Source organism: Streptomyces sp. NPDC107471, assembly GCF_055582845.1.
Window position 1 is genome coordinate 1 of record NZ_JBVJPC010000005.1, and the last position, 57,671, is coordinate 57,671.

43 protein-coding genes, 9 tRNA genes and 1 riboswitch (1 of these 53 running past the window's edge) are annotated in these 57,671 nt (G+C 71.0%); of the genes, 26 read left to right on the forward strand and 26 right to left on the reverse strand.

The window, feature by feature from the left end:
• Positions 1-522: 522 nt before the first annotated feature.
• Complete coding sequence (locus ACZ66S_RS17455) at positions 523-1,071, reverse strand: MarR family winged helix-turn-helix transcriptional regulator (RefSeq protein ID WP_469902415.1); 549 nt, start codon at positions 1,069-1,071, stop codon at positions 523-525.
• 134 nt (positions 1,072-1,205) lie between these two features.
• Here ACZ66S_RS17455 and ACZ66S_RS17460 point away from each other — a divergent pair, with 134 nt between their 5' ends.
• A complete protein-coding gene (locus ACZ66S_RS17460; protein WP_469902416.1) occupies positions 1,206-2,462 on the forward strand; it encodes an MFS transporter in 1,257 nt (418 codons plus the stop codon).
• Positions 2,463-2,539: 77 nt separating this feature from the next.
• On the opposite strand, the gene ACZ66S_RS17465 is transcribed toward ACZ66S_RS17460, so the two are convergent.
• Positions 2,540-4,177 carry a SpoIIE family protein phosphatase gene (locus ACZ66S_RS17465; RefSeq protein ID WP_469902417.1) on the reverse strand — a complete coding sequence of 546 codons (1,638 nt, stop codon included), beginning with the start codon at positions 4,175-4,177 and terminating at the stop codon, positions 2,540-2,542.
• 221 nt (positions 4,178-4,398) lie between these two features.
• The gene (locus ACZ66S_RS17470; RefSeq protein ID WP_469902418.1) at positions 4,399-5,778 is read right to left on the reverse strand and encodes an NAD(P)/FAD-dependent oxidoreductase; all 1,380 of its coding nucleotides are present in this window, start codon (positions 5,776-5,778) and stop codon (positions 4,399-4,401) included.
• A gap of 374 nt (positions 5,779-6,152) precedes the next feature.
• On the opposite strand from ACZ66S_RS17470, the gene ACZ66S_RS17475 reads away from it, so the two are divergent.
• Positions 6,153-6,932, forward strand: coding sequence for a TetR/AcrR family transcriptional regulator (locus ACZ66S_RS17475; protein ID WP_469902419.1), 780 nt, complete (start codon positions 6,153-6,155; stop codon positions 6,930-6,932).
• A gap of 259 nt (positions 6,933-7,191) precedes the next feature.
• The gene (locus tag ACZ66S_RS17480) at positions 7,192-9,126 is read left to right on the forward strand and encodes a sigma-70 family RNA polymerase sigma factor (RefSeq protein ID WP_469902420.1); all 1,935 of its coding nucleotides are present in this window, start codon (positions 7,192-7,194) and stop codon (positions 9,124-9,126) included.
• Between the two features lie 623 nt (positions 9,127-9,749).
• Here the strand turns inward: ACZ66S_RS17480 and ACZ66S_RS17485 are convergent.
• Positions 9,750-11,837, reverse strand: a complete 2,088-nt coding sequence (locus ACZ66S_RS17485) for an asparagine synthase-related protein (RefSeq protein WP_469902421.1) — start codon at positions 11,835-11,837, stop codon at positions 9,750-9,752.
• 683 nt (positions 11,838-12,520) lie between these two features.
• Between ACZ66S_RS17485 and ACZ66S_RS17490 the strand changes: the two genes are divergently transcribed.
• The 4 genes from ACZ66S_RS17490 to ACZ66S_RS17505 all read left to right on the forward strand — a co-directional run bounded on the left by ACZ66S_RS17490 (position 12,521) and on the right by ACZ66S_RS17505 (position 17,610).
• The gene (locus ACZ66S_RS17490; RefSeq protein ID WP_469902422.1) at positions 12,521-13,945 is read left to right on the forward strand and encodes an MFS transporter; all 1,425 of its coding nucleotides are present in this window, start codon (positions 12,521-12,523) and stop codon (positions 13,943-13,945) included.
• Between the two features lie 73 nt (positions 13,946-14,018).
• The gene (lhgO, locus tag ACZ66S_RS17495) at positions 14,019-15,239 is read left to right on the forward strand and encodes an L-2-hydroxyglutarate oxidase (protein WP_469902423.1); all 1,221 of its coding nucleotides are present in this window, start codon (positions 14,019-14,021) and stop codon (positions 15,237-15,239) included.
• A 67-nt stretch (positions 15,240-15,306) separates the two neighbouring features.
• Entirely contained in the window at positions 15,307-16,188 is an 882-nt protein-coding gene (gene trmB / locus ACZ66S_RS17500; protein ID WP_469902424.1) for a tRNA (guanosine(46)-N7)-methyltransferase TrmB, read from the forward strand.
• A 51-nt stretch (positions 16,189-16,239) separates the two neighbouring features.
• Positions 16,240-17,610, forward strand: a complete 1,371-nt coding sequence (locus tag ACZ66S_RS17505; protein ID WP_469902425.1) for a PrsW family intramembrane metalloprotease — start codon at positions 16,240-16,242, stop codon at positions 17,608-17,610.
• 130 nt (positions 17,611-17,740) lie between these two features.
• On the opposite strand, the gene ACZ66S_RS17510 is transcribed toward ACZ66S_RS17505, so the two are convergent.
• Both ACZ66S_RS17510 and ACZ66S_RS17515 read right to left on the reverse strand, forming a co-directional pair.
• Entirely contained in the window at positions 17,741-18,766 is a 1,026-nt protein-coding gene (locus tag ACZ66S_RS17510; RefSeq protein WP_469902426.1) for a M23 family metallopeptidase, read from the reverse strand.
• An 11-nt stretch (positions 18,767-18,777) separates the two neighbouring features.
• Positions 18,778-18,935, reverse strand: a riboswitch (cyclic di-AMP (ydaO/yuaA leader).
• Between the two features lie 325 nt (positions 18,936-19,260).
• Positions 19,261-19,334 (reverse strand) — tRNA-Met (locus ACZ66S_RS17515).
• Positions 19,335-19,453: 119 nt separating this feature from the next.
• On the opposite strand from ACZ66S_RS17515, the gene ACZ66S_RS17520 reads away from it, so the two are divergent.
• A complete protein-coding gene (locus ACZ66S_RS17520) occupies positions 19,454-19,714 on the forward strand; it encodes a hypothetical protein (RefSeq protein WP_469902427.1) in 261 nt (86 codons plus the stop codon).
• 34 nt (positions 19,715-19,748) lie between these two features.
• Here ACZ66S_RS17520 and ACZ66S_RS17525 read toward each other — a convergent pair whose 3' ends face one another.
• Together ACZ66S_RS17525 and ACZ66S_RS17530 are read right to left on the reverse strand one after the other, a co-directional pair.
• Positions 19,749-20,390 carry a GTP cyclohydrolase II gene (locus ACZ66S_RS17525; RefSeq protein ID WP_469902428.1) on the reverse strand — a complete coding sequence of 214 codons (642 nt, stop codon included), beginning with the start codon at positions 20,388-20,390 and terminating at the stop codon, positions 19,749-19,751.
• Between the two features lie 121 nt (positions 20,391-20,511).
• On the reverse strand, positions 20,512-21,021 hold the full coding sequence (locus tag ACZ66S_RS17530) for a MarR family winged helix-turn-helix transcriptional regulator (RefSeq protein WP_469902429.1): 510 nt from the start codon (positions 21,019-21,021) through the stop codon (positions 20,512-20,514).
• An 86-nt stretch (positions 21,022-21,107) separates the two neighbouring features.
• Between ACZ66S_RS17530 and ACZ66S_RS17535 the strand changes: the two genes are divergently transcribed.
• Complete coding sequence (locus ACZ66S_RS17535; protein WP_469902430.1) at positions 21,108-22,235, forward strand: dihydrofolate reductase family protein; 1,128 nt, start codon at positions 21,108-21,110, stop codon at positions 22,233-22,235.
• Positions 22,236-22,317: 82 nt separating this feature from the next.
• On the opposite strand, the gene ACZ66S_RS17540 is transcribed toward ACZ66S_RS17535, so the two are convergent.
• The 6 genes from ACZ66S_RS17540 to ACZ66S_RS17565 all read right to left on the reverse strand — a co-directional run bounded on the left by ACZ66S_RS17540 (position 22,318) and on the right by ACZ66S_RS17565 (position 30,681).
• A tRNA-Lys gene (locus tag ACZ66S_RS17540) sits at positions 22,318-22,390 on the reverse strand.
• A gap of 98 nt (positions 22,391-22,488) precedes the next feature.
• Positions 22,489-24,024: an amino acid permease gene (locus ACZ66S_RS17545; protein WP_469902431.1), complete on the reverse strand. Its 1,536-nt coding sequence runs from the start codon at positions 24,022-24,024 to the stop codon at positions 22,489-22,491.
• Positions 24,025-24,087: 63 nt separating this feature from the next.
• The gene (locus tag ACZ66S_RS17550; RefSeq protein WP_469902432.1) at positions 24,088-27,174 is read right to left on the reverse strand and encodes an FG-GAP repeat domain-containing protein; all 3,087 of its coding nucleotides are present in this window, start codon (positions 27,172-27,174) and stop codon (positions 24,088-24,090) included.
• 203 nt (positions 27,175-27,377) lie between these two features.
• A complete protein-coding gene (locus ACZ66S_RS17555; protein WP_469902433.1) occupies positions 27,378-29,483 on the reverse strand; it encodes a DEAD/DEAH box helicase in 2,106 nt (701 codons plus the stop codon).
• A 234-nt stretch (positions 29,484-29,717) separates the two neighbouring features.
• The gene (locus tag ACZ66S_RS17560) at positions 29,718-30,239 is read right to left on the reverse strand and encodes a hypothetical protein (protein WP_469902434.1); all 522 of its coding nucleotides are present in this window, start codon (positions 30,237-30,239) and stop codon (positions 29,718-29,720) included.
• Between the two features lie 91 nt (positions 30,240-30,330).
• Positions 30,331-30,681, reverse strand: a complete 351-nt coding sequence (locus ACZ66S_RS17565; protein WP_041819691.1) for a metallopeptidase family protein — start codon at positions 30,679-30,681, stop codon at positions 30,331-30,333.
• An 85-nt stretch (positions 30,682-30,766) separates the two neighbouring features.
• Between ACZ66S_RS17565 and ACZ66S_RS17570 the strand changes: the two genes are divergently transcribed.
• The 7 genes from ACZ66S_RS17570 to ACZ66S_RS17600 all read left to right on the forward strand — a co-directional run bounded on the left by ACZ66S_RS17570 (position 30,767) and on the right by ACZ66S_RS17600 (position 37,477).
• Complete coding sequence (locus tag ACZ66S_RS17570) at positions 30,767-32,362, forward strand: metallophosphoesterase family protein (RefSeq protein ID WP_469902435.1); 1,596 nt, start codon at positions 30,767-30,769, stop codon at positions 32,360-32,362.
• An 80-nt stretch (positions 32,363-32,442) separates the two neighbouring features.
• Positions 32,443-32,515: transfer RNA gene (locus ACZ66S_RS17575), tRNA-Glu, on the forward strand.
• 38 nt (positions 32,516-32,553) lie between these two features.
• Positions 32,554-32,628, forward strand: a tRNA-Asp gene (locus ACZ66S_RS17580).
• Positions 32,629-32,652: 24 nt separating this feature from the next.
• Positions 32,653-32,726 (forward strand) — tRNA-Phe (locus tag ACZ66S_RS17585).
• 187 nt (positions 32,727-32,913) lie between these two features.
• Positions 32,914-36,873: an ATP-dependent RNA helicase HrpA gene (gene hrpA / locus ACZ66S_RS17590; protein ID WP_469902436.1), complete on the forward strand. Its 3,960-nt coding sequence runs from the start codon at positions 32,914-32,916 to the stop codon at positions 36,871-36,873.
• A 94-nt stretch (positions 36,874-36,967) separates the two neighbouring features.
• A tRNA-Asp gene (locus ACZ66S_RS17595) sits at positions 36,968-37,042 on the forward strand.
• A gap of 243 nt (positions 37,043-37,285) precedes the next feature.
• Positions 37,286-37,477, forward strand: coding sequence for a DUF6274 family protein (locus tag ACZ66S_RS17600; protein WP_469902437.1), 192 nt, complete (start codon positions 37,286-37,288; stop codon positions 37,475-37,477).
• Between the two features lie 390 nt (positions 37,478-37,867).
• On the opposite strand, the gene bldC is transcribed toward ACZ66S_RS17600, so the two are convergent.
• Positions 37,868-38,074 carry a developmental transcriptional regulator BldC gene (bldC, locus tag ACZ66S_RS17605; protein ID WP_003949541.1) on the reverse strand — a complete coding sequence of 69 codons (207 nt, stop codon included), beginning with the start codon at positions 38,072-38,074 and terminating at the stop codon, positions 37,868-37,870.
• Between the two features lie 516 nt (positions 38,075-38,590).
• Positions 38,591-39,433 (reverse strand): DUF8083 family protein, encoded by an 843-nt coding sequence (locus ACZ66S_RS17610; protein ID WP_469902438.1) that lies wholly within the window; start codon positions 39,431-39,433, stop codon positions 38,591-38,593.
• Between the two features lie 221 nt (positions 39,434-39,654).
• Here ACZ66S_RS17610 and ACZ66S_RS17615 point away from each other — a divergent pair, with 221 nt between their 5' ends.
• Both ACZ66S_RS17615 and ACZ66S_RS17620 read left to right on the forward strand, forming a co-directional pair.
• Positions 39,655-40,758, forward strand: coding sequence for a Leu/Phe/Val dehydrogenase (locus ACZ66S_RS17615; protein WP_469902439.1), 1,104 nt, complete (start codon positions 39,655-39,657; stop codon positions 40,756-40,758).
• 281 nt (positions 40,759-41,039) lie between these two features.
• A complete protein-coding gene (locus tag ACZ66S_RS17620) occupies positions 41,040-41,294 on the forward strand; it encodes a DUF3073 domain-containing protein (protein ID WP_469902440.1) in 255 nt (84 codons plus the stop codon).
• A gap of 72 nt (positions 41,295-41,366) precedes the next feature.
• Here ACZ66S_RS17620 and purM read toward each other — a convergent pair whose 3' ends face one another.
• The 7 genes from purM to purS form a co-directional block, all read right to left on the reverse strand.
• Positions 41,367-42,434, reverse strand: coding sequence for a phosphoribosylformylglycinamidine cyclo-ligase (gene purM / locus ACZ66S_RS17625; protein ID WP_469902441.1), 1,068 nt, complete (start codon positions 42,432-42,434; stop codon positions 41,367-41,369).
• A 45-nt stretch (positions 42,435-42,479) separates the two neighbouring features.
• Entirely contained in the window at positions 42,480-44,006 is a 1,527-nt protein-coding gene (gene purF, locus ACZ66S_RS17630) for an amidophosphoribosyltransferase (RefSeq protein ID WP_469902442.1), read from the reverse strand.
• Positions 44,007-44,063: 57 nt separating this feature from the next.
• The gene (locus tag ACZ66S_RS17635; protein WP_469902443.1) at positions 44,064-44,873 is read right to left on the reverse strand and encodes an META domain-containing protein; all 810 of its coding nucleotides are present in this window, start codon (positions 44,871-44,873) and stop codon (positions 44,064-44,066) included.
• A 66-nt stretch (positions 44,874-44,939) separates the two neighbouring features.
• On the reverse strand, positions 44,940-45,734 hold the full coding sequence (locus ACZ66S_RS17640; protein ID WP_469902444.1) for a maleylpyruvate isomerase family mycothiol-dependent enzyme: 795 nt from the start codon (positions 45,732-45,734) through the stop codon (positions 44,940-44,942).
• 519 nt (positions 45,735-46,253) lie between these two features.
• On the reverse strand, positions 46,254-48,512 hold the full coding sequence (purL, locus tag ACZ66S_RS17645) for a phosphoribosylformylglycinamidine synthase subunit PurL (protein ID WP_469902445.1): 2,259 nt from the start codon (positions 48,510-48,512) through the stop codon (positions 46,254-46,256).
• Complete coding sequence (gene purQ, locus ACZ66S_RS17650) at positions 48,509-49,189, reverse strand: phosphoribosylformylglycinamidine synthase subunit PurQ (protein ID WP_469902446.1); 681 nt, start codon at positions 49,187-49,189, stop codon at positions 48,509-48,511. Before purQ ends, purL begins: the two co-directional genes overlap by 4 nt.
• Complete coding sequence (gene purS, locus ACZ66S_RS17655) at positions 49,186-49,449, reverse strand: phosphoribosylformylglycinamidine synthase subunit PurS (protein WP_003999970.1); 264 nt, start codon at positions 49,447-49,449, stop codon at positions 49,186-49,188. Before purS ends, purQ begins: the two co-directional genes overlap by 4 nt.
• Positions 49,450-49,773: 324 nt before the next feature.
• On the opposite strand from purS, the gene ACZ66S_RS17660 reads away from it, so the two are divergent.
• From ACZ66S_RS17660 to ACZ66S_RS17695, 8 genes are all read left to right on the forward strand, one after another.
• Positions 49,774-50,091 (forward strand): histone-like nucleoid-structuring protein Lsr2, encoded by a 318-nt coding sequence (locus ACZ66S_RS17660; RefSeq protein ID WP_037722176.1) that lies wholly within the window; start codon positions 49,774-49,776, stop codon positions 50,089-50,091.
• A 124-nt stretch (positions 50,092-50,215) separates the two neighbouring features.
• A tRNA-Gly gene (locus tag ACZ66S_RS17665) sits at positions 50,216-50,287 on the forward strand.
• 80 nt (positions 50,288-50,367) lie between these two features.
• Positions 50,368-50,440 (forward strand) — tRNA-Gly (locus tag ACZ66S_RS17670).
• A gap of 139 nt (positions 50,441-50,579) precedes the next feature.
• Entirely contained in the window at positions 50,580-51,518 is a 939-nt protein-coding gene (locus ACZ66S_RS17675; protein WP_469902447.1) for an ABC transporter ATP-binding protein, read from the forward strand.
• Positions 51,515-52,288 carry an ABC transporter permease gene (locus ACZ66S_RS17680; protein WP_469902448.1) on the forward strand — a complete coding sequence of 258 codons (774 nt, stop codon included), beginning with the start codon at positions 51,515-51,517 and terminating at the stop codon, positions 52,286-52,288. The genes ACZ66S_RS17675 and ACZ66S_RS17680 overlap by 4 nt, the downstream gene beginning before the upstream one ends.
• A 14-nt stretch (positions 52,289-52,302) precedes the next feature.
• Positions 52,303-53,517 carry a sensor histidine kinase gene (locus ACZ66S_RS17685; RefSeq protein ID WP_469902449.1) on the forward strand — a complete coding sequence of 405 codons (1,215 nt, stop codon included), beginning with the start codon at positions 52,303-52,305 and terminating at the stop codon, positions 53,515-53,517.
• Positions 53,514-54,128, forward strand: coding sequence for a response regulator (locus ACZ66S_RS17690; RefSeq protein WP_469902450.1), 615 nt, complete (start codon positions 53,514-53,516; stop codon positions 54,126-54,128). The genes ACZ66S_RS17685 and ACZ66S_RS17690 overlap by 4 nt, the downstream gene beginning before the upstream one ends.
• 22 nt (positions 54,129-54,150) lie before the next feature.
• Positions 54,151-54,223: transfer RNA gene (locus tag ACZ66S_RS17695), tRNA-Gly, on the forward strand.
• Positions 54,224-54,267: 44 nt separating this feature from the next.
• Here the strand turns inward: ACZ66S_RS17695 and ACZ66S_RS17700 are convergent.
• From ACZ66S_RS17700 to ACZ66S_RS17710, 3 genes are all read right to left on the reverse strand, one after another.
• Positions 54,268-55,167: a phosphoribosylaminoimidazolesuccinocarboxamide synthase gene (locus ACZ66S_RS17700; protein WP_469902451.1), complete on the reverse strand. Its 900-nt coding sequence runs from the start codon at positions 55,165-55,167 to the stop codon at positions 54,268-54,270.
• 104 nt (positions 55,168-55,271) lie between these two features.
• On the reverse strand, positions 55,272-56,810 hold the full coding sequence (locus tag ACZ66S_RS17705; protein WP_469902452.1) for a N,N-dimethylformamidase beta subunit family domain-containing protein: 1,539 nt from the start codon (positions 56,808-56,810) through the stop codon (positions 55,272-55,274).
• A 263-nt stretch (positions 56,811-57,073) separates the two neighbouring features.
• Positions 57,074-57,671, reverse strand: the final stretch of a protein-coding gene (locus ACZ66S_RS17710) for a M48 family metalloprotease (RefSeq protein WP_469902453.1). Its footprint extends 1,739 nt past the window's final position; only the last 598 of its 2,337 coding nucleotides appear in the window; its start codon lies off the right edge, out of view; the stop codon is at positions 57,074-57,076.

The window sequence follows — 57,671 nt, forward strand, 5'->3', positions numbered from 1 at the left end:
TGATGGCCGGGAACGGGGTATCAACATATCTGGCGTTGATTTTTGGCACGCTGTTGAGTTCTCAAGGAACGGACGCTTCCTTTGTACTCACCCTCTCGGGCTTTCCTCCGGGCTTTTCCCTTCGGTCTTGCGTTTCCGACTCTATCAGACCGTTTCCGGTTCCGATTTCCTCGGTGCTTTCCAGGTTCCCGCTTCCGCGTTTCCCTTTCCGGCGGTTCCGACTCTATCAGATCCTTTCGGGCCTGATTCCCAGTCAGAGGGGCTTGCCTTCCCGGCCGTTGGGCCGTTCCGACGTCTCAAACCTTAGCGGACTCTCACTGCGGTCCCAAATCGAGGAGCCGCACCCAAATCGAATTGAATTCGGGCACACCGAATTCATCCCGGCTGGGAGATCGTTCTGATGGTTTGAGTGGCCGCTGTCGCGGCGGAGGTGCTACCGAAGAACCGTTACGGCCCCGCGGCAACCCGAAGAACTCTACGGATCCAGCAAGGGGGTGTCAAGCACCCTCTGTCAAGATCTTTTCAGTCGAGGTCGCTGAGCCGCCCGCCGGCGTCCGGCTGCGCGTGCTCCACCCTACGCAGAAGGCGGGTGAGCACGTCCCCGAGGGTGTTGCGCTCCTCCGGCGACAGGTCCTGGAGCAGGTCCTCCTCGAAGACCGTGGCCAGGCGCATCGCCTCCAGCCACTTCTCGCGGCCCTCGGCGGTCAGCTCCACGATCACCCGGACCCGGTTGGACTCGTCCCGCTCCCGGGTCACCAGTCCCTCGGCGAGCATGCGGTCGATCCGGTGGGTCATCGCGGCCGGTGTGAGGCCGAGCCGTTTGGCGAGATCGCTGGGGCCCAGCCGATAGGGAGCCCCGGAGAGCACGAGTGCCTTGAGGACCTCCCACTCGGCGTTGCTGATGCCGAGGTCGGCGGTCTGACGGCTGTAGGCGACGTTCATACGGCGGTTCAGGCGGGAGAGCGCCGAGACGATCTGCTCCACCTGCGGGTCGAGGTCCTGGAACTCGCGCTGGTACGCGGCGATCTGCTCTTCGAGCGTCGGCTCGGGCACGCCAGGGGTCTCGGCCATGGCCGCAGTATGGCACGCACCTCCTTTGCCTTGAAGTCCTTCAGTATGTACTCTTTAGCTTCGAAGTTTAGCTTTGAAGTCTTCACTCCTAACTAGTGAGAGAGGTGAACGTGACCAGGGCGAGGGGCGCAGCGATGCGTCGGATTCACGTGGGCAACGCACTCAGCGCGTTCGGGCTCGGTTTCACCGTCCCCTATCTGTATGTCTACGTGGCGCAGGTGCGGGGCCTTGGTGCCATGACGGCCGGGCTGGTCCTGGCCGTCTTCGCGGTGGCGGCGCTGATGGTGCTGCCGTTCGCCGGGCGGGCCATCGTCCGGCGAGGCCCGCTGCCGGTGCTGCTCACCGCTCTGGTCATGGCCGCCGTCGGGGCGCTGAGCCTGGGGCTCTCGGCCCACGCGCCCACCGTGCTGCTGTCGGCGGCCGCCCTTGGGGCCGGTCAGGCCGTGATGCAGCCGGCGCTGGCGACGATGATCGTGGATTGCTCCGCCTCGGAGACGCGCTCCCGTGCCTTCGCGACGCAGTTCTTCCTGCAGAACCTCGGTCTGGGCGTCGGCGGTCTGATCGGCGGGCATCTCGTCGACACGTCGAGCACGGCGTCGTTCACCCTGCTGTTCGCGATCGAGGCGGCGATGTTCCTGCTGCTGGTGGTCGTGATGACGACCCTGCGGCTGCCGCAGGCTCCCCGCATCGAGGGCGCTCCGACCCGGTCCGCCAAGGGAAGCTGGAAGCAGTTGCTCGGCAACCGGGCCATGGTGCAGTTGTGCGTGCTGGGCTTCGTGCTGTTCTTCGCGTGCTACGGACAGTTCGAGTCCGGCCTGAGCGCGTACGGCGTCGAGGCCGCCGGTATCTCGACCTCCGCGTTGGGCACGGCCCTGGCCGCCAACACCGCGATGATCGTGGTCGCGCAGTTCGCCGTGCTGAGGTTCGTCGAGCGGCGCCGGCGGTCCCGGGTGATCGCGCTGGTCGGGCTCATCTGGGCCGTCGCATGGCTCACCGCCGGTTATGCCGGGCTCGGTCACGGCAGCAAGGAGATGGCCACGGCCGCGTTCGTGTCGACGTACGCGCTGTTCGGGCTCGGTGAGGCGATGCTGTCGCCGACCGTGGCCCCGCTGGTGGCCGATCTGGCGCCGGAGGGCATGGCGGGCCAGTACAACTCCGCCTTCGCCCTGGTCAAGCAGCTCGCCCTGGCGGTCGGTCCGGCGGTGGGCGGTCCGCTGGGCGCGTCGCTGCACGCGCCGTACATCGTGACGTTCCTGCTGTTCTCGCTGGGGATCACCTACCTGGCGCTGCGACTGGGCAGGCACCTGACCCCGGTGCAGAACCAGCCGACGCTGCGGAAGAGCCGGGTGGTGGCCCAGGGCGGAGCAACGGCGAAGTCCCTGGCCGCCTGACTGCAACGCGGCTAGGGGCGCGGGGAGCTGCGCGGCAGGTCACGACCGACCCGCAGCCGCCCCGCTCCCTCAGGCCGCTACCCCTTGGGCAGCACGAACTCGCACCAGACCGCCTTGCCGCCCCCCGGCGTCCTCCGGGACCCCCAGTTCGACGCGATGGTCGCGACGATGGCGATCCCCCGGCCGGACTCGTCACCGGGTTCCGCCCGTCGGCGCCGGGGCAGGTGGTCGTCCCCGTCCGTCACCTCGACGATGAGCCGCCGATCGGTGCGGCGAAGCCGAAGGCGCATGGGCGGGGTGCCGTGCTGCAAGGAGTTCGCCACGAGCTCGCTCACCGCCAGCACGCCGAGGTCGTGCAGTTCGACCGGGAAGCGCCAGCTCGTCAGCACGCCGGAGGCGAACGCACGCGCGCGTGGGGCCGCCTCGACACCGCCGAGCAGTTCCAGGGCGGCGTTGCGGAAGAGTTCGGCGTCGGGGCCGGTGTGGGCCGGGTGCTGGAGGACCATGACGGCGACGTCGTCGTCGTGCTCGGCGGTGACGCCGGCCGAGCGGATCAGGCGGTCGCAGATCACCTGGGGGGTGCCGGTGGCGCCGGCCAGGGCGCGTTCGAGGGCCGCGATCCCCTCGTCGAGGTCTTCGTTACGGCGTTCGACCAGGCCGTCGGTGTAGAGGACGGCCGTGGAGCCGGGGCCGAGCGGGATGGAGCCCGAGGCGTGCATCCAGCCGCCGGTGCCGAGCGGCGGGCCGGTGGGCTCGTCGGCGCGCAGGACGACACCGCTCTCGTCGCGGACCAGGATCGGCAGGTGGCCGGCCGAGGCGTAGACCAGCTTGCCCTCGTTCGGGTCGTGGATGGCGTAGACGCAGGTGGCGATCTGGTTGGCGTCGATCTCCATGGCGAGGCCGTCCAGGAGCTGGAGGATCTCGTGCGGCGGGAGGTCCAGGCGGGCGTAGGCCCGGACCGCCGTGCGGAGCTGGCCCATGACGGCCGCCGCGCGCACCCCGCGGCCCATGACGTCGCCGATGACGAGGGCCGTGCGGCCACCGCCGAGGGTGATGACGTCGTACCAGTCGCCGCCGACCGCGGCCTCCGTGCCGCCGGGGTGGTAGGTGGCGGCGATGCGCAGGTCGTCGGGTTCCTCGAGCTCCTGCGGGAGCAGGCTGCGCTGGAGGGTGACGGCGGTCTCGCGCTGGCGGCGCTCGCTGGCTCTGAGGCGTTCGGCGGCCTCGGCGTGGTCGGTGACGTCGGTCGCGAACACGAGGACACCGCCGCCGCCCCCGTGTCCTTCCGTCACCGGTGTGCAGGTGAAGGTGTAGGAGCGGCCGTCGGGGGCCTTGCGGGACTTGACCGTGCGCGGTTTGCCGCTGCGCAGGACCTGGTCGAGGAGGGGCAGGAGGCCGATCTCGTGGAGCTCGGGGAGGGCTTCGCGGGCCGGTTCGCCCGTGGGGCGCAGGCCGAAGGCGACCACATAGGCGTCGTTGACGTAGGCGAGGCGGTGGTCGGGGCCGTGGACGAGGGCGACGAGGGCGGGGACTCGGTCGAGGACTTCACGGACGGGGAGTTCGTCGACGGCGGGGACCGGCACGGTCAGTTGTTCGGCGCGGGCCGCGGGGACGGCGCCCTCGCTCAGGCGGTCCTCGGTGACCAGGTCGTCGGTCCGCGCTGCGGCGCGGCGCTGCGTTCCGGGGAGGCGGGCGCTCCAGCGCGTGAAGTTCACGAATCCTTGCCTCGTGTCGTCGTCTTCGGCGTCGTCGGGCCGGCTCCGGGCCCGGCCGGGGGGCTGGGGACGGCAGCCCGGGGGTGCAGCACGGTGGGAAAACCTCTTGGTTCGAGGGGCGGGCGGCTGCCCGTCCGAAGTCGGGCACCAGTCTGGCAGGGTGACCGACCGGGTCGACATCCGTCAGACGCCGGGGCGGTCCGTGGAGTTCCTCGGTCCGGTCAGGACGACCCCTTCGGGTCGTTCGTCGGGTCGTGAGGATGCTTTCCACCGGCCGCGAGTTCGAACTCCGCTCGGGGGTGTTCGAGTGATCCGAGGGAGACGATCTCCCTCTTGAAGAGCCCCGACAGGGTCCATTCGGCCAGGACACGGGCCTTGCGGTTGAAGGTGGGGACCCTGCTGAGGTGGTAGACGCGGTGCATGAACCAGGCAGGGTAGCCCTTCAGCTTGCGTCCGTAGACGAACGCGACACCTTTGTGGAGGCCCAGCGAGGCGACCGAGCCGACGTACTTGTGGGAGTACGTCTCCAGGGGCTCGCCGCGCAGCGCGTGCGCGAGGTTGTCGCCGAGGACCTTCGCCTGGCGTACGGCGTGCTGGGCGTTGGGTGCCGTCTCCCTGCCGGGCTCCTCGGCGGTGACGTCGGGGACGGCGGCCGCGTCTCCGGCCGCCCACGCGTGCGTGGTGCCCTCCACGGTGAGCTGGGGGGTGCATTTCAGCCGACCTCGCTCGTTGAGCGGGAGGTCGGTGGCGGCGAGGAGCGGGCTGGGTTTCACGCCGGCGGTCCACACGACCGTACGCGTGGGGAAGCGGTTGCCGTCACTGAGGACGGCGACGCGGTCCACGCAGGACTCCAGGCGGGTGTTGAGCCGTACGTCGATGTTGCGGCGGCGCAGTTCGCTGACCGTGTAGCGGCCCATGTCCTCGCCGACCTCGGGGAGGATGCGGTCGGAGGCCTCGACGAGGATCCACTTCATGTCCTCGGGGCTGACGTTGTGGTAGTAGCGCGCGGTGTAGCGGGCCATGTCCTCCAGCTCGCCGAGCGCCTCCACGCCCGCGTAGCCGCCGCCGACGAAGACGAAGGTGAGGGCCGCGTCGCGGATCGCGGGGTCGCGGGTGGAGGAGGCGATGTCCATCTGTTCGATGACGTGGTTGCGCAGGCCGATGGCCTCCTCGACCGTCTTGAACCCGATGCCGTGGTCGGCGAGGCCGGGGATCGGCAGGGTGCGCGCGATCGAGCCCGGGGCGAGGACGAGTTCGTCGTAGGAGAGCTGCTCACCGCCCGTGCGCTCCTCCTCGGTGGCGAGGGTGGCGACGAAGGCCGTGCGCCGGGTGTGGTCGATCGCGGTGGCCTCGCCGACGAGGACGCGGCAGCGGTCGAGGACGCGGCGCAGCGGTACGACGACGTGGCGCGGGGAGATGGATCCGGCGGCCGCCTCGGGCAGGAACGGCTGATAGGTCATGTACGGGTCGGGGGTGACGATGGTGATCTCGACCTCGCCCCGGTCGAGTTCCCGTTTCAGCTTGCGCTGCAGACGCAGAGCCGTGTACATCCCGACGTAGCCACCGCCGACAACCAGAATGCGCGCACGTTCCTTCACCATCCCATGACGCACCCGTCGCTTGAGTTTGTCCACAGCCTCGACAATTTGTGTGACTGGAAGTCGTCGGCGCGCCGGGTTGGCCGAATCGTCCGGGGGCGCGGAAGGTTGCCAGGTCAACGGGTGTGCGCCGGGCGGGCGGAGGGGGTGCAATCGGGGCGTTTGTCACCCGTACTCCGATCGGGGGGCGCTCCGTGCGGAACCTGCCCCTTCTGAATTGACCCCCACTCAACTATGTTCGTGTGTCGACGGGGTGTAGGGGGATGCGCTCCGGGTCCGCGACGGGCGGACTCGCGAAACGGGCTTGTTCCGTACGCTCCGGCTTTCGATGGCGGGGAGAGTCTCCGGGGGGAGACGTCATTACCGGGGGAACATTTATGCACATTCAGGACACTCATTGGTCTACCGCGTCAGCCGTCGCACCCGGTGGCGGTGCATTGGGCGGCGCGATGGGCTCGGCCATGAGCGCGGCGGGCAACGGACGGGACGGATCCCGTTCGGCCCCGCTGCGCGTGGACGCACAGCGCAACCTGGAACACGTACTGCGCGCGGCGCGCGAGGTCTTCGGCGAGCTGGGCTACGGCGCGCCGATGGAGGACGTGGCGCGGCGCGCCCGGGTCGGTGTCGGCACGGTGTACCGGCGGTTCCCGAGCAAGGACGTCCTGGTCCGGCGGATAGCCGAGGAGGAGACCTCCCGGCTGACCGACCAGGCGCGGGCGGCGCTCGGCCAGGAGGACGAGCCGTGGTCGGCGCTGTCGCGCTTCCTGCGCACGTCGGTCGCCTCCGGTGCCGGGCGGCTGCTGCCGCCGCAGGTGCTGCGGGTCGGGGTCGCCGACGAGGTGTCCGACGGCTACGACGCCACGCGGGTGCCGCAGCAGCGGACCACGCCGGGCGCGGGCGAGCTGCGGCTGGTGCCGGAGGAGGTTCCGTCGGCGGCCGACGACGACGCCGGGGCGGCGGCGCTGCTGGAGGTCGTGGGCCAGCTCGTGGACCGGGCGCGGGCGGCCGGTGAGCTGCGGACCGACGTGTCCGTGTCGGACGTCCTGCTGGTGATCGCGACCGCGGCGCCCTCGCTGCCGGACGCGGCGCAGCAGGCGGCGGCCTCGGCGCGGTTGCTCGACATCCTGCTGGAGGGGCTGCGGTCCCGGCCGGCGTGACTCGAAGGAGTGACAGCGGGGTGCGGTCGGTTGACGTCCGCACCCCTGCGCATTCCGGCGTTTTTCGGGTGGCCGGGGCAACTCCCGCACCGGCCATGACAGTTGAGTCTTCCCCATCCGGGTGATGCTCAGTACTGCCGTGCGGGAAGTCCCCACGGATGAGTGGATGCCCCGAACCGCGGGGCACTGACCAAAAGCCAATATGGCACTCTGACCCGGTGTTCGGGACTGGTTGGGCCGGCGGCGGGGGCATTCCGCGATGAGCGTTGACGGGCGGAACGAAGGCCTCGGTGAGGGCGACGGGGAAGCCGGGGGCACCCCTCAGGTGCCGGGCCAGGGCGGCCGCGCGGGCATCCCGCAGGGCGGCATCCCGGCCCAGGGCGGCGAACCGGTCGAGGGCAGCGTCCCGGCGCAGCGCGACCGGCGCGAGGACGGCGGCCTCCTGCCGCCGCCCCGGCAGATGCCGCCGTCCGACGCCGACCTGATCGAGCGGATGCGCTCCGGCGACGACACCGCCTACGAGGCGCTCTACCGCCGCCACGCGGACGCGGTGCGCCGCTACGCCCGCACCTGCTGCCGCGACGGCCACACCGCGGACGACCTCACCGCGGAGGTCTTCGCCCGCATGCTCCAGGCGGTGCGCGGCGGCCACGGCCCCGAGCACGCCGTACGCGCCTATCTGCTCACCACCGTCCGCCGCGTGGCCGCGAACTGGACGAAGTCGGCGAAACGGGAGCAGCTCGTCGACGACTTCGCGGTGTTCGCCGCCCAAGCCGCGCGCACCTCCGAGGTCTCCGACGACGACACGCTCGACCTCGCCGCCGACGTGCGCGCGATGCACGTGGCCGAGCAGTCCATGGCCATGCAGGCCTTCCGGTCGCTGCCCGAGCGCTGGCAGGCCGTGCTGTGGCACACCGAGGTCGAGGACGAGTCGCCCAGCGAGGTCGCCACCCTCTTCGGGCTCGACGCCAACGGCACGCGCGTGCTGGCCAGTCGCGCCCGCGAGGGCCTCAAGCAGGCCTACCTCCAGGCCCACGTCAGCGCGGCCCTCGCCGACGACGAGGAGTGCGCCCGCTACGCCGACCGGCTCGGTGCCTACGCCCGCGGCGGCCTGCGCACCCGTGCCGAACGCGGTCTGCGCAAGCACCTGGACGAGTGCGTCAAGTGCCGGCTGGCCGCGGGCCAGATCAAGGAAGTCGCCGGCGGCATCCCCGCCGTCGTACCGGTCGCGGTCATCGGCTGGTTCGGGGCCGCCGGGTACGCCAAGGCCGCCGGACTCATCGCGGGCGGCGCCGGAGCGGGCGCGGCCGGTGCCGCGGGCGCTGCCGCCGCCGCGAGCGGGGGCTCCTCGGGCGGGACGGGGGCGGGCGGCGCCGCGGCCTCGGAGGGGCTCGGCGCGCCGGTGAAGGCCGGTATCGCGGCCGGTGTCGTCGCGGTGGCCGCCGCCGCGGTGGCGCTCGCGCTGATCGGCGACGACAGCCCGGCCAGGAAGCCCGACGCCAAGCCGCCGGCCTCGGCGCCGGTCGTCGAACCGGCCGACTCCGCGCCCACCGCCTCCCCGAAGAAGCCGGAGCCCCCGCTGGTCCCGGTGGCGGCGGCCGCGCCCACACCGACTCCGACGCCGACGCCGACCCGCACGCCCACGCCCGCACCCCCCGCGAAGCCCGCCCCGGCGCCCACGCCGACCCCCACCCCGGAACCGACACCGACCCGCAAACCCACTCCCACGCCCACCCCGACGCCGACTCCCCCGCCGCCGCCCGCCGTCTACCAGTGGAACGAGCTGGCCTACGACGTCTCCGGCGACGGCAGCGGGCCCGAGATGCGGATCGGCCAGAGCACCTGGGTCTGGCAGCGCTACGGCGTCTCGGTCGCCGACCGGAAGTACGCCCACGGCGTGACCGTGCACGGCCGCTCCTCCGTCACGATCGACCTCAACCGCACCTGCTCCTCCTACGACGCGATGGTCGGCGTCGACGACATGACGCTGGGCCTCGGCAAGGTCTACTTCTCCGTGTACGCCGACGGGGCCCGGCTGTGGAGGTCGGGGCTGGTCAAGGGCGGCGACCCGGCCGTGCCCGTCCATGTGGACCTCACCGGGCACCGGACCGTACGGCTCGTCGTCGAACCACACAGCCCCTTCGACGACCTGATGCTCGCGGACTGGGCGGAGTCGAAGTTCAGGTGCTCCTGACGCGCCGCGGGCGGGCCTGAACAACGCCCAGGGGTGCCTATGGGTTGCCGCGGAGGGTTGCGGGCGAGTGCGGGTGCGTGGTGGCTTGTCGCGCAGTTCCCCGCGCCCCTAGGGGGTTGCAGCCCCCTGCGCCACGAGCGAGCGTGCACCACGACCGGCCGTCTGGCGAGTGCGGGTGCGTTGTGGCTGGTCGCGCAGTTCCCCGCGCCCCTAGGGGGTTGCAGCCCCCTGCGCCACGAGCGAGCGTGCACCACGACCGGCCGTCTGACGGGTGCGGGTGCGTGGTGGCCGGTCGCGCAGTTCCCCGCGCCCCTAGGGAGTTGCAGTCACCTGCGCCACGACGGACCGTTCGCCGGACGGCGCGCCAGGACGGGCCGTTGGCCGCGTACGGCGGTGAGGGGACGGGGTGGGGGGTGTCCGCCCGCAGCGGCCGGCGTCCGTTGCAGAGCAACAGTGAAAGGGACCGAGGCGCCGGACCGAGGACGGATACCCCCCACCCCGGCACCGACCCACCCCCCGGACCGCACGCGCTACACGAACCCCCACCGGACAGCAGCGGGCCGCCGCAGGCATCCAGGGGCGCGGGGAACTGCGCAAAAGACGCCCGCCCCCACCGAACCCGCTCAACCGCCGGAGGCCCCCGCCCCCAACGCCCCCCGCTGCGGCCGAATCCCCGCCGGCACCGCACGCGCGCGTGCCGGTGTTCCCGTCCAGCACGTCCCCCGCCGCGCCAGCAACCGCCCCAGCCACAGCTCCAGCGAGACCAGGTCCGCCAGCCCGTCCAGCGGCAGCGCCTCGCCCTCCGCCGCCGCCCGCAGCGCCTTGCGCACCACCCGCGCCTCCACCAGCCCCGCCTGCGCGAGCAACGGCGTGCCGAACAGGGACATCAGGGAGTCCGCCGCCACCCGCAGCCCCGTACGGGTCGCCGCGGCCGAGGAGGCATGCGACGGGGCGCCCCAGCCCGGTGGGAGGTCGGAGACTCCGGCGCCCTCCAGGACCGTACGGAGGATCTCCGCGCGGGCCCCCGGCCGGACGCGCAGCGCCTCGGGCAGGGCGCGGCAGGCCCGCACCACCTGGTTGTCCAGGAAGGGCGCGTGCAGCCGCTGGGAGCGGATCTCCACGGCCTGCTCCAGGACCCGCAGGTCGGACGCGTGCCGCGCGAGTGCCGCACGCGCGCGGAAGTCCCCGGGATGCTGCCCGGGACCCACCCCGGAGCGATGCGTGGCCCCCTGGAGGCGAACCGATACTTCAGCCAGCGCCTCCCCCGTCAGCCAGCGCGCCGCGGGCCCCGGTCTGGCCCAGGTGAGCCCGGCGAGGGACGCCCCCACCGCGCCCCCGGGCTCGTCGAAACGCTGGTGCATGAGCCGGTCGGCCAGCATCTCCAGACCGACCCGGTACGGCGTGCGGGCCAGTTTCCGCGCGGCGCCGTACACGCGCGCGGGGACGAGCACGGATCCGTCCGCCTTGGTCAGGGCGGCCACGGGCCGGACCAGGTGGCGCCGCTTGCGGTCCATCAGGAGGTCGGCGAGGCGCGCCGGATGCGCGTCGAGGACCTGCCGGGCCCCGTAGCCCGTGAAGTGGTCCGCGCTGCCCGCCGCCAGCCGGGCCCGGTGCCGCGCCGCCGTCACCAGGCACGGCCCGGGTTCGTCGGTCAGGGGCCCGTCGAGTTCGGCGTACGGGAGGGTCTCCTCGCCGCCGGTGACCACCACGTGGTGCAGCCGCGGGTTGGCCGCGAGCGTGCCCGCCCGCTCCAGTTCGGCCTCCCGGCCGCCGACGGCGAGGTCGTTGAAGGTGACCGCGAGCAGCCGCTCGCCGGCCCCGGTGCCGTGTCCGAGGACGGTTCCCGGCATGCCGGGCAGCCCGGCGGCCAGCAGGGCGAGCGTCCCCGAGGCGGGCCCCCCGGACAGGTCGGCCCCGATCCCCGGCACCGGCATCCCGCGCGCGGCACGCCGTTCGGCGGGGCCCATGCCGGGCACCGGACCGGGGTCGATGTCGGGCACGTGCCGGGGCGCGGACAGCCGGGCCCGGACCGCCTCGACGAGCGCGTCCCGCACCCCGTCGACCGCGCTGTCCGGGTCGGCGGAGGGCGCGGCGACCGCGAGGGAGGCGACGGGTTCGTAGCCGGCGATCTCGCGGGCGCCGTTGCGCAGGATCAGCGCGTGCCCCGGCGGAATGCGCCGTACGCCCTCGTAGGGAGTGGAGTCGTGGAGCGCGGCCGGTACGTCGGGGGCGGCGAGCAGCGCGGCGAGGTGCCCGAAGTCGAGGTTGGCCTCGATGAGGTCGGCGAGGGGCAGGGCCGCGGTCGCGTAGGCCGTGCCGCCGGCCCAGGGTGTGTGGAACACCGGCCGGGCGCCCGCCAGATCGCCGCCGACGGTGATCCGGCGGCCCACCTGGACGACCGCCGTGTACGCGCCCGACCAGGCCGTCAGATGCCGAAGTGCCCCTCCGCGCGCGGCGAGCAGTCCGATCCGGAGCTGTTCGTCGGAGGCCCCGCAGGTGCCGAGGACCGCGATCCGGGTCTGCGCGTCGACGGTGACCACGCGCACCTCGTCGGGCCGCCAGTCGCCGACCGCCCACAGCGGGTCCGGGTCGCCCCACAGGAGGTGCGAACCCACCGGGTGCACGGTCTCGCCGTCGCTTCCCGTGGCCCCCGCCGTCCCGATCCCGGAGACACCCGCGGCGGTGCTGCTCCATCCCACCAACCACCGCATCGACGCCTCCACAGGCTGTGGACAACCAGTGCACCGCTCGAACCGGTCACCATGCTGCCATGAAGGAAGCCTGCCGGAGGGTCGGTGGAGCCGCTTGGGATGCGGGGAACACGCCCCCGGCAACACCCGCGTACGCCTGTGAACAGGCCTGCGGGACAAGGAGCGTGCGACGCGAATGCGCCCCCGATACGCTCCCCAAAAACGCCTAACGCGCCCTCAACTGCCATGGTGGGAGGGCTGATCGCCCGCGAGGAAGAGGGTCGGTTTTCGGCCAAATCGGCGCGCCGGGGACAGGCTTGCACACGCTCCGTGCACAGTCCGCGCACCGCTCGACAGGTGCGCGGCCCGGGAGACGCCACTTCGCCCCCCGGGCCGGTCCGCCGCCCGCGGGGATGGAGGCGGCGGTGTCCCCCAGCCCACTGGATCCAGTACAGCGGGCCGACCCACGCATCATCCATGGAAGCGCTCCCCCGATGGCCGGAGAAGAGCGCACGGACGGGCGCACGGCCACACAACAGGAGCACGACGCAACTGCGCGTATCGGACCCGCACTTCAGTACGGACCACAATCCCGCCATCCGGAACAATGCCCCTTAACGCTTGGGATGCGGCGAACTACGCTGGGTTTACGAATGCCGCGTGGTTATGCCAGCGCGGCAGCCGTCTGTGTCGAGGGGTGGCGCATGTCCAGGGAGCAACGCGGGCCGAACGAAAAACTCGGCGCCGTTCTCGCCCTCGCGGGAATCAGCAACGCAGGACTCGCGCGTCGCGTCAACGATCTTGGCGCTCAACGCGGGTTGACTCTTCGCTACGACAAGACGTCGGTGGCGCGCTGGGTGTCGAAGGGGATGGTGCCGCAGGGTGCGGCGCCGCACCTCATCGCCGCCGCCATCGGCCAGAAGCTCGGCCGCCCGGTGCCGCTCCACGAGATCGGCCTGGCGGACGCGGACCCCGCGCCGGAGGTGGGCCTGGCCTTCCCCAGGGACGTCGGACAGGCCGTCCGGTCGGCCACGGAGCTCTACCGCCTGGACCTCGCCGGCCGTCGGTCCGGCGCGGGCGGCATCTGGCAGTCGCTCGCCGGTTCCTTCGCGGTGAGCGCATACGCAACGCCCGCCTCGCGATGGCTGATAACCCCGGCCGACAGCTCGGTCGCGCGCGAGGTGAACCACTCCGAGGGCTCCGGCGCACCGCTCAAAGTCGGCCACAGCGACGTTCAGAAACTGCGGGAGGCCGCCGAGGACGCCAGGCGCTGGGACTCCAAGTACGGAGGCGGCGACTGGCGTTCGTCCATGGTGCCGGAGTGCTTACGGGTGGAGGCGGCACCGCTGCTGCTCGGCGCGTACTCGGACGAGGTGGGCCGGGCGCTGTTCGGCGCCTCCGCCGAACTCACCCGGCTCGCGGGCTGGATGGCCTTCGACACGGGCCAGCAGGAGGCCGCGCAGCGGTACTACATCCAGGCGCTGCGGCTGGCCCGCGCGGCCGCCGACGTCCCCCTCGGCGGCTATGTGCTGGCGTCGATGTCGTTGCAGGCGACCTACCGGGGCTTCGGCGACGAGGGCGTCGACCTCGCGCAGGCCGCGCTGGAGCGGAACCGAGGACTGGCGACGGCCCGCACCATGAGCTTCTTCCGGCTCGTCGAGGCGCGGGCACACGCGCGTGCCGGTGACGCCGCCGCGGCCGGAGCGGCGCTCAAGGCGGCCGAGGGCTGGCTGGAGCGCTCCCGGGAGGGCGACAACGACCCGTCCTGGCTCGGCTTCTACTCCTACGACCGCTTCGCCGCCGACGCGGCCGAGTGCTACCGCGACCTGAAGGCACCACGCCAGGTCCGCCGCTTCACCGAGCAGGCGCTGTCGAAGCCGACGGAGGAGTTCGTACGCTCGCACGGGCTGCGGCTGGTGGTCTCGGCGGTCGCCGAGCTCGAGTCGGGCAATCTCGACGCGGCGTGCGAGCAGGGCGTGCGGGCGGTGGAGGTCGCGGGGCGCATCTCCTCGGCCCGCACCACCGAGTACGTGAAGGATCTTCTGCACCGGCTGGAGCCGTACGGCGACGAGCCGCGGGTGGTGGAGCTCAGGGAGCGGGCCCGGCCGCTGCTGATGGCTCCGGCATGAGACCCGGACGGCGGCACCGCCTCCCGCGTTTGAAGTGACTGTCAGTGGTGCAGTGCACTATCGGGGGTGGGAGGTGGTGCAGGTGCTGTCCGGGATCGCTTACGACTGCGATGTGCTCGTGGTCGGTGGAGGCATCGTCGGGTTGTCCACGGCGTACGCGATCACGCGCAGCGCGCCCGGCACCCGGGTGGTGGTGCTGGAGAAGGAGGCCGGGCCCGCCCGGCATCAGACCGGGCGCAACAGCGGGGTGATCCACAGCGGGATCTACTACCGGCCGGGTTCGCTCAAGGCACGGTTCGCGGTGCGGGGCGCCGCCGAGATGGTCAAGTTCTGCGCGGAGTACGGCATCGCCCACGCCGTCACCGGCAAGCTGATCGTCGCGACCGAGCGCGACGAGCTGCCGCGGCTGCACGGCCTGGTCCAGCGCGGCCGGGAGAACGGCATTCCGGTGCGGGAACTGGGCGCCGCCCAGATCGCGGAGTACGAACCCGAGGTGGAGGGGCTCGCCGCCATACACGTCGGGACGACGGGGATCTGCGACTTCGTCGGGGTCGCCCGCCAGTTGGCCGAGGCGTCGGGCGCGGAGATCCGCTACGGCGCCGAGGTGCGGCGGATCGACCGGCGCCCGGAGCGCGGGGTCGCCGTCCTGACGGGCACCGGGGACGTCGTACGGGCGCGGGTGCTGGTGAACTGCGCCGGGCTGCACTGCGACGAGGTGGCGCGGCTGACCGGCGACGACCCCGGAATGCGGATCGTGCCGTTCCGGGGCGAGTACTACTCCCTGGCGCGGCCCGAGCTGGTGCGGGGCCTGGTCTACCCGGTGCCGGACCCGGCGTTCCCGTTCCTCGGGGTGCATCTCACGCGCGGGATCGACGGAGGCGTGCACATCGGCCCCAACGCGGTGCCGGCGCTGGCCCGGGAGGGGTACGACTGGGGGACCGTACGGCCTCGGGAGCTCGGCGCCACCCTGGCGTGGCCGGGGTCCTGGCAGATAGCCCGGCGGCACTGGCGGTACGGCACGGGGGAGCTGCGGCGCTCGGTGTCCCGCAGGGCGTTCACCGCAGCGGTCCGAAGGCTGCTGCCTGCGGTGACACCGGACGATCTGGTCCCCGCGGCCGCCGGAGTGCGCGCACAGGCGGTCCTGCGGGACGGCACGCTGGTGGACGACTTCCTGATCCGCGAGGGAGCGAGGACGGTCCACGTGCTGAACGCCCCTTCCCCCGCGGCGACCGCGTCCCTGCCGATCGGCCGGGAGGTGGCCAGACGCGCCCTGGAGACCCTGCGCTCGGCGTGAGGGGCGGAAGGGGTCCAGTGCGTCCATGACGCCCCCTCCCCCGGCTCACCGTAAAATCGACCCCACTGTGTCTGACTCCCTCAACGCCCCCGAAGCCCCCCGGTCCCGGCCCGCCGCCTCCGGCGAGAGCGGTCCGCATGTTCCCGGTGTGTCCGTCCGGCGCACCCGGGCCAAAGGGGAGCCGCGGTTTCCCGACGGGCCCAGTGCCGATCCGGCGGGGTCGCACTTCGAGCGGCGGATCCGGAGCTTCCAGCCCCGGCGGAGCCGGGTGACTGCGGGGCAGGCGGACGCCTTGCAGCGCCTGTGGCCCACATGGGGCCTCGACATCGACGGGCAGCGCACGATCGACCTCGGCGAGCTGTTCGGCAACGACAACCCCGTCGTGCTGGAGATCGGGTTCGGGATGGGCGAGGCCACCGCGCAGATGGCCGCCGCCGAGCCCGGGACCAACATCCTCGCCGTCGACGTGCACACCCCAGGCCAGGGCAACCTGCTCAACCTCGCCGAGCAGCAGAAGCTGTCCAACATCCGGGTCGGCAACGGCGACGCCATCATCCTGCTGCGCGAGATGCTCACCCCGGACGCGCTCGACGGGCTGCGCGTGTACTTCCCCGACCCCTGGCCCAAGAAGCGGCACCACAAGCGGCGGCTGATCCAGCCCGAGTTCCTCGACCTGGTCGCGACCCGCCTCAGGCCCGGCGCGCTGGTGCACTGCGCGACCGACTGGGAGCCGTACGCCGAACAGATGCTCGAGGTGCTCACCGCGCATCCGGACTTCGAGAACACCCAGGCGGGGGGCGGTTTCGCGACGCGTCCCGACTTCCGGCCGCTGACCCGTTTCGAGGGACAGGGACTGGACAAGGGACATGTCGTGAACGACCTGCTGTTCCGCCGCGTACAGCACGGCGACCGACCCGACCGTTCCGACCAGTCCCCGATCGGCGCCTGAGCACACCCGCTCGCCTGCGGACGGCGCCTCTGTCTCGTTAAGGTCGATGCTGTGGCCACCTGTCCCCCGTATCCGACGTACCCCGGCGACCCCGCCGCCGGCGGGGCGCTACGGCACGCGCACTGGTGGCAGCGGACGTGGGTGCGCTACGGCGCGCTCATCACGCTCCTCACGCTGTCCGGGCTCGTCATCCTCGCCCTGGTCCGTCAACAGACCGGCAGCGAGGGCTTCCTGGTCGGGCTGGGGCTCGCCGTCCTGCCCGTACCGCTGCTCATAGCCGCGTTCCGCTGGCTCGACCGGGTCGAACCGGGGCCCTGGCGCAATCTGCTGTTCGCCTTCGCCTGGGGTGCCTGCGCGGCCGCGCTGATAGCGATCATCGCCAACAGCTTCGCGACGAAGTGGATAGCGACGGCGACCGCCGACCCGACCGGCGCGGACACCCTCGGCGCGACCGTGATAGCACCGGTCGTCGAGGAGTCGGCCAAGGCCGCCGCCGTACTGCTCGTCTTCCTGTTCCGCAGACGGGACTTCACCGGCATCGTCGACGGCGTGGTGATAGCGGGGGTCACCGCCACCGGCTTCGCCTTCACCGAGAACATCCTGTACCTCGGCACCGCCTTCGGCACCGACCAGCTCACCGGCGACAGCGGCATCGCCTCCGTCACCGCCGCGACCTTCTTCGTGCGCGTGGTGATGTCACCGTTCGCGCACCCCCTGTTCACCGTCCTCACCGGCATCGGCTTCGGCATCTCCGCGCTGTCGGCAGAGCGCCAGCACGTACGGCGGTTCCTCGTCCCGCCGGCCGGGCTGCTGCTCGCGATGGGCATGCACGCGATGTGGAACGGCTCGTCGACGTTCGGGGAGTACGGCTTCTTCGCGGTGTACGCGACCTTCATGGTGCCGGCGTTCGCGCTGCTGACCTGGCTGGTCATCTGGACGCGGCAGCGGGAGCTGCGGACCGTGCGCGAGGAGCTGCCCGCGTACGCCGTCGCCGGCTGGCTGACGCCCACCGAGCCGTACGCACTGGGCTCGATGCGGGCGCGGCGCGTGGCGCGGGAGTACGCGCGGCGGCAGTTCGGCGGGCGGCCCGCGGCCCGGGCGGTCTCGCAGTACGAGGCGTACGCGACGTCGTTGGCGTTCCTGCGGCGCCGGGGGCGGCTCGGGCGGGCGAACGCGGACTTCGTCGTACGGGAGCGGGAGTTGCTGCACGAACTGTGGCGCCGACGGGACATCGCACGCCCCGCCCTGGACCACGCGGCCCGGATGACCGCGCCCCCGGTACCGGTGGCCGCGCCGCCCTGGCCGGTGTACGGCGTGTACGGCCACCCGCCCCAGCCGGCGCAGCACGGGCACCCGGCGCATCCGGTGCACGGGGTGCACCCGGCGGTGCCGTACCCCGCCTACAACCCGTACCGGACCTGACCGTCGTACGAGGGCGGTGCCTGAGCCGAGCCGGCGGGCGCCGGGCCGCGGGGAGGCTGCGGACACACCGACAGCCCTGGCGTCGGGGGGACGTCGTCAGGGCTGTCGGAGTTCGCGGGGGGGGGGAGCGTCAGGGGGTGAGGCCCTTGCCGCGCAGCCACGCCATCGGGTCGATCCCGTCGGCGGAGCCGCCCGGGTGGACCTCCAGGTGCAGGTGCGCGCCGGTCACGTTGCCGGTGGCGCCCACGCGGCCGATGACGTCACCGGTGGCGACCTTCTGGCCGACGCTGACGTTGATCGAGGACTGGTGGCAGAACCACAGCTCGGTGCCGTCGTCGAGGGTGAGGATCGTGCGGTAGCCGTAGGAACCGGCCCAGCCGGCCTCCGTGATGGTGCCGCTGTGGACCGCCTTGATGAGCGTGCCCGTGGGAGCGGCGAAGTCGAGGCCCGTGTGGTAGCCGGAGGACCACAGGGAGCCGGCCTGGCCGAAGGTCGAGGTGATGGTGTACGACGAGGTCGGCAGCGTGTACTGCTTGGCGAGCTCGGCGAGGCGCTCGGCCTCGGCCTTCTTCGCGGCCGCCTCCTCCGCCTTCTTCTTCGCGGCGGCGGCCTTCTCCTGGGCTTCCTTCTCCGCCTTGGCGGCGGCCGCGTCGGCCTCCTTCTCGGCGGCGGCCGCGACGGCCTGGGCGGCCTTGGTGTCGATCTGGTCCTGCTGGAGCTCGGCCTGGGCCAGGATGCGCGAGCGCAGTGCCTCGCCGGCGTCCGAGGTGCCCTCGGCGGTGTCGGCGGTGGTGGCGCCGACGCTGCTGAAGGCGCTCGTGTCGTCCGCGGCGGAGTCGGAGTCGTCCGAGATGAGCGAGCCCACGTTGGGCAGGTCCGGCATGGAGATGGAGACCGGCGGCTTGCCGGTGTTGGCGCTGGCCATCCCGCCCGCGCTGACCGCGGCTATGACGCCGACGCCCAGGACGGTGGAGCTACGGGCGAATCCGCCGCCACGCTGCTTGGCTACGCGATGCCGGCCTCGTACGGGGGCGAGGGAGTCCGCGGTCGGGTTCCACTCGCCGAGCGGAGCCTCGTCGTCGGCACGGTAGCCGCCGTACACGAGGGTGTCGCTCGGAACGTACGGCGCCTCGGGGGCAGGCGGGTTGGACGCCACGTGGGCGCACTCCTTTCCTTCCTTCTCGCCTACCGGGTTAGCTGACGGGTTCGGAGCAGGAAGGTCTCCTACGCGCGTATACCCACCGTGCTGCCACGGCGGACTACGAGCGATTCACCCCAAGGTGGTGGTTCCCCGGTTCCCTTGCGGAATTCGGCGCGTGAGCACGGAGCCGTCTCTTGTGACGGCTGGGACGACCGCGCTGCGTTATCGAACGTTAATAGACCCGGGGGCCCGATTCCAAGCTGTTCCGCTTGATCATTAACGAAACCCCGCTGGACTTACGGCCCATGAACGGCGAAAAACGGGCGAGTTGACCATGCCTCAGACAACACAGGGATGTTGACGGTGTGTCAGTTGTTATGCGGAGGGCGCTCATCCGCTCACCCCACGTGACGAAGGCCGTCGCGGCGCCTCCTGGCACGGAGGACCGCGGACGCGGAAAACACTCAGGGCCGGAACCCATTCACTGGATTCCGGCCCTGAGCCTTCAGTAGCGGGGACAGGATTTGAACCTGCGACCTCTGGGTTATGAGCCCAGCGAGCTACCGAGCTGCTCCACCCCGCGTCGTTGTGTGACCAGCATACGTCATCCGCGAGGTGCTTCGCGCCAGGGTTGTTCCAGGGGGCCCGGCGGCCGCGCGGGGCGGCGTACCGTGGCGGCCCTCACGGAGACGAGGAGGAGTCATGGCGGCAGCCGACGAGCGGCCGGTGGAGATCGGGAAGCGGGACGTCCCGCTCTCCGGCGGCCGGACCCTGCGGGTGACGGAGTTCGGCAACGGCAGCATCCGCCTGGCGGTGCACACGGGCTCCCCCTACGTGGTGACGAGCCTGCAGCAGATCGACGACGGGACCGTACTGAAGCTCTCCCCCGGCCGCGAGGGCTCCAACGCCCACCGGAACTGGGTACGGGACCACGGGGGCAGCGCGGCCGGCTCCGGCGCGTGAGCCCGGCCGTGCCGGCGCACCCGCCTTCTGACGTTCAGCCGACCTCGAGTTCCGTCAACTGGGCCAGGGGCAGGGTGTGTTGGGTCTGGAGGACCTTCGCTCGGAGGTAGCGGACGTTGTGGGGGGTGGTGAACACGCCGGTGGGGACGCGGTCGTGGACGTCGATGCCCAGGTCCCTCAACTGACCCGCCTTGTCGGGGTTGTTGGAGAGCAGGTCGATCTCGTCGAGGCCCAGGGCGGTCAGCATCTGCGCGGCCGCCGTGTAGTCGCGGGCGTCCTCGGGCAGACCCAGCGCGGTGTTCGCCGCGTAGGTGTCGAGGCCCTGGTCCTGGAGGGCGTACGCGTCGAGCTTGTTGTAGAGGCCGATGCCGCGTCCCTCCTGACGGAGGTAGAGCAGGACGCCGCCGCGCTCGGCTATGCGCTCGACCGCCTCGCGCAGTTGCGGGCCGCAGTCGCAGCGGGCGGAGCCGAAGACGTCGCCGGTGAGGCACTCGGAGTGCAGCCGCACGAGCGGGACGGCGCCGGGGGCGGGGTCGCCCAGGACGACGGCGAGGTGCTCCCGCCCATCGGCCAGGCCGTGGAAGGTGACGAGCTCGGCGTCTACGCGGTAGCCGTCCCCGAAGCGCAGCGGGACGCGGACGCGGGAGCGCTGGGTGGCGGCGGGCAGGTCGGGCATGCGGGTACTCCGGTCCGTAGGCATACCTGCTTCAGATTTGAAGCAGTTCTACTGATCGAGACCCTACCTCATGCTTTAAATTTGAAGCAACGCCTTTATGGCGCTCGTCACATGCGCGTTCTCAGGAGCAGGACGGCGAGGACCGGCGGCGCCACGGGACCTCCTCCACGGGCCCACCCTCCCCCTGGAGCCCCGCGGTGACACTGGTGAAGATCTCCTCCAACTGCCCCACCTGCTCCGGGGTGAGCCGGTCGAAGAGCGCGGCACGGACCGTCTCCACGTGCCCCGGCGCCGTCCGCTCCAGCACCGCCATACCCTCGTCGGTGAGCACCGCGACGCTGCCCCGCTTGTCCCACGGGCAGCTCTCGCGCCGCACCAGCCCGTCCTTCTCCAGCCGGGCGACCGCATACGTCAGCCGGGGCCGGGTGATCTTCAGCCCCTCGGCGAGCTCGGTCATCCGCAGCCGGCGCTCCGGGGTGTCGGAGAGGTTGGCCAGGATGGAGTAGTACAGGTGGGGCATGCCGGCCTCCTGCTGGAGCTGCCGGTCGATGGTGTCCTCCAGGAGGAGCGAGGCGGCGATGTAGGCACGCCAGGCTCGCTGCTCGTCGGGGCTGAGCCAGCGGGTCGTCATGCTCCCAGTGTAGGTTTGCTTCAAACTTGAACCAAGCCCCGCCGTTCCCGAAGCTCCCGCACCCGTCTCCGAGAGGGACCGCGCCGATGCCCCACCCCTACGTCCTCCTCTCCGCCGCGGTCTCCCTCGACGGCTACCTCGACGACACCGGCCCCGACCGCCTCCTGCTGTCCAGCCCCGCCGACTTCGACCGCGTCGACGAGGTCCGCGCCTCCGTGGACGCGATCCTCGTCGGCGCCGGCACCATCCGCGCCGACAACCCCCGTCTGTTGGTGAACTCCGAGACGCGCCGCGCGGCCCGGGTCGCCGCCGGGAAGCCGCCGTACCCCCTGAAGGTCACGGTCAGCGGCTCGGGCGAGCTGGACCCGGCCGCGAACTTCTGGCACACCGGCGGCGACAAGCTCGTCTTCACGACGGACGAGGGCGCCGCCCGGGCCCGCGAGCTGGGCCTCGCGGCCGACGTGGTCTCCCTCGGGCCCGCCCTGGACTGGCGCCGCCTGCTGGAGCACCTGCGCGAGGAACGCGGTGTGGAGCGGCTGATGGTGGAGGGCGGCGGCCGCATCCACACCCAGCTCCTCCAGCAGGGCCTCGCGGACGAGGTGCAGCTCGTCCTGGCCCCCCTCTTCGTCGGCAGCCCGCAGGCCCCCCGCCTGTTCGGCCCGGGCGCGTACCAGTCCGGCCGGCTGCGCCTGGTGGAGAGCCGCCGTATCGAGGACGTGGTCCTGATGCGCTACGAGCCCACCGCCCCCGGCACCGGCCCGGTCCCCGCCGCCGCGGACCGCCACTGGCTCGCGCTGGCCTGCGAGTTGGCGACCCGGTGCCCGCCGTCGCGGACCGCGTTCAGCGTGGGCGCGGTGGTGGTGGCCGCCGACGGCACGGAGCTGGCGCGCGGCCACTCCAGGGAGGGTGACGACCCGGTCGTCCACGCGGAGGAGGCGGCGCTGGCGAAGATCGCCCCGGACGACCTCCGGCTGGCCACGGCCACCGTCTACACCAGCCTGGAGCCCTGCACCCACCGCGCCTCCCGCCCGGCCCCCTGCGCCCGGCTGATCCTGGACGCGGGGGTGCGCCGGGTGGTGACGGCCTGGCGGGAGCCGGACACCTTCGTGCAAGGCGCCGACGGAACGGGTCTGCTCACCGCGAAGGGCGTGGACGTGGTCGTCCTGGACGAGTACGAGGAGCGGGCGAAGGCCCCGAACCGCCATCTGGTCTGACGCGGGGCGGGACGTGCGGGTCCCGGGAAACGAAGCGGCGCCCGAGCCGGCCGAAGCCGACCCGGGCGCCACCGGCCACCGGTAGGCCCTGTGGGACTCGAACCCACAACCAATGGATTAAAAGTCCACTGCTCTGCCAATTGAGCTAAGGGCCCAGGCGATGTTGCCTCCCCGAGCATAGCCGGACGCGGCCGGGTCTCCGATCGGGTATCGGGGACACGGCCGCGTCGCGCGGGCGGAACGGGCGGGAAGATCAGGGATCGACCGGTTCGGGCGCGTTCGCGCGGGCCGCCTCGCGGGCCTTCGTGCGCTCGTGCTCGGGGTTGAGGAACCAGTGCCGGGCCGAGGCCGCCCACCAGGTCCAGGCGAAGCCCAGGACCACCAGGACGGCGACCGGGGCGTAGTTGAAGGTCTCCCAGGTGACCGGGGAGACCTGCGGGAGCATGAAGAGAACCGTGATCACCGCGACCCACGTCACCGAGACCACGCCGATCGCGCGGGACCAGCGGCCCAGGTGCCACGGCCCCCGGTCGAAGGCGTCGCCCTTGCGCAGCCGCAGCAGGGTGGGGATGACGTAGGCGATGTAGAGGCCGATGACGGCGATGGACGTCACCGCCGCGTACGCGGTCACGTTGATCAGGTACGGCAGGCCCAGCACCAGCGCTCCGCCCGCCGCCAGCCACACCGCCGCGACCGGGGTCCGGGTGCGCGGGCTGACCGTGTGCCAGACGTGCGAGAACGGCAGCGCGCCGTCGCGCGAGAAGGCGTAGATCATGCGGCTGTTGGCGGTCACCGAGGCCATTCCGCAGAACAACTGGGCGCCGATCACGACCAGCAGCAGGAGCTTGCCCGCGGTGGCGCCGAGCGCGTCGAGGAGGATCTGGGCGGGCGGCGCGCCCGTCGGGGAGTTGAGGGCGCCGTCGTAGGACTGGATCGCGAACGTGAAGCCCAGCAGGAGGACGAAGCCCGCTATCCACGACGTCCAGATCGACTGGACGATGCCCTTGGGGCCGGCCGTGGACGCGTCGTGGGTCTCCTCGGTCATGTGGGCCGAGGCGTCGTAGCCGGTGAAGGTGTACTGGGCCATCAGGAGGCCGAGCAGGACGACGTAGAAACCGTTGCCCCAGCCGGTGTTGTTCACGAACTCGCCGAAGACGAAGGACGCCGACTGGTGCTTGTCGGGGGCGAAGGTCAGGGCGCCGACGATCACCGCCACGCCCACCACGTGCCACCACACGCTCACGCTGTTCAGCAGCGCGACGATCCGCACGCCGAAGGTGTTCAGCAGGCCGTGCAGGATCAGGATCGCCGCGAACAGCAGCACGGTCCGGCCGGCCGTCACCTCGAAGTCGAACTGCAGGTTCAGATAGGCCCCGAGGAAGGACGCGGCACCGAAGTCGATGCCCGCCGTCACCGCGACCTGGCCCAGCACGTTGAACCAGCCCGTGAACCACGCCCAGGCGGCCGCGGTCCGGGCCGGGGCCAGGCGGTGGGCCCAGAAGTACAGGCCCGCGGAGGTCGGGTAGGCCGAGCAGATCTCGGCCATCGACAGGCCGACGAACAGCGTCATGAGCCCTACGGCGACCCAGCCCCAGGTGATCACGGCCGGGCCGCCCGTGTTCATGCCGAAGAGGTAGAGGGTCAGACAGCCCGACAGGACCGAGATGATCGTGAAGGAGACCGCGTAGTTGGAGAACGCCGACATGCGGCGGGCGAGGACCTGCGTGTAGCCGAGCTGGGCAAGCCGTTCTTCGTCGGAGAGCCCTCTCGCTGTGTCGTCATCTGTCATGCCCCCAGCGATTCCCACCCCGGGGGCGTGACACACGTCACAACTTGGCCGAGAAGTGCCCCTCTAGAAAAGGCCCTTGTAACCCTGCCACCCGGTGGCGATCTTCGTGCGGGCCCCGAACGACCCCTTTCCGTCACCGGTGTTGCGCCACACGGTCCCCCCGCTGTCCCGCGAGACCAGGTCGGCCCTGCCGTCCCCGGTGATGTCACCGACGCCGACGATCACGTTGTAGGAGCCGCCCCAGTTGGAGAAGACCTTCGTGCGGGCGCCGAACGTGCCGGTGCCGGTGCCGTAGTAGCGGTACAGGTTGTTCGCCGTGTCCTGCGCGAGCAGGTCCCCGACGCCGTCGCCGTTCAGGTCCCCGGCCCCGACGACCTTCTTGTACGTCTTCCAGTTGTCGTAGAGCTTCACCCGGGCCGACAGCTTGCCCGCGCTGGTGCCCTTGTAGAGGTACACGGTCCCGGTCGAGGAGTTCCGCGCGATCAGGTCGGGGCGCCCGTCCTTGGTCACGTCACCGGGGTAGGTCAGCACGTCGTACTGGTTCCAGCCCGAGCTGCCCAGCGTCGTGTACGGCGTCGAGGTCCTGAACTCGGCGCTGCACCCCGGCTTGTACAGGCGCAGGGCACCGCTGGCCAGCCGCATCAGGATGTCGTTGCAGCGGTCGCCGCTCAGGTCGCCGAACGGCAGCGGCTTCACCGTGGCCGCCCAGCCTGTGCTGGGGATGCTCCCCGTGAACGTGCCCTTGCCGGTGCCCTGGTGGAAGGACAGCGTGCCCGAGGAACTCTGGGTGAGCAGGTCACCGATGGCGTCACTGCCGCCGACGTGGTGGTGGCGCGCCGGGAGGCCGTCGAGCAGGCCGACCGTGCCGGTCACCGTGACCGCGGCACCGAGGCCGTCCGCCGGGGTGACGGTCAGCGTCCAGTCGTAGGGACCGTCCGTCAGTACTTTCCCGTTCGAGTCGGTCCCGGCCCAGCCGACGGTCAGCGCGCCGCGTGAGGCACCGCCGTCGCGCGTGTACACGACTTTGCCGGTCGCCTTGTTGCGCACGGTGAGCCGCGAGCCGGCCGACGGCTTCGACAGCAGCACGGTGGCCAGAGTGTCCGGTGTCGTGTCGATCTCGTGCGCCGTGACGTACGACGACTTGCTGACCGGCGCAAGCAGGCTCAGCGGCTGCTGCGGCACGCCCGACGGCACGAGGTGCACCTGCTCCATACCGTCGACGTAGGCCGCGTTCGAGCCCGCCTTGTCGACGGTCCAACGCACGTTCCGCTGCGAGGTCCCGGTGTCGGGCAGCTTGCCGATCACTCGGCTTGCGGGCGTCGCCCCGGCCACCGTCGTCAGCGTCAGAGTCCCGGCCTGCCGGTCATGCGTGACGACGAATCCGTCGCCGAGCTTCGCCTCGCCCGCCGGAACCGGCACGGACTTCTTCGCCGTACGGTCGTAGACGCCGGCGCGGCCGGCGCAGGTCCAGTAGAGATAGCGGCCGAGCGCCTGCAGTTCGGTGGGGGTGCAGCCTGCGTCGGTCACCAGCGTCTCGACGGTTTTCTTCGCCGTCAGGTCGTACGCCGTCACGGTGCCGGGCGTCGTACCGGCCGTCCAGAGCACGTTGCCGGAGAGGGCGGCGGCGCCCGGGGCGCGGGTGACGGCCGCGGTGCCGCTGTCCCCGATCCTCAGGACTGTCTGTGTGGTCGCTGTGGTGTGGATCAGGTACCGGCCGGACACGTCCGTGATGCGGCCGCCCGCGGGGACGCCGCGGTACCAGTAGTCGTACTGGCCGGGCCCGTCGACCTGAAGACGGTCCGATGCCGCGGTGTCCTTCATCAGCCACACCGCCCGGTCGTCGGCAGTGCCGAAGACCCGGCAGCCGCCCTCCTGCGCCGGGCAGTCGTAGAGCGCCGTCGAGGTCCCGTCGTACGAGGAGCGCGCGCCGAACACAGGCGTGCCCGTCGCAGCGACCGTCCGGACGTAGGTGTCCCGCTCCCCACCCCAGCTCTCGTCGGCGACCAGCAGCCGCCCCTGCTCCAGGGCGAGCCCCTGGATCTTGTACGGCGGTTTGGGCAGCGCCTTGACCATGCTCACCACGGGCCGGCCGTCCGGGCCGGCGTGGATGCGCTGAAGGCCCCAGTCGTCGGCGCCGGTGCGGCCGACGGCGACGGCGTCGCCGTTCGCCGAGGCGGAGACACCGGCGTTCGATGCGGTGAGCAGGGTGATCGGGTCACCTCCCGCGATCGGCACGGCGGTCACCCTTGTGCCACCGGCGGGGCGATGGACGAGCCAGTCGCCCACCACGGAGAGCTCGTCGGCGGGACTCACGCCGTCAGCGCCGTCCAAGGGCACCTCCACCGGCGGTGCCGAGAGGTCGGCACGGGAGTACACGTACGCCTTCGAGGCGGAGTCGCCCGCGTAGTGGACCAGGTAGTCGTGGGACAGGACGGCAGAACTGCCGCCGGACAGCGCCGGGGTCCAGCCCTGGGCCACACCGGTCTCCGGATCGACGATCACCGACCGGATGCTGCCGTCGAGCGAGGCACGGAACACGATGCCGGAGGCGTCTCCACGCAGCGGTCCACCGAGCTGCATGCCCGGGGGCAGACCTGAGATCGTCAGGTCCCGTGTGGTTCCGTCCGGTCCCGGGCTCAGCAGATGCCTGACGCGGGTGGTGATCCCGTCCTCACCGGTGACGTCCTCGTAGGCGACGATGGTGCTGCCGTGCACACCGCCGTACACGCCGGCGTATGCCGTCGGGATCTGGAACGTCCGGGTCGTGCCGTCGGCGGCGTCGAACAGCTCAACGTGGCCGTCCTGGTAACGGCGCGCCAGAACATCGGTGCCGGTGCCGGTGTCGACCGCCAGGGTGCTGCCGGCCGTCGGCACGTCCACGGACGTACCGTCCGCGTAGCGCGTCCACACCAGTCCTGAGTGACCCTCCAGACGGTGGAACACGCCTTGTCCCCCCGCTCCTTCGCCGCCGTAGGCGGTCTCGGCGTAAGAGACGGACGCGGTGGTGTACGCGGTCCGGAATGTCGCCGGCACCACCGTCTCCTGTGCCGTGTCCGCGACGGCGGTCGACGGGAGGAGCGGGCTCAGGCCGGCCGCCAGTACGGCGGAAGCGGCGACGAGGCGTAGACGTACGGCGGCATGACGAGCCAAGGAAGACCCTCCCCGGGGAAGGAGACGGGCGGCCCACCGGTCCGCGGTGTCTCTGGCCCCCCGGCCATCACACCCGTCTCATAAGTGCGCTGATCTTACCGCTCTTGACTCACCCGAGAGCGTTTTCTGACGGGGTACACGACAAACGCCGCGGCCCCCCGTCAGGTACGACGGGGGGCCACGGCGTGTGCTACTCGCAGGCGTCAGCCGTTGCGCTTCCAGCGCGGCTTGTCGTCACGGCGGCCGAAGGAGCCGGTGCCGGTGCCGGTGCCACGGTGGTCGTCACGACGGCCGTAGGGGCGGTCGTGGCTCGGGCGGTCGTGGCCGCCGGAGCGGAAGCCCGGGCGGTCGCCCTGACGGTCGCGGTTGAACGGGCGGTCGCTGCCACGGTGGCCGCCCCGCTCGTCACGGCGCTCGAAGGAACGGCCGGCCGGACGGTCGTCACGGCGGAAGCCGCCGCGGTCGTTGTCACGGCGCTCGTTGTCGCGACGCTCGAAGGTACGACCGCCACGGTCGTCACGACGCTCGAAGGAACGGCCACCACGGTCGTCACGACGGTCGTTGTCGCGACGGAAGCCGCCACGGTCGTTGTCACGACGCTCGAAGGTACGACCGCCACGGTCGTCACGGCGCTCGAAGGTACGGCCACCACGGTCATCGCGGCGGTCGTTGTCGCGACGGAAGCCGCCACGGTCGTTGTCACGACGCTCGAAGGTACGGCCACCACGGTCGTCACGACGGTCGTCACGGCGGAAGCCGCCACGGTCGTTGTCACGACGCTCGTAGCTACGGCCACCGCGGTCGTCACGGCGCTCGTACGACGGCGCGTCCACCTTCTCGACGTCCTGCGCGAGCGGCTGCTCGGGCACGGACGCGGCCTCGGCCACCGCGGCCTGCGCCTCGGCGACCGCCGTCTCCGGGTCCTCACCGCGCTCGCGGGCGGCACGGGCGACCAGGCGGTCGGCCTCCTCGCGCAGCTCGGTCGCGCGGCGCTGCGCCCGCTCGAGCTGCTTGGTGAGGTGGGCGACCTCGCGCTCGGCCTGCTGAGCCGCGTTGGCCGCGGACTCGGACTGGACCTCGGTCATCGAACGGGCGCCGGTGATCTCGGCCACCTCGGGCTCGAAGGCCGTACCGGAGTTGATGATGTGACGCCCGGCGTCGACGCCCGCGTCCTCCATCAGCCGGAAGATCTGGCGGCGCTGGTGCGGCAGGGACAGGGACACGACCGTGCCGGTGCGGCCCGCTCGGGCGGTACGGCCCGCGCGGTGCAGGTAGTCCTTGTGGTCGCCGGCCGGGTCCACGTTCAGGACGAGGTCGATGCCGTCGACGTGGATGCCGCGGGCGGCGACGTCGGTGGCGACGAGCGCGTTGACGTAGCCGTCCTTGAAGTCGGCCAGCGTGCGGGTGCGCGCGCCCTGGGTCATGCCGCCGTGCAGCGCGTCGGCCTTCACGCCGGCCTCGCGCAACTGCTCGGCGATGCGGTCCGCGCCGAGCTGGGTGCGGACGAAGATGATGGTGCGGCCCTTGCGGGAGGCGATGGCCGCGGTGACCGGCGCCTTGTCCTTGGGCTTCACGATCAGGATGTGGTGCGACATGGTCGTGACGTTGCCCTGGGCGCTGTCGACCTCGTGGGTGACCGGCTCGCTCAGGTAGCGCTTGACCAGGGTGGAGATCTCGTTCTCCATCGTGGCCGAGAACAGCATCCGCTGGCCGCCGGCCGGGATCTGGTCGAGCAGCTCGGTGACCTCGGGCAGGAAGCCCAGGTCGGACATCTGGTCGGCCTCGTCGAGGACGGCGACCTCGACGTTCTCCAGGGAGCAGGCGCCGCGGTTGATGATGTCGCGCAGTCGGCCCGGGGTGGCGACGAGGATGTCGACGCCGCGCTCCAGGGCGTAGATCTGGTTGCCCATCGACGTACCGCCGCAGACGACCTTCATCTTGAGGCCGAGGACGTCGCCGTAGGGCTGGAGGGCGTCCGCGACCTGCATCGCGAGCTCACGGGTCGGGGTGAGGATGACGGCGCGCGGCTTGTGCTTCTCGGTGCGGCCACCGGCGAGGCGCGTCATGGTCGGCAGACCGAAGGAGAGGGTCTTGCCGGAGCCGGTGCGGCCACGGCCGAGGATGTCCTTGCCGGCCAGGGCGTCCGGGATGGTCGCGGCCTGGATCGGGAAGGGGGTGGTCACGCCGTTCTGGGCGAGCTTGCGCACCACGCCCTCGGGGAGACCGAGGTCCGCGAAGGTGACCTCGACAGCGTCCTCGGTGCCCTCGTTCTCGGGCACGACGACGTGATCAGTACTGGAAATGGACATGCGTAAGCGAAACCTTCCGGAGTCTCGTCGGCACGCGCCCGTCAACTCCGTGATTTCGCAATACGACCGCCTCTATGCGGTCAGCCACGGCAAGGGAGAGAACGCGCCACACGGCGCTCTCTGCAATGGCGCCGGGCAATGGGATCAAACGATCTACCACCATACGCACCCCCCACCCTCCAAGGCAAACCAAGTCCCCCGCATGTATCCGAGGTCACTTTCGGCCCGCCTCCGTCACACCGGTGCCCCCGCCGTGGGCGCCGGTTCGCGCTGGCTGAGCTGCGTACCGGTCTCCGGCTGCGCGGACGAGGACGGCTCGGCGGGCGGCGGCGACGGCGTGGGCGAGGCGGGCGGCTCGCTCGGCGCCGGCGGCTCCGGGTCGGGCGTCCGGGTGGGCGCCGGGTCGGTCCGCGTCGCCGAGGGCAGCGGCTGCACCGAACGGCCCGGCTTCGCTCCGGGCGAGGCCGACGCGCCGGCCCCCGCCGAGGCGGACGCCGAGGGCGAGGCGGACCCCTCCCCGTGCTTCCCCTTGCCGTGCCTGCCGTGTTTGCCGTCCGAGCCGGTCCCGCCGAGCCCCACGGAACCGCCCGAGCCCGCCGAGCCCCCGTCCGGCGCCTCCCCGCCGTGCTCACCGGCGGAGTGCGACGGCTTGGCGCCGCCGCCTCCCTCGTCCCCGCCCACGCTCATGCAGCCCGCTGCGGCGGCGACGGCCATGACCGTGGCGGCCAGACGGACGGGTACGTACAAGGGGCGCACGAGCAGCCACCTCCGAGGGCGGGCGTCAGAAGAGTCAACCTGTCCAACTCCCGCCGCCCACAAGAGGACACGCGCCCCGTTCGAAACCCACTCACCCGTACCCGAGCGCGTGCAGCCGCGCGTCGTCGATCCCGAAGTGGTGGGCGATCTCGTGCACGACCGTCACCTCGGTCTCCGCCACGACGTCCTCGCGGGAATCGCACATCCGCAGCGTCGGCCCCCGGTAGATCGTGATGCGGTCCGGCAGCACCCCGGCGTACCACTCGCCCCGGTCGGTCAACGGCGTGCCCTCGTACAGCCCGAGCAGCTCGGGATCGTCCGCGGGCGGTTCGTCCTCGACGAACACCGCGACGTTGTCCATCAGCCGCGTCAACTCCGGCGGAATCCGGTCCAGCGCCTCGGCGACCAGTTCCTCGAACTCCTCGCGCGTCATCTCCAGCACACGCCCATTCTCCGGTACGACCCCGCCGTAGGAGAGTCGTGAGCACGTCCGCATATCCGCGGTCGGACTTGGGCATACGGGATCAATGGCCCGCGTCCCCGCCGCAGTCCTGAACGCCCGGAGCATCCTGAACGCCCTACGCAAGCCCCCGCGAGCCCTCGCCCGCCAGTACGGCAGGCGCCGCTCCCACCCGTCCGTCGAGCTCGTCCACCCGCCGCACCCCTGGGTGCGCGCACTGGGCCTGGTGGCCGTCGTCCTTCTGGGTGCCTGGCTCGGTCTGCTGATCGTCGGGAACGTCCGGGTCCCGGTCGGCCCGATGAACACGACGATGACCCTGCGCCCGTCCCTGACCGGCGGCACGAAGATCAACATCTCTCCGCTGGGCGCGCTCCAGCTCGACAGCCACCAGGCCCCGGTCCGCCTCGACGTCAACGTCGACCAGCTCGACCCGGAACGCTCCCAGGCCCTCGTCGACCACCCCGAGCGCCTCTCCGGCCTCCAGGACGAGGTCGCCACGGACGTCGAGCACGGCACCCTCGACCTCGCCCTGCGCTCCTGCGTCGCCGTGGTCTCCGGCGCCACGGCACTCGGCCTCGCGGTCTACCGCCGCCCCCGCCGCGCCCTCGCGGCCGGCGGACTCGCCTTCACGCTCCTGGCGGCCTCCGGCGGCACGGCGTACGCCACCTGGAACCCGGAGTCGGTCCTGGAGCCGAAGTTCTCGGGGCTGCTCTCCTCCGCGCCCTCGCTGGTCGGCAACGCCCGCAGCATCGTCACCGAGTTCGACGTCTACCAGAAGGAGTTGGCCCGCCTGGTGACGAACGTGACGAAGCTCTACGACGTCACGTCCACGCTCCCCGCCTACCAGCCGGACCCCACCACCATCCGGGTCCTGCACGTCTCCGACATCCATCTCAACCCCGCGAGCTGGAAGATCATCGCCTCGCTGGTGAAGCAGTACAAGGTCGACGTGATCGTCGACTCCGGCGACACCATGGACCACGGCACGGCCGCGGAGAACGGTTTCCTCGACGCGATCCCCGACCTCGGGGCGCCCTACGTCTGGGTCCGCGGCAACCACGACTCCCTGACCACCCAGCGGTACATGGAGGGCCTCAAGGGCGTCCACGTCCTCGACAACGGCGAGGCACGGACGATCGCCGGGCTGCGGTTCGCGGGCATGGGCGACCCCCAGTTCACCCCGGACCGCTCCACGAACCCCGGGGCCGACGAGTCCCAGGAGGCGGCGGGCGCCCGGCTGGCCGCGGCGCTGCGCGCGCAGCGGGCCGCCGGCACCCCGGTCGACCTCGCGATCGCCCACGAGCCCTCGGCGGCCCGCGAGGTCGACGGCGAGGTCCCGATGGTCCTGTCCGGCCACCTCCACCACCAGGAGACGGAGGTCATGGAGAAGGGCACGCGGCTGCGCGTCGAGGGCTCCACGGGCGGCAGCGGACTGCGGGCCGTCGAGGGCAAGTACCCCGACCCCATCGAGGCCTCGATCCTCTACATGGACCGCGACACCCGCCACCTCCAGGCATGGGACGAGATCAAGCTCGGCGGCCTCGGCCTCACGACGGCGGAGGTCAGCCGTCACCTTCCCGAGGACAACCAGCCGGGAGCGACGCCCTCGCCCGCGGGCTCGGACGCGGGTTCCGGCACGGCCTCGCCCACGGGCAGCCCCTAAACCGTTTTGGCGATACCTCCCGGCATCCCATATGCTTCTCACGTCCCCGACGCGCTGAGAAGCGCCCAGGCGGGCCGATAGCCCTCATCGTCTAGCGGCCTAGGACGCCGCCCTTTCAAGGCGGTAGCACGGGTTCGAATCCCGTTGGGGGCACGTAACACCGTGTGCGACACTGTTCGTGCACAAAGCTTGGTCCTGTGGAGCAGTTTGGAGTGCTCGCCACCCTGTCAAGGTGGAGGCCGCGGGTTCAAATCCCGTCAGGACCGCTGAGGTTTCCCCGGAAGCCTCTCGGCTGGGTAGCTCAGTTGGTACGAGCGACCGCCTGAAAAGCGGTAGGTCGCCGGTTCGACCCCGGCCCCAGCCACAGCACAGGCCCCGATCCCCGGATCGGGGCCTTGTTGTATGTGCCTCGCGATTCCCGGGTGGAGCGATTCCCGGGTGGAGCGGCCGCCGGGTGGTGCGTTCCCCGGGTGAAGCGATCGACGGGTGACCGACGGCAGGGACAAAACCGTTCGCCACTGATTTCCCGGGGATGAGATCCTGGATCGCGTATGTCTACGCACCCTGCCCCCGCCCCCGGCTCCCCCGCCTTCGGGGAACTCGCCGCCCGCCTGACCGAGCTGTCCCTGCGCGACGCGCACCGGCTCGGGCGCAGGCTCGAAGGCGCGCGCAAGATCCGCAAGCCGGAGGCCCGGGCCGCCGTCCTCGCCGAGATCGACAAGGAGATCGCCAGGGGCGAGGAGCGGATGGGTGCGCGCCGTGCGCGGGTGCCCGCCGTCTCGTACCCCGAGCAGCTCCCGGTCAGCCAGAAGAAGGACGAGATCGCGGCCGCCATCCGCGACCACCAGGTCGTGATCGTCGCCGGTGAGACCGGCTCCGGCAAGACCACCCAGATCCCGAAGATCTGCCTGGAGCTCGGCCGGGGCGTCACGGGCATGATCGGGCACACCCAGCCCCGCCGGATCGCCGCCCGTACCGTCGCCGAGCGGGTCGCCGAGGAACTGGACACCCCGCTGGGCGAGGCCGTCGGCTGGAAGGTGCGCTTCACCGACCAGGTGAACCCGGACGCGACCTTCGTGAAGCTGATGACGGACGGCATCCTGCTCGCCGAGATCCAGACCGACCGCGAGCTGCGCGCCTACGACACCATCATCATCGACGAGGCCCACGAGCGGTCCCTCAACATCGACTTCCTGCTGGGCTACCTGGCGCAGCTCCTGCCGAAGCGTCCCGACCTCAAGGTCGTCATCACCTCGGCGACCATCGACCCCGAGCGCTTCTCACGGCACTTCGGGGACGCCCCGATCGTCGAGGTCAGCGGCCGCACCTATCCGGTGGAGGTCCGCTACCGGCCGCTGCTGGAGGAGGACTCGGACGACTCCGACCGCGACCAGATCACCGCGATCTGCGACGCCGTCGAGGAGCTCCAGGGCGAGGGCAAGGGCGACATCCTGGTCTTCCTCTCCGGCGAGCGGGAGATCCGTGACACCGCGGACGCCCTCACGAAGAAGGCGTATCGCTTCACGGAGGTCCTCCCCCTCTACGCCCGCCTGTCCCACGCCGAGCAGCACCGCGTGTTCCAGCCGCACACCGGGCGCAGGATCGTTCTGGCGACCAACGTCGCCGAGACCTCCCTGACCGTCCCGGGCATCAAGTACGTCATCGACCCCGGCTTCGCCCGCATCTCCCGCTACAGCCACCGCACCAAGGTGCAGCGGCTGCCCATCGAGCCGGTCTCGCAGGCCAGCGCCAACCAGCGCAAGGGCCGCTGCGGCCGTACCTCGGACGGTATCTGCATCCGCCTGTACAGCGAAGAGGACTTCAACGCCCGCCCGGAGTTCACGGACGCCGAGATCCTGCGGACGAACCTCGCCTCCGTCATCCTGCAGATGACCGCGGCCGGCCTCGGGGACATCGAGAAGTTCCCCTTCATCGACCCGCCGGACCACCGCAACATCCGTGACGGCGTCCAACTCCTCCAGGAACTGGGCGCGTTGGACCCGGCGCAGAAGGACGTACGCAAGCGGCTCACGGACACCGGGCGCAAGCTCGCCCAACTGCCCGTCGACCCGCGCCTAGCCCGCATGGTCCTGGAGGCCGACAAGAACGGCTGTGTCCGCGAGGTCATGGTCATAGCCGCCGCGCTCTCCATCCAGGACCCGCGCGAGCGGCCGGCCGAGAAACAGACCCAGGCCGACCAGCAGCACGCCCGCTTCAAGGACGAGACCAGCGACTTCCTCGCCTACCTCAACCTGTGGCGGTACGTCCGCGAGCAGCAGAAGGAGCGCGGCTCCTCGTCCTTCCGCCGGATGTGCAAGCAGGAGTACCTGAACTTCCTGCGCATCCGCGAATGGCAGGACATCTACACGCAGTTGCGGACCGTCGCCAAGCAGATGGGCATCCATCTCAACGAGGACGACGCGCCCGACCAGTCCGTCCACGTCTCCCTCCTCGCCGGTCTGCTCTCGCACATCGGCATGAAGGACGTGAAGGACGGCAACAAGAACGAGTACCTGGGCGCCCGCAGCGCCAAGTTCGCGATCTTCCCGGGCTCGGCGCTCTTCAAGAAGCAGCCGCGGTTCGTGATGTCGGCGGAGCTCGTGGAGACCTCGCGCCTGTGGGCCCGGGTCAACGCGAAGATCGAGCCGGAGTGGGTCGAGCCCCTCGCCGAGCACCTGCTGAAGCGGACGTACTCCGAACCGCACTGGGAGAAGGACCAGGCCGCGGTGATGGCGTACGAGAAGGTCACGCTGTACGGCGTGCCGATCGTCGCCCAGCGGAAGGTGAACTACGGCCGTATCGACCCGGAGTCGAGCCGCGAGCTTTTCATCCGCAACGCGCTCGTCGAGGGCGACTGGCGCACCCACCACAAGTTCTTCGCCGACAACCGCAAGCTGCTGAGCGAGGTCGAGGAGCTCGAACACCGCGCCCGGCGCCGGGACATCGTGGTCGACGACGACACGCTCTTCGACTTCTACGACCAGCGGGTGCCCGAACACGTCGTCTCCGGCGCCCACTTCGACTCCTGGTGGAAGCGCAAGCGGCACGAGGAGCCCGAGTTCCTGGACTTCGAGCGGGAGATGCTCATCCGGGAGTCGGCGGAGGCGGTCACCAAGGCCGACTATCCCGACTCGTGGCGGCAGGGGCCGCTGAAGTTCCGGGTGACCTACCAGTTCGAGCCGGGCGCGGACGCGGACGGTGTGACGGTCCACATCCCGCTCCAGGTCCTGAACCAGGTGAAGGACGAGGGCTTCGACTGGCAGATCCCGGGCCTGCGCGAGGAGCTGGTGACGGAGCTGATCCGCTCCCTCCCCAAACCGATCCGCCGCAACTACGTGCCCGCCCCGAACTTCGCGAAGCGGTTCCTGGACACGGCCGTCCCCCTGCAGGAGCCGTTGACGACGACCATGGCCCGCGAGCTGAAGCGCATGGTCGGGGTCCCCTTCGAGGCCGAGGACTTCGACTGGTCGAGGATCCCGGAGCATCTGCGGATCACCTTCCGGATCGTCGACGAGCGGCGCCGCAAGCTGGCCGAGGACAAGGACCTGGAGTCCCTGCGTCTGAAGCTCCGTCCGAAGGCGCGCCAGGCCCTCTCGCAGGCGGCGGCAGCGACCGCGTCCCGCGAGGGCGGCGAGTCCCTGGAGCGCAAGGGCCTGACGGACTGGACGATCGGCACGCTCACGCGCGTCTTCGAGACCCGCCGCGCGGGCCAGCCGGTGAAGGCGTACCCGGCCCTCGTCGACGACGGCGACACCGTCTCCGTGCGCCTCTTCGACACCGAGGCCGAGCAGGCCGAGGCGATGTGGAAGGGCACGCGGCGGCTGATCGTGCGCAACATCCCGGTCAGCCCGGCGAAGTTCGCCTCCGAGAAGCTGACCAACCCCCAGAAGCTGGCCCTGTCGGCGAACCCGCACGGCTCCATCCAGGCGCTGTTCGACGACTGCGCGACGGCGGCCGCGGACAAGCTGATCGGGGACTTCGGGGGGCCGGCGTGGGACGAGGAGTCCTACCGGAAGCTGTACGACAAGGTGCGCGCCGAGATCGTCGACACGACGGTCCGTACGGTCGGGCAGGTGCAGCAGGTGCTGGCCGCCTGGCAGGCCTGTGAGCGGCGCCTGAAGACCGTGCGCAGCCCGGCGCTGCTGGCGAACCTGGCGGACGTACGGGCGCAGTTGGACGCGCTGGTGAAGCCGGGGTTCGTGACGGCGACGGGGCTGCGGCGGCTGCCGGACCTGATGCGGTACCTGGTGGCCGCGGACCGGCGTGTCCAGCAGATGCCGACCAACGTCCAGCGGGACACGACCCGCATGGAGAAGGTCCACGAGATGCAGGACGAGTACGCCTGGCTCCTGGAGCAGCTCCCGCAGGGCCGCCCCGTGCCCCAGCAGGTCCTGGACGTCCGCTGGATGATCGAGGAGCTCAGGGTCAGCTATTTCGCCCACGCGCTGGGCACGGCGTACCCCGTCTCCGACAAGCGGATCGTGAAGACGATCGACACGCTGGCACCGTGACGACTCCTGCACGGAGGGTGAGTTCGACCAGGACGTCCCTGCTCCTGTACAGTCCTTCTCGCAGCGCAACGCACCGATAAGCGCCGCGAAACCTGGTCCTGTGGAGCAGTTTGGAGTGCTCGCCACCCTGTCAAGGTGGAGGCCGCGGGTTCAAATCCCGTCAGGACCGCAGTAAGAGGAAGGCCCGCATCCCGGCAACGGGGCGCGGGCCTTCTTCGTGTTCCCGTGCCCGGTGTCGCCTCCTGGCGCGCCCCAGGTGGGCTCAGGTGGGCTCAGGTGGCCTGTGGGGCGTGACGGGTGGTCAGGCGGGGCGTGGGGGCTCCGCGGGGCCCCCACGCCGTCTTGACGGCGTCTCGAAGCACCGGTACCCAGAAACCAGGCCCCCGTTCCCAACGGAGCCCGGAGGTGGCGTATGACGGCATCGGTCAGGCACGAGACGCGGGCGTTGCTCCGCGCGCATCTGTCGGCCGCGTCGTCGTATCGGCATGTGACCCGCCACTGCCCGATCTGCCACCGCCTGTTGCGGCTGGCGATGGACTCCGCCCCGGCGGCCGGCGCACCCGCGGAGGAGACCGTGGAGGACGAGACCCCCTCCCCGGCGTGACGCCTACTAGCGCACCCGGCGCGACGGTAACAAGGACTCTGGCATGTGACGGGAGTCACCGCATGAGTTTTTGAAACCGTGGAACTTACCGCTCCCCTACAACAGGTCAATTTAATATGTGCAATTGCACCCCTGATCCCACGTCGTCCAGGGGCTGCCTCACAGGAGATCCGACACCCCTCCCCAGACTCCGACAAGCCCGCTCACAGGGCCGCCGGCCGCCCACAGTCCGCGCACAAAAAAGATCGCGCTGGACTCGGCGGAGTCCAGCGCGATCGACGACGAGGTGGAGAATGGGGCCTGTTGGGGCAGGACCCGCGTCGCTTGGAGCCAGGGTCCGGACGCCGCGGCCAGTGGGGGACCAGCCGGTTTGCCCGGTTATTCAGTTGTTCAGGCCTCGCTGCGCTGCTGCGGGATACCCGCGAGCAGAGCGCGAACCTCGGCCTCGCGGTAACGGCGGTGTCCGCCGAGCGTGCGGATGGACGTGAGCTTGCCGGCCTTCGCCCACCGCGTGACCGTCTTCGGGTCCACACGGAACATGGTGGCGACCTCAGCCGGGGTCAGCAGCGGCTCGGCATCAGGGGTGCGAGCGGTCATGAGCGGCCTCCTCGGGAGAACCGAACCTTCTCGGTTCTTTCCTCTAAATTCTGCACCTTGACCCGCGTTGCCCGAAATGGCGGACGCGAGTCGAGTCGGTTATAGGACGAACGGCTTGTCCTCGGCACTACAACTACACCATCTGTCCAGCCGCGTCGGCCAAACCGATGGAATTGCCCCCCAGGCGTTCATCGGCGACGGAAGCCGATGGACCATGCCATAGCGGACAGTCACGCCACTGTGACGATCAGTCACAGGGGCGATCAGGAGTCACCAGACCCCCCAAAGCGGAACCTCCCCCGGGCCCCTTGTCCTATTTTGGCATGAGGAGGGGCAAGAGATGCAAGAGCCCGGGTACGTGCGGTCCGTCACGCTTGACACTCCGTGAGGCGTACGCCCGGATCGAAACCTACGTCCCTTGTCGGTGAGACATCAGGGGAAGTTGAACACCTTGAGCGAGGACGAAACCCCAAAACGGGCGTCAGGTCAAACGCCTGTTCGTGACATGGGGCACATTCAGTTCGCCGAGCGACGGTCCCTGACGGACCGCCAGCGCTCCACGAGCCGCCCGTAGGCCTCGCCCGCCGCGACCCCGTCCCCGTGCCTGAGCGCCTCGATGCCCTCGGCCACGTCCGCCGCCGAGTGGTCGTCCTCCAGCTCGCCCGGCGGCAGCACATGCACCAGGCCGCCGTAGTCGAGCTCGACCAGCGAGCGCGGGTGGAACTCCTCGAGCCAGCGCCCGACATCGATGAGGCCGTCGATGAGCGGCCCCTCGTCGACGGCGTCCTTGAGCGCCCTCAGAGCGCGCGCCACTCGCCGCCGGGCCTGCACCATGGGCGTGCGGTAGCGCAGCATCGGCGGGATCTCGCCGGACCCCTTGTCGAACCGCCGCTCCTCGTCCGAGACGAGCACGAACCAGTTCAGCGGCACCTGCCAGGTCGCCGTGCGGATCCAGGGCCGGGCGTCCGGGTTCCGGGCGAGCCAGCGCTCGTAGTCCTGGGCGGTCTGGCGGCGTACGACCTCGGGCAGCACCGCGTCCAGGACCGGGCCCGGCAGCTCCTCGCCGAGCTCCTCCAGGGCCAGCCAGCCGCGCAGCCGGGTGCGCCACGGGCACACGCACACCACGCCGTCCACCTCGAGCACGAAGGCGTCGCTGCTCTCGTGCACCGGCACCGGCACCGGCGGGGTGGGCAGCAGGTCGGCCAGGGAGCGGCGCAGCTCGTCCTGGTACGAGGGGCGGTCCGGGCGGCGGGCGTAGCGCGCCCAGTGGGTGCGCTCGGGCTCGGGGAAGGCGGCCAGCGGTTCGTACACGCGCAGATAGGTCGCGTACGGGACGATCACCGAGGACACCTTGGGCACGCCTGCTCTCTCCCCCGCCGCCTGCCGGGAAAACCTGCGAAACCCGCACACAAACGCGCGGGAAAACTATGCAAATCGTCGCACGCCGGCACCCGCGCGGAAGGTGATCCTGAGCACTGCACGGTTCCGGGCCGCCACAGGCCCTAATCTCGTGCTCACAGGCCCCGCCACCCGTACGGGACCTGTGCCCCATCGCCGCAATTTACCCAGGAGTCACCACAGTGACCGACGTAACCGGCGCCGCTGCCGACGTGCTGCACACCCTGTTCCACTCGGACCAGGGCGGTCATGAGCAGGTCGTGCTCTGCCAGGACCGCAAGAGCGGCCTCAAGGCCGTCATCGCCCTCCACTCCACCGCGCTCGGACCCGCCCTCGGCGGGACGCGCTTCTACCCGTACGCGAGCGAGCAGGAGGCCGTCGCCGACGCGCTGAACCTCGCGCGCGGGATGTCCTACAAGAACGCCATGGCCGGGCTCGACCACGGCGGCGGCAAGGCCGTGATCATCGGCGACCCCGAGCGCGACAAGAGCGAGGAACTCCTCCTCGCGTACGGCCGTTTCGTCGCCTCGCTCGGCGGCCGCTACGTCACCGCCTGCGATGTCGGCACGTACGTCGCCGACATGGACGTCGTCGCCCGGGAGTGCCGCTGGACGACCGGCCGCTCCCCGGAGAACGGCGGCGCCGGCGACTCCTCCGTCCTCACCGCCTTCGGCGTCTACCAGGGCATGCGGGCCAGCGCCGCGCACCTGTGGGGCGACCCCTCGCTCACCGGCCGCAAGGTCGGCATCGCGGGTGTCGGCAAGGTCGGGCACCACCTGGTAGAGCACCTGCGCGCCGAGGGCGCCGAGGTCCTGATCACGGACGTGCGCGAGGAGGCCGTGGGCCGGATCCTCGCCGCGCACCCGACGGGCGTCACGGCCGTCGCCGACACCGCCACCCTCATCCGTGCCGAGGGCCTCGACATCTACGCCCCCTGCGCGCTCGGCGGCGCCCTGAACGACGACACCGTGCCCGCGCTGACCGCGCGGATCGTGTGCGGCGCCGCCAACAACCAGCTCGCGCACCCGGGCGTCGAGAAGGACCTCGCCGACCGCGGGATCCTCTACGCGCCGGACTACGTGGTGAACGCCGGCGGGGTCATCCAGGTCGCCGACGAGCTGCACGGGTTCGACTTCGAGCGGTGCAAGGCGAAGGCCGCGAAGATCTACGACACCACGCTGGCCATATTCGCACGTGCGAAGGAGGACGGGATTCCGCCGGCTGCCGCGGCCGACCGGATCGCCGAGCAGCGGATGCACGAGGCGGCCGTGCAGCGGGCGCACTGACGTTTGAGCGGTACCCGTCGGCGCACACTTGGAGAGAACTCTCACGTTCGTCGGCGGGTCGGCCGCGAAGAAGTGGTTAAAATCGCGGTTGACCAGCGGGGACGGGGCTCCCCGAGGGTCCCGGGGCCGGGCCCGTGGTGCGGGCGACGTACCGTATGGGCGTGGGCTCAGGTACCGTGGAAGCCCTACGGACCGGTCTCTCCGCGGAGAGCCCGTTCCAGATCATGAACGCGTGTCAAGACTCTGGGGCCACCGAGCCCCGTATCCGAGGGGGTCGAGCCATGGGGCGCGGCCGGGCAAAGGCCAAGCAGACGAAGGTCGCCCGCCAGCTGAAGTACAGCAGCGGCGGGACTGATCTGTCGCGTCTGGCCAATGAGCTGGGCGCTTCGACTTCGAGCCAGCCGCCGAATGGCGAGCCGTTCGAGGACGACGACGAGGAAGACGACCCGTACGCCCAGTACGCGGATCTCTACAACGACGACGAGGACGAGGACGACGAGTCCGGTTCCTCATCGCAACACCGCCGCGGCGCTTGACGCTCTAGCTGTGCTTGACCCGGTCCGGAGTGGTCCACACCACCGGACCGGGTTTTGCGCTGCCTTCGCGTCCTACGCGGCGTAGTCGCCCACCAGCTCGGCGCCGGTCTCCTTGTCGCCGCGCTCCGTGATCTCGCCCGCGACCCAGGCATCGACCCCGCGGTCGGCCAGGGTGGCCAGGGCCACGTCCGCCGACTCCTCGGGGACGATCGCGATCATGCCGACGCCCATGTTCAGCGTCTTCTCCAGCTCGAGGCGCTCGACCTGCCCCGTCCTGCCGACGAGGTCGAAGACCGGGGCCGGGGTCCAGGTGGTCCGGTCGACGACCGCGTGCAGGCCGTCGGGGATGACCCGGGCCAGGTTGGCCGCCAGACCGCCGCCGGTGACGTGCGAGAAGGCGTGCACCTCGGCCGTGCGGATCAGGGCCAGGCAGTCCAGCGAGTAGATCTTTGTGGGCTCCAGGAGCTCCTCGCCGAGGGTGCGGCCCAGCTCGTCGATCCGGGCGTCCAGGGCGAGGCCCGCCTCGTTCAGGAGCACATGCCGCACGAGCGAGTACCCGTTCGAGTGAAGTCCCGAGGCCGCCATGGCGATGACGGCGTCACCCTTACGGATGCGATCGGCGCCGAGCAGCCGGTCGGCCTCCACGACGCCCGTACCGGCGCCGGCGACGTCGAAGTCGTCCGGGCCCAGCAGACCGGGGTGCTCGGCCGTCTCGCCGCCCACCAGGGCGCAGCCGGCGAGCACACAGCCCTCAGCGATGCCCTTGACGATCGCGGCGACCCGCTCGGGGTGGACCTTGCCGACGCAGATGTAGTCGGTCATGAACAGCGGCTCGGCGCCGCACACCACGATGTCGTCCATGACCATCGCGACCAGGTCGTGGCCGATCGTGTCGTAGACGCCCAACTGGCGTGCGATGTCGACCTTGGTCCCCACGCCGTCGGTGGCGGAGGCCAGCAGGGGACGCTCGTAGCGCTTGAGGGCGGAGGCGTCGAAGAGGCCGGCGAAACCGCCGAGGCCGCCGAGGACCTCGGGGCGCTGGGTCTTCTTCACCCACTCCTTCATGAGCTCCACGGCGCGGTCGCCCGCCTCGATGTCGACGCCCGCGGCTGCGTAGCTGGCACCAGTTGTCTCAGACATGGCTAGCGAGAACTTTCGTGTCGTACGGCAGGTAGGACGGGCTGCCTACGGGCGACGGATCGCGTCGGCGGCGGCCGTGGCGGCGGGCCCGGCGGCCAGCTCGGTCTCCAGGAGCTGCTTGCCGAGCAGCTCGGGGTCCGGGAGCTCCATCGGGTACTCGCCGTCGAAGCAGGCGCGGCAGAGGTTGGGCTTGGCGATGGTGGTCGCCTCGATCATGCCGTCGATGGAGATGTAGGCGAGGGAGTCGGCGCCCAGACTGGTGCCGATCTCGTCGATCGTCATGCCGTTGGCGATGAGCTCCGCGCGGGTGGCGAAGTCGATGCCGAAGAAGCAGGGCCACTTCACGGGCGGCGAGGAGATCCGGATGTGGACCTCGGCGGCACCCGCCTCGCGGAGCATGCGGACCAGGGCGCGCTGGGTGTTGCCGCGCACGATCGAGTCGTCGACGACGACCAGCCGCTTGCCCTTGATGACTTCCTTCAGCGGGTTCAGCTTCAGACGGATGCCGAGCTGACGAATGGTCTGCGAGGGCTGGATGAACGTACGCCCGACATAGGCGTTCTTCACCAGGCCCGCGCCGAACGGGATGCCGGACGCCTCGGCGTAGCCGATGGCGGCCGGGGTGCCGGACTCCGGGGTCGCTATGACGAGGTCGGCCTCGACGGGCGCTTCCTTCGCGAGCTTGCGGCCCATCTCCACGCGGGAGAGGTAGACGTTCCGCCCGGCGATGTCGGTGTCGGGGCGCGCCAGGTAGACGTACTCGAAGACACAGCCCTTGGGCTTCGCTTCCGCGAATCGGGAGGTGCGCAGGCCGTTCTCGTCGATGGCGACGAACTCGCCCGGCTCGATCTCGCGGACGTACGCGGCGCCGCAGATGTCGAGGGCGGCGGACTCGGAGGCGACCACCCAGCCGCGCTCCAGGCGGCCGAGGACCAGCGGGCGGATGCCCTGCGGGTCACGGGCGGCGTAGAGGGTGTGCTCGTCCATGAAGACGAGCGAGAACGCGCCGCGCACCTGCGGGAGGACGGAGTGGGCCGCCTCCTCGATGGTCAGCGGCTTGCCGTCCTCGTCGACCTGGGCCGCGAGGAGCGCGGTGAGCAGGTCGGTGTCGTTGGTGGCGGCCACCCGGGGGCTGCGCCCCTCCTGCTTGGGCAGGTCGGCGACCATCTCGGCGAGCTGGGCCGTGTTGACCAGGTTGCCGTTGTGGCCGAGCGCGATGGAACCGTGCGCGGTGGCACGGAACGTCGGCTGGGCGTTCTCCCACACGGAGGCGCCGGTGGTCGAGTAGCGGGCGTGACCGACCGCGATGTGACCCTGGAGCGAACCGAGAGAGGTCTCGTCGAAGACCTGGGACACGAGGCCCATGTCCTTGAAGACGAGGATCTGGGAGCCGTTGCTGACCGCGATTCCCGCGGATTCCTGGCCCCGATGCTGGAGGGCGTAGAGCCCGAAGTACGTGAGCTTGGCGACCTCTTCGCCCGGAGCCCAGACACCGAAGACGCCGCAAGCGTCCTGGGGGCCCTTCTCGCCGGGGAGCAGGTCGTGGTTGAGTCGTCCGTCACCACGTGGCACGGCTCCGAGTGTAGGCGAGATCGACCACTGGTCCGAATTCGTGGAGAGTGGGCTTTCTTACTCCGCCCGGGCCGTAACGCTCCTGCCGGGGGCCTTGGTGATCTTCAGGGAATCGTGTTCCTGCTGGTAGGAGACCTTTCCGGAGAGGATTCCGGCGAGTTCGCGCTCGGTCTTCATCACCCGGCCCGCACACATCATGCGCGTGGTCGCGAGGCGCCCGAACTCGATGGTGCCGTCCTTGACGGTGGCCCTGCCGTGGAAGGTGTTGCAGCCGAGGCTGCCGGTGACGGTGTTCTTCGTGGTGAGCGTGAGGTACGCGTTCTCGCCGAGGGACCATCGGGTGCCCTTCAGGGCGGGCGGCTTCTCCTCGCGCAGGGTGATGGTGTCGTCGGCCGGGCTGGTGAGGGTGAGGGTCCGGGCGCCCGGTGTGCCGTCCAGGCGGGCCTTGAGGTCGTTCTCGAAGACGCCGACGAACTTCTCCTCGAACTCCCCTACGGCACCCGGGCAGCCGATCAGCGTCCTGACCAGGCCGGAGACCTTCACGGTGTCGCCCCGGACGGCCACGTCGGCACCGATGCTGTTGCAGCCGACGGATCCGCCCGAGTCGCCACCGTCGGTGTCCTTGTCGGCGGCGTCCGGCTTGAAGACGATCCGGGCCTCCTTGGGAGCCCTTTTCCGGGGAAGGACGTAGTCCTTGCCGTCCACGGTGACCTTCCGTGGCACCCAGACCGTGCCGGCGATGGTGTCCGAGAAGGGGGAGACGTCCTGGGATCCGGTCCCCGTCGATTCCGTGCCGCAGGCGGCCAGGACCGTGGTCCCGACCAGGGCTGCCGCGGCCGCGTACGTGGCGTATGTCGTCCGCTTCATGACTCTTCGACGTGTGAGACGGCCGATGGGTTCGGGTCTGTTACCAGTCCGTTGTCATGTTCGCCGTCACCCCATGATCGGCAGCAGACCGCCCAGGTCCGCCCGCTCCCCGCTGGCGCTGACCTTCGCCGCGTCGAGCGCGTCCTTCCAGGTCAGGCGGCCGGTGGCAAGCCTGATCCAGGTCAGCGGATCGGTCTCGACGACGTTCGGCGGGGTGCCCCTGGTGTGCTTGGGACCCTCGACGCACTGCACGACGGCGAACGGCGGGATCCGCACCTCGGTGGAGCCGCCGGGCGCCTTGAAGGCGAGGGCGTCGGCGAGGAGGCGGGTGCAGGCGGCGAGCGCCTGGCGGTCGTGGGGGATGTCGAGGCCGGGGACGGCGGCGTTCAGGTCGTCGGTGTGCACGACGAGCTCGACGGTCCGGGTGACCAGGTAGTCGGACAGGGTCATGGCCCCGGTGCGGGCGGCGAGGACACGTGAGCCGGGGGCGGTCAGCGCGTCGAGGAACCGCTCCTCGGTACGGGCGTACAGCGCGTCGAGGTCCGGGTGGGCGGCGGCCAGCTCCCGGGTGCCGTCGGAGATGTCACCGGCCCGGGCGGCGGTGGCGAAGGGCCAGTCGAGGAGGGTGAGTTCGGGGGCCGGCGGTTCGTCGCGGGCGAGGTTCCGGCTGACCGTCTCCACGGCCATGGTGATGTGCGCGGCCAGCTCCCGCACGGTCCAGTCCGCCAGCCGGGTCTCCAGGGCGAGCTGCTCGGGGGTGAGGGCGGCCACGGCCTCCCGCACGTGCCCGAACTGGTTCGTCAGAGCCGCACGGATCTTGACGGAGTCGTACGCGCGAGCGCGCTTCTTGGCCGGGGGCATGCCGGTGAGCCTAGTCGGCACGGCGGACGGAGGAGGGGGTGGAGGGCGACGGCGGCGGCGGGCGGAGGAGGGGGTGGATACCGAGGGTGACGGCAAGCGAAGGAGGGCGATGGCGGCAGGTGGTGACCCAGACGGAGCGGGACGGGCAGGCCGGCGGGGCCGCCATGTGAGGAAGGCGCGCAGTCCAGCGGTGACCGCGGGCGAAGCGGGACGCGGAGACCGGCGAGGACCCGGAAGCCGGCGGTCACCACCGGCGAACCAGGACGCACAGACCGGCGGTCACGCCAGCCGGAGGAGGACCCGGAAGCCGACGGTGACCACGGGCGAAGCAGGACGCACAGACCGGCGGTGACGCCAGGCGCAGGAGGACGCGGAAGCCGGCGGTCACCGCGGACGAAGCGGGACGCGCGGACCAGCGGTGACCGCAGGCCAAGCAGGGCGCGCGGATCGGCGGTGGCGGTATGCGAAGGCCCCGCCCGGGGCAATCGGGGGCGGGGCCTTGCGAGTCGTACGGGTTGGCTACTTCAGGAGGGCCGGGATCGTGTCCTCGTGTGCCGTCCGCAGTTCCTCCAGGGACAGCTCGAACTCGCCCTGGAGCTCGACCGAGTCGCCGTCGACGACACCGATGCGGGTGACGGGCAGACCCCGCGCGCCGCACATGTCGTTGAAACGGACCTCCTCGGAGCGGGGGACGGCCACGACCGCGCGGCCGGCCGACTCCGAGAACAGCAGGGTGAAAGCGTCCAGACCGTCCGGGACGATCAGGCGGGCGCCCTTCCCGCCGAGCAGGGCCGACTCCACGACCGCCTGGATCAGGCCGCCGTCGGAGAGGTCGTGCGCGGAGTCGATCATGCCGTCGCGGCTGGCGGAGATCAGGATCTCGGCCAGCAGCCGCTCGCGCTCCAGGTCGACCTTGGGCGGCAGACCGCCGAGGTGGTCGTGGACGACCTGCGACCAGGCCGAGCCGCCGAACTCCTCACGGGTGTCGCCGAGGAGGTACAGGAGCTGGCCCTCCTCCTGGAACGCGACCGGGGTGCGGCGGGCCACGTCGTCGATGACGCCGAGCACGGCCACGACCGGGGTCGGGTGGATGGCCACCTCGCCGGTCTGGTTGTAGAGGGAGACGTTGCCGCCGGTGACCGGGGTGCCCAACTGCTGGCAGGCGTCGGCCAGTCCGCGGATGGCCTCCGCGAACTGCCACATGACGGCCGGGTCCTCGGGCGAACCGAAGTTCAGGCAGTCGGAGACGGCGAGCGGCTTGGCGCCGGTCGTGGCGACATTGCGGTACGCCTCCGAGAGCGCCAACTGGGCGCCCGCGTACGGGTCGAGCTTGGCGTAGCGGCCGTTGCCGTCGGTCGCGATGGCGACACCGAGGCCGGTCTCCTCGTCGATGCGGATCATGCCGGAGTCCTCCGGCTGGGCCAGCACGGTGTTGCCCTGCACGAAGTGGTCGTACTGCGAGGTGATCCACTTCTTGGATGCCTGGTTCGGGGAGGAGACCAACTTCAGGACCTGGTCCCGCAGTTCCTCGCCCGAGGCCGGCCGGGGCAGTTGGTTCGCGTCGTCCGCCTGGAGCTCGTCCTGCCAGGACGGGCGGGCGTACGGGCGCTCGTAGACCGGGCCGTCGTGCGCGACCGTGCGCGGGTCGACGTCGACGATCTTGCCGCCGTGCCAGTAGATCTCCAGCCGGTCGCCGTCGGTGACCTCACCGATGACGGTGGCGATGACGTCCCACTTGTCGCAGATCTCCAGGAACCGGTCGACCTTCTCCGGCTCCACCACCGCGCACATGCGCTCCTGCGACTCGCTCATGAGGATCTCCTCGGGCGAGAGCGTCGAGTCGCGCAGCGGTACGTCGTCCAGGCTCACGCGCATGCCGCCGGAGCCGTTGGAGGCGAGCTCGGAGGTGGCGCAGGACAGACCGGCGGCGCCGAGGTCCTGGATGCCGACGACCAGTTGCTCCTTGAACGCCTCCAGGGTGCACTCGATGAGCAGCTTCTCCTGGAAGGGGTCACCGACCTGCACCGCCGGACGCTTCGACGGCTTGGCGTCGTCGAAGGTCTCGGAGGCCAGGATCGACGCGCCGCCGATGCCGTCGCCGCCGGTACGGGCCCCGTACAGGATGACCTTGTTGCCCGCGCCGGACGCCTTCGCGAGGTGGATGTCCTCGTGCCGCATCACACCGATGGCACCGGCGTTGACCAGCGGGTTGCCCTGGTAGCAGGCGTCGAAGACGACCTCGCCGCCGATGTTCGGCAGGCCCAGGCAGTTGCCGTAGCCGCCGATGCCGGCGACGACACCCGGCAGCACGCGCTTGGTGTCCGGGTGGTCGGCCGCGCCGAAGCGCAGCGGGTCGACGACCGCGACCGGGCGGGCGCCCATCGCGATGATGTCGCGCACGATGCCGCCGACGCCGGTGGCCGCGCCCTGGTAGGGCTCGACGTAGGAGGGGTGGTTGTGGGACTCGACCTTGAAGGTCACGGCGTAGCCCTGGCCGACGTCCACCACGCCCGCGTTCTCGCCGATGCCGACGAGCAGCGCGTCGGACTGCGGGGCCTTCTCGCCGAACTGGCGCAGGTGCACCTTCGACGACTTGTACGAGCAGTGCTCGGACCACATGACGGAGTACATGGCGAGCTCGGCACCGGTGGGCCGGCGCCCGAGGATCTCGACGACCCTCTCGAACTCGTCCTTCTTCAGACCGAGTTCGGCCCAGGGCAGCTCGACGTCGGGGGTCGCGGCCGCGTGCTCGACCGTGTCCAGAGGCGTCCGGCTCATGCGTTGACCAGCTTCTTGAGGATCGAGGTGAAGAAGGGGAGGCCGTCGGTGCGGCCGGTGCCGATGAGCGGCTCCACGGCGTGCTCCGGGTGCGGCATCAGGCCCACGACGTTGCCGGCCTCGTTGGTGACGCCGGCGATGTCCCGCTGGGAGCCGTTGGGGTTGAAGTCGAGGTACCGGAAGGCGACCCGGCCCTCGGCCTCCAGCCGGTCGAGCGTGTGCTCGTCGGCGACGTACTGCCCGTCGTTGTTCTTCAGCGGGATGTGGATCTCCTGGCCGGCCGAGTAGTCGGTGGTCCAGGCGGTCTGCGCGTTCTCCACCCGCAGCTTCTGGTCGCGGCAGATGAAGTGCAGGTGGTCGTTGCGCAGCATCGTGCCGGGCAGCAGGTGTGCCTCGGTGAGGATCTGGAAGCCGTTGCAGATGCCGAGGACCGGCAGTCCCGCCTTCGCCTGCTCGATGAGGGGCTCCATCACCGGCGAGAAACGGGCGATGGCACCGGCGCGCAGATAGTCGCCGTAGGAGAAGCCTCCGCACAGCACCACGGCGTCGACCTGGTGGAGGTTCTTGTCCTTGTGCCAGAGGGCGACCGGTTCGGCACCCGCGAGGCGGATCGCGCGCTGGGTGTCCCGGTCGTCGAGGCTGCCCGGGAAAGTGACGACGCCAATACGAGCGGTCACTTCACGGCCTCCGCGACTTCCTCCACCTTGACGGTGAAGTCCTCGATCACGGTGTTGGCGAGGAAGGATTCCGCAAGATCGTGGATGCGGGCGAGCGCGGCCTCGTCGACCGGGCCGTCAACTTCCAGTTCGAATCGCTTTCCCTGACGTACGTCGGAGATGCCTTCGAAACCCAGTCGCGGCAGTGCGCGCTGCACCGCCTGGCCCTGGGGGTCGAGGATCTCCGGCTTGAGCATGACGTCGACTACGACGCGTGCCACTGGCACTCCCGGTGGTGTGGTGCTGAGCAGGTTCCTTCAGACTACCCGCACAAAATTTCTACGCGCGTTGAGTTGTAGGAATCTACGTGACGGCCATCACGAGGCATCGCGGACGTGGGCGGTCGCGAAAATTTCCGGGAAAGATCTCAGATCGACACCCGATACCTATTGCGCCCACCCGTCTCCCACCACCACCCTCAATCGAAGTCGCTTCCGCTCCCCCTTGATTTTGGACACGCGGAAGGATTTAGTCGAGCTTCACAATGCATTGTCGGGCACTGTACAAATGAATTGGCAACGTGCCGTACGAAGGGACCGATATTCGTGGCGCAGAAGGTCGTGGTCACTCTCTTTGACGACATCGACGGCTCGGAAGCGGCGGAAACGATCGCCTTCGGACTCGACGGCAAGTCGTACGAGATCGACCTGAATCAAGCCAATGCCAAGAAACTGCGTAAGGCGCTCGAGCCCTACGTGGAGGCCGGCCGCAAGCGGTCCAGGTCGGGCAAGGCGTACAAGCAGACCGAGGTCGCTCCCGACCCGGCGGCGGTCCGGGCCTGGGCCCAGGCCAACAAGATGGACGTCCCCGCCCGCGGACGCATCCCCAAGAAGGTCTACGAGGCGTTCGCCGAGGCCCAGTAGGAGCCCCTCGACAGCGGGTCACCCGCCCCTCGGGACAACCGACTTGCGTTGCACCCCACCCGGTCGGCTAGAGTCTGGAGCACGCCGAGGGGCGAGGCCGAAAGGCCCAGCTCACGGAGTACATGCGGGTGTAGTTCAGTAGTAGAACATCCCCCTTCCAGGGGGAAGGCGCAGTGTGCAATTCCTGTCACCCGCTCTGCACCGCCGGTCTGGCCACTCTTGTGGATCAGGTAGGCTGGTGCTCGCGCCGATCGGTGAGAGCCGGTCGGATGCAATGCGGACGTAGCTCAGTTGGTAGAGCGCAACCTTGCCAAGGTTGAGGTCGCGAGTTCGAGCCTCGTCGTCCGCTCTGAATCAAGCCCTCCGGTTTCTGCCGGGGGGCTTTTTCATGTCCGCCGACAGACTTCCGTCGGCCGACTGACATTTGTCATACGGAGTGGTGACAGCGCGCACTGCTGTCGGCCCCGCTCCGCCGGGACGCTGGCTCCATGGACACCGACGAACACGAACACGTGATTGAGGTCACCGACCTGCGGCGTGTGTACGGGGGCGGGTTCGAGGCCGTACGCGGAATCAGCTTCTCCGTGGCCCGCGGAGAGGTCTTCGCCCTGCTCGGCACCAACGGCGCCGGAAAGACCTCCACCGTCGAACTGCTGGAGGGACTCGCCCCGCCGACCGGCGGACGCATCCGCGTCCTCGGACACGACCCGTACACCGAGCGGGCCGCCGTACGTGCGCGCACCGGGGTGATGCTCCAGGAGGGCGGCTTCCCCTCCGAGCTGACCGTCGGCGAGACCGCGCGGATGTGGGCCGGCTGCGTCAGCGGGGCCCGGCCGCCGCTGGAGGTGCTGGAACTCGTCGGGCTCGCCCGGCGGACCGGCGTACGCGTCAAGCAGTTGTCCGGGGGCGAGCGGCGGCGCCTGGACCTGGCGCTCGCGCTGCTCGGCGACCCCGAGGTGCTGTTCCTGGACGAGCCGACGACCGGCCTCGACGCCGAAGGGCGCCGGGACACCTGGGAGTTGGTGCGGGCACTGCGCGACCGGGGCACGACCGTGCTGCTGACCACGCACTACCTGGAGGAGGCCGAGGACCTCGCCGGCCGCCTGGCCATCCTCCACGAGGGGCGGATCGCGGTCACGGGAACGCCGGCCGAGGTGACGGCCGCCCAGCCGGCGCGGATCTCCTTCGAGCTGCCGGACGGGTACTTCCTGGGAGACCTGCCACCGCTCGCCGAACTCGGGGTGTGCGGGCACCAGCTCGACGGGACCGTCGTACGGCTGCGGACGCGGGAGTTGCAGCGGGCGGCCACCGGGCTGCTGGTGTGGGCCGAGCGGGCCGGGGTCGAACTGCGGCGGCTCGATGTGCGGTCCGCCTCGCTGGAGGAGGCGTTCCTCGGGATCGCCGCCCGTGAGGAGGTCTCGGCATGAGCACGGTCACCACCCCTGCGAGCCGCCTCGGCGCCCTCGCCCGCGCCGAGTTCACCCTGCTCGGACGCAGCAGGGCCACGCTCGTCGCCGCCGTCCTGGTGCCGCTCGCGCTGCCGTTCAGCCTGCGGCCCGTCGTGGACGACATGGACGTCCAGGAGGCCGGGCTGAGCGTCGGCCTGGTGCTGCTGCCGGCCGCGGTCGGCTTCGCCCTGCTGTTCGGCGTGTACGGCGCCCTCGTCGGGACCTACACCGCACGGCGCGAGGAGCTGGTGCTCAAGCGGCTGCGCACCGGTGAGCTGCGCGACGCCGAGATCCTCTGCGGGACCGCGCTGCCGATCTCCGCGACCGGGCTCACCCAGTCCCTGGTGCTGGTCGGCGCGAGCGCCGCGCTGCTCGACGTACCGGCGCCGCGCGCACCCCATCTCGCCGTCTTGGGACTGCTGTTGGGGCTGGTGATGTGCGCGGCGCTCGCGGCGGTCACCGCGGCCGTGACCCGGACCGTGGAGAGCGCGCAGGTCACCACGCTGCCGTTCGTGATGGTCTCGATGGTCCTCTCGGGCGTCACCGTGCCTTTGGAGCTGCTGCCCGACACGTTCGCGTCGGTGTGCGAGCTGCTGCCCCTGTCCCCCGTGATCACCCTGGTCCGCGGCGGCTGGGCGGGCACGCTCTCCGGCTACGAGGCCCTGGGCGCCCTCGGTACCGCGCTGGCCTGGACCGTGCTGGCCGTGTTTGCTGTACAGCGGTGGTTCCGGTGGGAGCCGAGGCGCTGAGGTACGGGGAGAGCATGCGCGAGGCAGGAGGCTGGTGGCGGCGCAAGAGCACGCCGGCGAAGGTGGAGACGTACACCCGCTGGTCGTTCCACTTCTTCGCGCTGATCGAGATCACCGCGGTCGGGCTGCCCCTGTTCGGTGCGATGCCGGGCTGGCTGACCGCCTTGCTGCTGGTGATGCTGGGCGGGCACGCCGTGACCTGCGCGGTGGCCGCGTCGCGGGCGCTGGACTGGACTCGCGGCAGCCGTGAGCAGCCCGTCCACATGCTGTGGACACTCGCCGCGGTCACCGCCGCGGTCGCCGTGGCGGCCATCGCGATCACCGAGCACGGGCCGGGCGGGGACGACGTCGACACCGCGGCCGGCGGGATCTTCGCGGTCGTGCTGATCTTCGGTGGCGGGGTGATCGCGCTCGGGGTGCGCGACCGGAGGCGGGTCTTCGCCCTCGTCGCGGGGTTCGCGGCGGGCGCGGGGGTCATCGCCTTCCCGCTGGGGCTGCCCGGCGCGGCGACCCTGGCGACGATGGTGGCCGTCCTGCTCGGTGCCGGGTTCCTCGCCTTCACCTCCGTCTTCTCGGTGTGGCTGCTCAACGCCGTCTACGAGCTCGACGAGGCCCGCGAGACCCGCGCCCGGCTCGCCGTCGCCGAGGAACGGCTGCGCTTCGGACGGGACCTGCACGACGTCGTGGGGCGCAACCTCGCCGTGATCGCGCTCAAGAGCGAACTGGCCGTGCAGCTCGCACGCCGGGGACGCGACGAGGCCGTGGACCAGATGACCGAGGTGCAGCGGATCGCGAGCGAGACCCAGCGCGAGGTACGGGATGTCGTACGGGGCTACCGGGAGGCCGATCTCGGGATCGAACTCACCGGAGCACGAGGGGTGCTGACCGCCGCCGGCATCGACTGCGAGGTCACCGGGGACCCGGACGGCCTGCCCGCCGAGGTGCAGTCGGCGCTCGGCTGGGTGGTCCGGGAGGCCACCACGAACGTGCTCCGGCACGGGGACGCCAAGCGGTGCACGGTGGCCGTGGGGAGGGAGGAGGACCGGGTGGTGCTGACCGTGGAGAACGACGGCGTCCTGAGAACGTCGGGCACCGGCGGATCCGGACTCGCCGGGCTGCGGGAGCGGCTCGCGGCGGTGGCCGGGACGCTGGAGGCGGGACCGGTGCCGGACGGGGTGTTCCGGCTGGTGGCGGAGGTGCCGCTGGTGGCGGCGGAGGGAGTCGCGTGAGCGGGAGCGTGCGGGTACTGCTCGCCGACGACGAACATCTGATCCGGGGCGCGCTCGCCGCGCTGCTCTCCCTGGAGGACGACCTGGCGATCGTGGCGGAGGCGGCCACCGGGCCCGAGGCGCTGGCGATGGCACGCGCGCACGGGCCCGACGTCGCCGTACTGGATCTCCGGATGCCCGGCGCGGACGGTGTGAAGGTCGCCACATTCCTGCGTACCGAGCTGCCCTCGTGCAAGGTGCTGATCGTCACCAGCCACGGCCGGCCGGGGCATCTCAAGCGGGCCCTGGAGGCCGGGGTGCGGGGGTTCGTCCCCAAGACCGTGAGCGCGCAGCGGCTCGCGGAGATCATCCGCACGGTGCACGCGGGAAACCGTTACGTCGACCCCGAGTTGGCCGCCGACGCGATCTCCGCCGGGGACTCGCCGCTGACCGCGCGGGAGGCCGAGGTGCTGGAACTCGCCGCCGACGGGGCGCCCGTCGCGGAGATCGCCGAACGGGCCGCGCTGTCGCAGGGGACCGTACGGAACTACCTGTCGTCGGCCGTCTCCAAACTCGGGGCCGAGAACCGGCACGCGGCCGTGCGGCTCGCCCGGGAGCGAGGTTGGGTATAGTGGTTCTCGCGCCACGGCGCATGCGAACGTAGCTCAGTTGGTAGAGCGCAACCTTGCCAAGGTTGAGGTCGCGAGTTCGAACCTCGTCGTTCGCTCTGTATCGGCAAAGGCCCCCGGTTCCCACCGGGGGCCTTTCGCGTTACGCCCAGCTCGTGCCCGTCAGCCGCTCGAACGCCTCGATGTACTTGGCGCGGGTGCGGTCCACGACCTCCTGCGGCAGCGGCGGCGGAGGCTGCTCGCTCCTGCGGTCCCAGCCTGACTCCGCCGAGGTCAGCCAGTCGCGCACGAACTGCTTGTCGTACGACGGCTGCGCGCGGCCCGGCTGCCACTGGTCGGCCGGCCAGAAGCGGGAGGAGTCCGGGGTGAGGACCTCGTCCGCGATGACCAGGGTCTGCCCGTCGAAGCCGAACTCGAACTTGGTGTCCGCGAGGATGATCCCGCGGTCCCGGGCGATGTCCCGGCCCCGCGCGTACACCGCGAGGGTCGCCTGGCGCAGGCGGGCGGCGGTGTCCGCGCCGACCTGGCGGGCCACCTCCTCGTAGGAGACGTTCTCGTCGTGGTCGCCGACGGCGGCCTTGGTCGCCGGGGTGAAGATCGGGGCGGGCAGCTCGCTGCCGTCGACCAGGCCCTCGGGCAGGGCGAGGCCGCAGACCGTGCGGGAGTCGTTGTACTCCAGCAGTCCGGAGCCGGTGAGATAGCCGCGGGCGACCGCCTCCACGGGGACCATCTGCAGCGACTTGCACACCAGGGTGCGGCCGGCCCAGTCGGCGGGGGCCCCGTCCGGCACGTCCGTGCTCAGCACGTGGTTCGGCAGCAGGTCGGCGATCTGGTCGAACCACCACAGCGACAACTGGGTGAGGACGCGGCCCTTGTCGGGGATCTCGGTCGGCAGCACCCAGTCGAAGGCGGAGATGCGGTCACTGGCGACCATCACGAGGTCGCCCGCCTCGTTCTGGTACAGCTCGCGCACCTTGCCGGTGTGCAGGTGCACCAGGCCCGGAACCTGAAGCGGCTCGGGCTTTTCTACGAATCCGGACACGGTTCCTCCCCGTGGGTATGTCCAACGGGTCGATTGTCCCGTACAGGCGGCTGACCTTGGACTTGGGGTGTGCTGCGGGTATCGGACGGGTGCTCCGCCCGGGCTCAGTCACGCTTGCAGATACGGTCCAGAAGGTTGGCGGTGGCGCGCTGGACACGGGTGTCGACATGGCCCGGGCGGTCCAGTGCCGGCGACCAGGCGAAGGTGCCGGCGGCGAAGACCAGGGCCCCTGAGGGGGCGCGGTAGAGGGACGTCTCCTGGTGGCGGAGGGCGCCCTCGCTGTCGGCGTAGGGCGAGTGGGCGAGCAGGATGCGGTCGTCGTGGTCGGGGAGCGGGGCGCGCGGGAAGTAGCGGTCGGCCTCACCCGCCACCAGACCGGCGAGTTCGTCGCCCTCCTGGGCGCCGGTCGCCTCCCACAGCCAGTGTCCGGCGTTGCGGACGATCAGGGGGTGCGGCTCGGGTACCCGTCCCGCGTACTGGATGCCGACCAACTGCTGCTCCGGGCGATCGACTTCCCGCCAGAGCGCCGGCTTTCCCGGCCCTCTGCGTTTCCGGCAGGTGAGCAGGCGGTCGGGGACGCCGGACGGTGAGGGGCCCAACTCGACCTGCCAGTACATGGTGTTGGCGGACAGGAAGACCAGGGAGGTGCCGCTGTCCCTGGCCCGCTCGACCGTACGGCGCATGGCCGTCGACCAGTACTCGTCGTGGCCGGGGAAGACCAGGCCTCGGTAGCGGGTGGGGTCGAGGTGGCCCGCGTGCAGGTCGCGGGCGTCGGCGTAGGCGAGGTCGTAGCCGTAGCGCTCGGCGAAGCGGATGAAGTCGTAGGCGTGGCCCACGTGCAGCGGCAGGCCCGCGCCAGCGTACGGCCGGTCGAAGGAGACCGTGGTCGCGGCGTCGGCCTCGCCGAGGAGCCGGCCCTGCTCGTCCCAGGCGTGGTAGAGGCTGGCGCCGGTGCGGCCGTCCTCCGGGTAGAGGTTGTACGCCTGCCATGTCACGTCGGGCAGCAGGAGCAGTAAGTCCGCGGGGTGGTTGTCACGCACCGTGAAGGGGATGTGCGAACGGTAGCCGTCGGCGGTGGTGAGCACGGCCACATACGCCCCGATGCTCCAGTACGACGGGATCTGGAGCCGCCAGGACAGCCACCAGTGGTGGCAGGAGACCGTGCGGTCCGCGGTCAGCGGCGGGGGCTGCACGATGCCGGAGAGGCGGGGGCTGGTGGTGATCTTCGCCGCGCCGTCGCCGCCGTAGTGGCCGATGCGGTAGACGTCGACGCCGAACTCCTGCGGCGGGTCGACGGTGATGTGGAAGTCGACGGCCTCACCGGGGGCGACCGCGCCGGTCGAGGTGAAGCCCTTGATCTGGCGGCGGACGTCGTCGGCGGAGCGGGGGCCGCCGCCGGGGGCGCTGCCGGGGGCGCTGCGCGGGGAGGGGACGGGGACGCGGGGGGCGCCTGCCTTCGGGGTGTGGGCGGGGTCCGTCTCGACGTACCAGGGGACCACCTGGCCGGTGTCGTCGAAGTACGTCTCGCTGCCGCGCAGCCAGGGGACGGGGCCCTGGCCGAAGGGGTCCGTCACGGCGTGCGCGAGTGCGCCCGACTCCCAGCGGCGGATGTGCGCCGGTCCTGGTCCTGGTCCTGGCCCCATGGTCGCTCCCCTCCCTCGTGCCCCCGTCGTTCGTCCTGCGCGGTGCGGTGCTGTCGGTGGTGCGGTGGTTTCGGTGGTGCGATGGTTTCAGTGGTGCGGCGGTGTGGGGCGTATCGCTTGTGGTTGCGGGTGTGTCGTGCGCCTGTCCTATGGCGAACGCCCTTGCCATGTGCGCGATCGGTCCCAGCACATCACATTCCGCACTCAGCCTGTCACTATTCGTTGCGAATTGGCCGAAAGTGGAACCGGGTATTCCGTCTCCGTCAGACGAGCCGGACCGGCTTCTCGGGGCGTATCCCCGACTTGACCAGCCAGGCGCGCAGCGGGGCCGGGTCGCCGTCCTCCACGAGGCTCAGGACGCGCGGGGCGAGGTCCGCGGCACGTTCGCCGTTGATCAGAAGGGACGGGCCGTCGAGCCAGTCCAGGCCCGGGGTGGCGCCGGCGGTGTCGATCGCGGCGCAACAGACCATCGCGGTGACGTGGTCGGTGAGGAGCTCGCGGGCACTGCGAGGAGGTTGGAGCGGGAAGAGTGGCAGCGCGGTGTCGTCCCAGGGGGCGGCGTCGGGAGCGGTGCCGGGATGGGGGGCGGCGGCTTCCTCGCGGGCGAGCTCGGCGGTGAGGGCGGCGGCGAGGGTCTCTGCTTCGCCTTCTCGGCTGTCGTCTGGGGGGTGGGGGGCGGTGTCGTCGTCGAGGACGGGGGCATCGTCGGGGGCGGTGTCGTCGTCGAGGACGGGGGCGGCGTCACCGTGGGGCGCGGGAGCGGTGTCTTCTGTGGCCGGGCTGTGGTGCGCGACCGTAGGCGTGGGGGCCTGAGGCGTGGCCGCCGTGGCTGTGGCCGGTGACTCTGCAGCCGAGGCGGCA

Bases quoted from the DNA above. Each gene is read 5' to 3' on its own strand.
- ACZ66S_RS17455 (WP_469902415.1), bottom strand. From the start codon at position 1,071: ATGGCCGAGACCCCTGGCGTGCCCGAGCCGACGCTCGAAGAGCAGATC.
- ACZ66S_RS17460 (WP_469902416.1), top strand. From the start codon at position 1,206: ATGCGTCGGATTCACGTGGGCAACGCACTCAGCGCGTTCGGGCTCGGT.
- ACZ66S_RS17470 (WP_469902418.1), bottom strand. From the start codon at position 5,778: ATGGTGAAGGAACGTGCGCGCATTCTGGTTGTCGGCGGTGGCTACGTC.
- ACZ66S_RS17475 (WP_469902419.1), top strand. From the start codon at position 6,153: ATGCACATTCAGGACACTCATTGGTCTACCGCGTCAGCCGTCGCACCC.
- ACZ66S_RS17480 (WP_469902420.1), top strand. From the start codon at position 7,192: ATGAGCGTTGACGGGCGGAACGAAGGCCTCGGTGAGGGCGACGGGGAA.
- ACZ66S_RS17485 (WP_469902421.1), bottom strand. From the start codon at position 11,837: ATGCGGTGGTTGGTGGGATGGAGCAGCACCGCCGCGGGTGTCTCCGGG.
- ACZ66S_RS17490 (WP_469902422.1), top strand. From the start codon at position 12,521: ATGTCCAGGGAGCAACGCGGGCCGAACGAAAAACTCGGCGCCGTTCTC.
- ACZ66S_RS17520 (WP_469902427.1), top strand. From the start codon at position 19,454: ATGGCGGCAGCCGACGAGCGGCCGGTGGAGATCGGGAAGCGGGACGTC.
- ACZ66S_RS17525 (WP_469902428.1), bottom strand. From the start codon at position 20,390: ATGCCCGACCTGCCCGCCGCCACCCAGCGCTCCCGCGTCCGCGTCCCG.
- ACZ66S_RS17530 (WP_469902429.1), bottom strand. From the start codon at position 21,021: ATGACGACCCGCTGGCTCAGCCCCGACGAGCAGCGAGCCTGGCGTGCC.
- ACZ66S_RS17535 (WP_469902430.1), top strand. From the start codon at position 21,108: ATGCCCCACCCCTACGTCCTCCTCTCCGCCGCGGTCTCCCTCGACGGC.
- ACZ66S_RS17545 (WP_469902431.1), bottom strand. From the start codon at position 24,024: ATGACAGATGACGACACAGCGAGAGGGCTCTCCGACGAAGAACGGCTT.
- ACZ66S_RS17555 (WP_469902433.1), bottom strand. From the start codon at position 29,483: ATGTCCATTTCCAGTACTGATCACGTCGTCGTGCCCGAGAACGAGGGC.
- ACZ66S_RS17570 (WP_469902435.1), top strand. From the start codon at position 30,767: ATGGCCCGCGTCCCCGCCGCAGTCCTGAACGCCCGGAGCATCCTGAAC.
- hrpA (WP_469902436.1), top strand. From the start codon at position 32,914: ATGTCTACGCACCCTGCCCCCGCCCCCGGCTCCCCCGCCTTCGGGGAA.
- ACZ66S_RS17600 (WP_469902437.1), top strand. From the start codon at position 37,286: ATGACGGCATCGGTCAGGCACGAGACGCGGGCGTTGCTCCGCGCGCAT.
- bldC (WP_003949541.1), bottom strand. From the start codon at position 38,074: ATGACCGCTCGCACCCCTGATGCCGAGCCGCTGCTGACCCCGGCTGAG.
- ACZ66S_RS17620 (WP_469902440.1), top strand. From the start codon at position 41,040: ATGGGGCGCGGCCGGGCAAAGGCCAAGCAGACGAAGGTCGCCCGCCAG.
- purM (WP_469902441.1), bottom strand. From the start codon at position 42,434: ATGTCTGAGACAACTGGTGCCAGCTACGCAGCCGCGGGCGTCGACATC.
- ACZ66S_RS17635 (WP_469902443.1), bottom strand. From the start codon at position 44,873: ATGAAGCGGACGACATACGCCACGTACGCGGCCGCGGCAGCCCTGGTC.
- ACZ66S_RS17640 (WP_469902444.1), bottom strand. From the start codon at position 45,734: ATGCCCCCGGCCAAGAAGCGCGCTCGCGCGTACGACTCCGTCAAGATC.
- purL (WP_469902445.1), bottom strand. From the start codon at position 48,512: ATGAGCCGGACGCCTCTGGACACGGTCGAGCACGCGGCCGCGACCCCC.
- ACZ66S_RS17675 (WP_469902447.1), top strand. From the start codon at position 50,580: ATGGACACCGACGAACACGAACACGTGATTGAGGTCACCGACCTGCGG.
- ACZ66S_RS17680 (WP_469902448.1), top strand. From the start codon at position 51,515: ATGAGCACGGTCACCACCCCTGCGAGCCGCCTCGGCGCCCTCGCCCGC.
- ACZ66S_RS17685 (WP_469902449.1), top strand. From the start codon at position 52,303: ATGCGCGAGGCAGGAGGCTGGTGGCGGCGCAAGAGCACGCCGGCGAAG.
- ACZ66S_RS17705 (WP_469902452.1), bottom strand. From the start codon at position 56,810: ATGGGGCCAGGACCAGGACCAGGACCGGCGCACATCCGCCGCTGGGAG.